Annotated in this window: 44 protein-coding genes and 1 pseudogene (1 of these 45 only partly in view); 21 read left to right on the forward strand and 24 right to left on the reverse strand. The window is 62.9% G+C overall.

Going from position 1 to position 46,218, the window contains the following annotated elements:
- Positions 1-951 carry the 5' portion of a sugar ABC transporter substrate-binding protein gene (locus EOB36_RS02815; RefSeq protein ID WP_128284241.1) on the reverse strand. It extends 369 nt beyond the left edge of the window, so the window shows 951 of its 1,320 coding nt (coding positions 1-951); its start codon is at positions 949-951; its stop codon lies beyond the left edge, outside the window.
- Between the two features lie 163 nt (positions 952-1,114).
- Between EOB36_RS02815 and EOB36_RS02820 the strand changes: the two genes are divergently transcribed.
- A complete protein-coding gene (locus EOB36_RS02820; protein WP_126103502.1) occupies positions 1,115-1,900 on the forward strand; it encodes an IclR family transcriptional regulator in 786 nt (261 codons plus the stop codon).
- A gap of 67 nt (positions 1,901-1,967) precedes the next feature.
- Complete coding sequence (locus tag EOB36_RS02825) at positions 1,968-2,804, forward strand: amidohydrolase (protein ID WP_128284242.1); 837 nt, start codon at positions 1,968-1,970, stop codon at positions 2,802-2,804.
- 6 nt (positions 2,805-2,810) lie between these two features.
- Here the strand turns inward: EOB36_RS02825 and EOB36_RS02830 are convergent, their stop codons facing one another.
- The 8 genes from EOB36_RS02830 to EOB36_RS02865 are packed head-to-tail and all read right to left on the reverse strand — an operon-like array spanning position 2,811 to position 10,335.
- Positions 2,811-3,776 (reverse strand): ABC transporter permease, encoded by a 966-nt coding sequence (locus EOB36_RS02830; RefSeq protein WP_126103500.1) that lies wholly within the window; start codon positions 3,774-3,776, stop codon positions 2,811-2,813.
- 5 nt (positions 3,777-3,781) lie between these two features.
- On the reverse strand, positions 3,782-4,732 hold the full coding sequence (locus EOB36_RS02835; protein ID WP_126103499.1) for an ABC transporter permease: 951 nt from the start codon (positions 4,730-4,732) through the stop codon (positions 3,782-3,784).
- Entirely contained in the window at positions 4,729-5,460 is a 732-nt protein-coding gene (locus EOB36_RS02840) for an ATP-binding cassette domain-containing protein (RefSeq protein ID WP_128284243.1), read from the reverse strand. Before EOB36_RS02840 ends, EOB36_RS02835 begins: the two co-directional genes overlap by 4 nt.
- Complete coding sequence (locus tag EOB36_RS02845) at positions 5,453-6,190, reverse strand: ATP-binding cassette domain-containing protein (protein WP_095484000.1); 738 nt, start codon at positions 6,188-6,190, stop codon at positions 5,453-5,455. The genes EOB36_RS02840 and EOB36_RS02845 overlap by 8 nt, the downstream gene beginning before the upstream one ends.
- A gap of 58 nt (positions 6,191-6,248) precedes the next feature.
- The gene (locus EOB36_RS02850) at positions 6,249-7,436 is read right to left on the reverse strand and encodes an ABC transporter substrate-binding protein (protein ID WP_095483745.1); all 1,188 of its coding nucleotides are present in this window, start codon (positions 7,434-7,436) and stop codon (positions 6,249-6,251) included.
- Positions 7,437-7,456: 20 nt separating this feature from the next.
- Positions 7,457-8,623: an extracellular solute-binding protein gene (locus tag EOB36_RS02855; RefSeq protein WP_128284244.1), complete on the reverse strand. Its 1,167-nt coding sequence runs from the start codon at positions 8,621-8,623 to the stop codon at positions 7,457-7,459.
- The gene (locus EOB36_RS02860; RefSeq protein WP_128284245.1) at positions 8,620-9,780 is read right to left on the reverse strand and encodes a CaiB/BaiF CoA-transferase family protein; all 1,161 of its coding nucleotides are present in this window, start codon (positions 9,778-9,780) and stop codon (positions 8,620-8,622) included. The genes EOB36_RS02855 and EOB36_RS02860 overlap by 4 nt, the downstream gene beginning before the upstream one ends.
- A gap of 3 nt (positions 9,781-9,783) precedes the next feature.
- Positions 9,784-10,335 carry a MaoC family dehydratase gene (locus EOB36_RS02865; protein ID WP_128284246.1) on the reverse strand — a complete coding sequence of 184 codons (552 nt, stop codon included), beginning with the start codon at positions 10,333-10,335 and terminating at the stop codon, positions 9,784-9,786.
- A 190-nt stretch (positions 10,336-10,525) separates the two neighbouring features.
- Here EOB36_RS02865 and EOB36_RS02870 point away from each other — a divergent pair, with 190 nt between their 5' ends.
- The 13 genes from EOB36_RS02870 to EOB36_RS02930 all read left to right on the forward strand — a co-directional run bounded on the left by EOB36_RS02870 (position 10,526) and on the right by EOB36_RS02930 (position 25,680).
- Positions 10,526-11,623 carry a lactonase family protein gene (locus EOB36_RS02870; protein WP_128284247.1) on the forward strand — a complete coding sequence of 366 codons (1,098 nt, stop codon included), beginning with the start codon at positions 10,526-10,528 and terminating at the stop codon, positions 11,621-11,623.
- 101 nt (positions 11,624-11,724) lie between these two features.
- Complete coding sequence (locus tag EOB36_RS02875) at positions 11,725-13,242, forward strand: peptidase S10 (RefSeq protein WP_128284248.1); 1,518 nt, start codon at positions 11,725-11,727, stop codon at positions 13,240-13,242.
- A 322-nt stretch (positions 13,243-13,564) separates the two neighbouring features.
- Positions 13,565-14,593, forward strand: coding sequence for a proline racemase family protein (locus EOB36_RS02880; protein ID WP_128284249.1), 1,029 nt, complete (start codon positions 13,565-13,567; stop codon positions 14,591-14,593).
- Between the two features lie 76 nt (positions 14,594-14,669).
- On the forward strand, positions 14,670-15,254 hold the full coding sequence (locus EOB36_RS02885) for a DUF1349 domain-containing protein (RefSeq protein ID WP_128284250.1): 585 nt from the start codon (positions 14,670-14,672) through the stop codon (positions 15,252-15,254).
- Positions 15,247-16,329, forward strand: a complete 1,083-nt coding sequence (locus EOB36_RS02890) for a Gfo/Idh/MocA family oxidoreductase (RefSeq protein WP_128284251.1) — start codon at positions 15,247-15,249, stop codon at positions 16,327-16,329. The genes EOB36_RS02885 and EOB36_RS02890 overlap by 8 nt, the downstream gene beginning before the upstream one ends.
- 109 nt (positions 16,330-16,438) lie before the next feature.
- Positions 16,439-17,350, forward strand: a complete 912-nt coding sequence (locus tag EOB36_RS02895; protein ID WP_128284252.1) for a dihydrodipicolinate synthase family protein — start codon at positions 16,439-16,441, stop codon at positions 17,348-17,350.
- Between the two features lie 104 nt (positions 17,351-17,454).
- A complete protein-coding gene (locus tag EOB36_RS02900; protein ID WP_128284253.1) occupies positions 17,455-18,954 on the forward strand; it encodes an aldehyde dehydrogenase family protein in 1,500 nt (499 codons plus the stop codon).
- Between the two features lie 53 nt (positions 18,955-19,007).
- Positions 19,008-20,645, forward strand: a complete 1,638-nt coding sequence (locus EOB36_RS02905) for a choline dehydrogenase (protein ID WP_128284254.1) — start codon at positions 19,008-19,010, stop codon at positions 20,643-20,645.
- 101 nt (positions 20,646-20,746) lie between these two features.
- A complete protein-coding gene (locus EOB36_RS02910; protein WP_095483756.1) occupies positions 20,747-21,427 on the forward strand; it encodes a GntR family transcriptional regulator in 681 nt (226 codons plus the stop codon).
- Positions 21,428-21,674: 247 nt separating this feature from the next.
- Complete coding sequence (locus EOB36_RS02915) at positions 21,675-22,829, forward strand: PotD/PotF family extracellular solute-binding protein (RefSeq protein ID WP_095483757.1); 1,155 nt, start codon at positions 21,675-21,677, stop codon at positions 22,827-22,829.
- A gap of 82 nt (positions 22,830-22,911) precedes the next feature.
- Positions 22,912-23,790, forward strand: a complete 879-nt coding sequence (locus tag EOB36_RS02920) for an ABC transporter permease (RefSeq protein WP_128284255.1) — start codon at positions 22,912-22,914, stop codon at positions 23,788-23,790.
- Between the two features lie 3 nt (positions 23,791-23,793).
- Positions 23,794-24,582 (forward strand): ABC transporter permease, encoded by a 789-nt coding sequence (locus EOB36_RS02925; protein ID WP_095483758.1) that lies wholly within the window; start codon positions 23,794-23,796, stop codon positions 24,580-24,582.
- 12 nt (positions 24,583-24,594) lie between these two features.
- Positions 24,595-25,680, forward strand: a complete 1,086-nt coding sequence (locus tag EOB36_RS02930; RefSeq protein ID WP_095483759.1) for an ABC transporter ATP-binding protein — start codon at positions 24,595-24,597, stop codon at positions 25,678-25,680.
- Positions 25,681-25,779: 99 nt separating this feature from the next.
- Here the strand turns inward: EOB36_RS02930 and EOB36_RS35660 are convergent.
- The 7 genes and pseudogenes from EOB36_RS35660 to EOB36_RS02965 all read right to left on the reverse strand — a co-directional run.
- A pseudogene (locus EOB36_RS35660) lies at positions 25,780-25,980 on the reverse strand (AbrB/MazE/SpoVT family DNA-binding domain-containing protein); the annotation flags it as partial.
- A gap of 99 nt (positions 25,981-26,079) precedes the next feature.
- Positions 26,080-27,012, reverse strand: a complete 933-nt coding sequence (locus EOB36_RS02940; protein WP_095484003.1) for a nucleoside hydrolase — start codon at positions 27,010-27,012, stop codon at positions 26,080-26,082.
- Positions 27,013-27,023: 11 nt separating this feature from the next.
- On the reverse strand, positions 27,024-28,037 hold the full coding sequence (locus EOB36_RS02945; RefSeq protein WP_095484004.1) for a nucleoside hydrolase: 1,014 nt from the start codon (positions 28,035-28,037) through the stop codon (positions 27,024-27,026).
- Positions 28,038-28,048: 11 nt separating this feature from the next.
- Positions 28,049-29,035, reverse strand: coding sequence for an ABC transporter permease (locus EOB36_RS02950; protein ID WP_095483760.1), 987 nt, complete (start codon positions 29,033-29,035; stop codon positions 28,049-28,051).
- Positions 29,023-30,063 (reverse strand): ABC transporter permease, encoded by a 1,041-nt coding sequence (locus EOB36_RS02955; RefSeq protein ID WP_095483761.1) that lies wholly within the window; start codon positions 30,061-30,063, stop codon positions 29,023-29,025. The genes EOB36_RS02950 and EOB36_RS02955 overlap by 13 nt, the downstream gene beginning before the upstream one ends.
- 16 nt (positions 30,064-30,079) lie before the next feature.
- On the reverse strand, positions 30,080-31,606 hold the full coding sequence (locus EOB36_RS02960) for an ABC transporter ATP-binding protein (protein WP_164897434.1): 1,527 nt from the start codon (positions 31,604-31,606) through the stop codon (positions 30,080-30,082).
- A gap of 177 nt (positions 31,607-31,783) precedes the next feature.
- The gene (locus EOB36_RS02965; RefSeq protein ID WP_095483763.1) at positions 31,784-32,788 is read right to left on the reverse strand and encodes a BMP family ABC transporter substrate-binding protein; all 1,005 of its coding nucleotides are present in this window, start codon (positions 32,786-32,788) and stop codon (positions 31,784-31,786) included.
- Between the two features lie 255 nt (positions 32,789-33,043).
- Here EOB36_RS02965 and EOB36_RS02970 point away from each other — a divergent pair, with 255 nt between their 5' ends.
- Positions 33,044-33,628, forward strand: coding sequence for an amino acid synthesis family protein (locus EOB36_RS02970; RefSeq protein ID WP_095483764.1), 585 nt, complete (start codon positions 33,044-33,046; stop codon positions 33,626-33,628).
- A complete protein-coding gene (locus EOB36_RS02975) occupies positions 33,625-34,209 on the forward strand; it encodes an amino acid synthesis family protein (RefSeq protein ID WP_095483765.1) in 585 nt (194 codons plus the stop codon). The genes EOB36_RS02970 and EOB36_RS02975 overlap by 4 nt, the downstream gene beginning before the upstream one ends.
- Positions 34,210-34,215: 6 nt before the next feature.
- Here EOB36_RS02975 and EOB36_RS02980 read toward each other — a convergent pair whose 3' ends face one another.
- Genes EOB36_RS02980 through EOB36_RS02990 form a run of 3 tightly spaced genes read right to left on the reverse strand, consistent with a single transcriptional unit; the run spans position 34,216 to position 36,689 of the window.
- On the reverse strand, positions 34,216-35,403 hold the full coding sequence (locus EOB36_RS02980) for an amidohydrolase family protein (RefSeq protein WP_095484005.1): 1,188 nt from the start codon (positions 35,401-35,403) through the stop codon (positions 34,216-34,218).
- Positions 35,404-35,444: 41 nt separating this feature from the next.
- Entirely contained in the window at positions 35,445-35,996 is a 552-nt protein-coding gene (locus EOB36_RS02985) for a MarR family winged helix-turn-helix transcriptional regulator (RefSeq protein ID WP_095483766.1), read from the reverse strand.
- Between the two features lie 48 nt (positions 35,997-36,044).
- On the reverse strand, positions 36,045-36,689 hold the full coding sequence (locus EOB36_RS02990; RefSeq protein WP_127203623.1) for an isochorismatase family cysteine hydrolase: 645 nt from the start codon (positions 36,687-36,689) through the stop codon (positions 36,045-36,047).
- A gap of 233 nt (positions 36,690-36,922) precedes the next feature.
- Here EOB36_RS02990 and EOB36_RS02995 point away from each other — a divergent pair, with 233 nt between their 5' ends.
- Positions 36,923-37,777, forward strand: coding sequence for an NAD(P)-dependent oxidoreductase (locus tag EOB36_RS02995; protein ID WP_127203624.1), 855 nt, complete (start codon positions 36,923-36,925; stop codon positions 37,775-37,777).
- Positions 37,774-38,580, forward strand: coding sequence for an SDR family NAD(P)-dependent oxidoreductase (locus EOB36_RS03000; protein WP_127203625.1), 807 nt, complete (start codon positions 37,774-37,776; stop codon positions 38,578-38,580). The genes EOB36_RS02995 and EOB36_RS03000 overlap by 4 nt, the downstream gene beginning before the upstream one ends.
- Here the strand turns inward: EOB36_RS03000 and EOB36_RS03005 are convergent.
- The 5 genes from EOB36_RS03005 to EOB36_RS03025 form a co-directional block, all read right to left on the reverse strand.
- Positions 38,573-39,661, reverse strand: a complete 1,089-nt coding sequence (locus tag EOB36_RS03005; RefSeq protein ID WP_128284257.1) for a Gfo/Idh/MocA family oxidoreductase — start codon at positions 39,659-39,661, stop codon at positions 38,573-38,575. The two genes, EOB36_RS03000 and EOB36_RS03005, sit on opposite strands and share 8 nt — an antisense overlap.
- A 1-nt stretch (position 39,662) precedes the next feature.
- A complete protein-coding gene (locus EOB36_RS03010; protein WP_126103472.1) occupies positions 39,663-40,565 on the reverse strand; it encodes a carbohydrate ABC transporter permease in 903 nt (300 codons plus the stop codon).
- Positions 40,565-41,494, reverse strand: a complete 930-nt coding sequence (locus EOB36_RS03015; protein WP_127203627.1) for a sugar ABC transporter permease — start codon at positions 41,492-41,494, stop codon at positions 40,565-40,567. Before EOB36_RS03015 ends, EOB36_RS03010 begins: the two co-directional genes overlap by 1 nt.
- Positions 41,491-42,429, reverse strand: coding sequence for a sugar phosphate isomerase/epimerase (locus EOB36_RS03020; protein ID WP_126103470.1), 939 nt, complete (start codon positions 42,427-42,429; stop codon positions 41,491-41,493). Before EOB36_RS03020 ends, EOB36_RS03015 begins: the two co-directional genes overlap by 4 nt.
- Before the next feature lie 98 nt (positions 42,430-42,527).
- Entirely contained in the window at positions 42,528-43,874 is a 1,347-nt protein-coding gene (locus EOB36_RS03025) for an extracellular solute-binding protein (RefSeq protein ID WP_128284258.1), read from the reverse strand.
- A 503-nt stretch (positions 43,875-44,377) separates the two neighbouring features.
- Here EOB36_RS03025 and EOB36_RS03035 point away from each other — a divergent pair.
- Together EOB36_RS03035 and EOB36_RS03040 are read left to right on the forward strand one after the other, a co-directional pair.
- Entirely contained in the window at positions 44,378-45,397 is a 1,020-nt protein-coding gene (locus EOB36_RS03035; protein ID WP_127203628.1) for an isopenicillin N synthase family oxygenase, read from the forward strand.
- Between the two features lie 349 nt (positions 45,398-45,746).
- On the forward strand, positions 45,747-46,218 hold a 472-nt coding region (locus tag EOB36_RS03040; protein WP_128284259.1), incomplete at its 3' end, for a LysE family transporter.

Below are 46,218 nucleotides of genomic sequence, written 5' to 3' on the forward strand. Positions count from 1 at the left end.
ATGCCCCGACCAGCCGGTGCGAATGCCAGCCGAACCTTTCGGCGCCACCTTTACCCCGACATTGCCGGCGACCTTCGATGACTTCGGATCGTTGAAGAACCCTGCCCAGCCCGGCCAGTCGAGGTTGATGGCAACCGTGCCCGAGGCAAAGCCCTGGCCGAGATCGTCCCAGAGATAGTTGGTGGTGCCGGCCGGCACCGCCTTGGCCTTGTAGAGATTGACGAACCAGTCGAGCGCCTGCACGCCGGCCTCCGAGTCGAAGGCGGGCTTGCCGTCCTTGTCGAGATACTCGCCGCCCTCGGCGATGAGCATCTCGTAGAAGCGGCCGTTGATCGCCTCTTCCTTGCCAGCGAACTGGGTGCCGTAGAAATCCGGCGGGCTGGCGAAGAATTCCGCCTGCTGGGCGACCTCGTCCCAGGTGTCGGGCGGCACCAGTTCCGCGCCATACTTGGCCTTGTAGGCGGCCTTCTTGGCCTCGTCCTGATAAAGGCTTTTCTGGTAGTAGAGCGCGGAGACGTCGAACTGCGCACGCGGCAGCATCGCCAGCTTTCCGTCGAGCGTCGAGGCCTTGATCGTCGACGGCACGAAGGCGGCGACTTCCTCCTTGGGCAGCAGCGCGTTGAGATCGGTGTAGATATCAGGATATTGCGGCGCGAAGGACGAATGGTTCGAGCCGACGCACCAGTTGATGCTGCCGGACGCGATGTCCGACTTGATTTCCTTGTCGAGTTCGAAGTGGTTCTTCTTCGAGATCACGTTGACCTTGGCGCCGGTCAGCTTTTCCCATTCGCCGATGCGCGCGTAGAGCCCTTCATATTGCTGACCGCCAATCAGCTTGGCGTCGATGGTGACGCCGTCGAACTTGCCGGGCAGTTCGGCAGCAAAAGCAGCGCCCGCGCCAAGCGCAAGCAGCGCCACGCCGGCCGACAGGCCGTAAAACAATCTGGTCATTTGGTTCCTCCCAACGGCCTGCGTCGGCGAACTCGTATCGATCCGATCTGCAGCGCTTCATTCATATACAAACAAAACATTTATGTAGTCGTCAAGTTGAAAGTTCTTTCCGGATGCGGGCCATTGTGCGTATATGAAAGCCGAAATTCACTGGGGAGCGATTATGGCGGAGGACGAGGACGATGACCGATATCGTGCCCCGGCGCTGGACAAGGGGCTCGACATTCTCGAGCTTCTGGCCGGCGTCGACGGTGGCTTGACGCAAGCGGAAATCGCCAAGAAGCTCGACCGCAGCCCCAACGAGTTCTACCGCATGCTGGACCGGCTGGTGCGACGGGGCTACGTCACGCGGCCCGACGGCGATCGTTATTCGCTGACGCTCAAGCTGTTTGGCCTGGCGCAGTTGCACGCGCCGGTGCGACGGCTGGTTTCCTACGCGACGCCGCTGATGCGCGAGCTAGCCGAAACCTCGCAGCAGGCAAACCAGCTCGTCGTCTTCGACCGCGGTTCCGCGGTAGTGATCGCGCAGCAGGAGGCGCCGGACTATTGGGGCATCTCGATCCGCGTCGGCTCGCATATCAGCCTGTTCGATACCGGATCGGGACATGTGCTGCTGGCCTTCCGCTCGCCGGAAGAGCGGCAGATGATGATCTCCGAACATCTGCGCAGCACCGACAGGCCGCCTCAGTCACCGGAGTTCTTCGCCCGCCTCGACCAGGTCCGCGAGCGCGGCTATGAGATGATGGCGTCGCTGCAGACCGCCGGCGTGTTCAATCTGACGGCACCCGTTCTTGGCTCTGACGGTAGGGCAATCGCGGCGCTGTCGATCCCCTATATAACGCTGGTCAATGCCCCAAAGGCGCCCGACATCACTAGGACAATCGAATTGCTGCGGGCGGCGAGCGAAAAACTCTCGCAACTGGCGGGGTCGGCCGTCAACTCGAAGTGAATTCTTATTTGAATGAAGAATTTCTCCGTGAGATGATCCTGGAACGCCAGAGGAGGAGCGCGCCGTCATGATCTTCGATACCCATCTGCACCTGATCGACCAGTCGGTGCTGCGCTATCCCTGGCTCTCCGGCGTGCCGGCGCTCAACCGCGATTTTTCCCACGACGAATATGCAGTCCAGGCTCGCCGTGCCGGCATAGAGGGTGCGTTGCATATGGAGGTCGATGTCGATCCCGCCGACATCGAGGCCGAGACCGGTCATGTGAAAGCGCTGTCACAACAGAGGGCTAGTCTGCTGCGCGGGGCAATCGCCTCCTGCCGACCGGAAGAGCCTGGCTTTGCCGCTTATCTCGAGCGCCAGCGCGCCAATCCCTTCGTCAAGGGTTTTCGCCGTGTCCTCCACGTCATGCCGGATGAGCTTTCGGAGGCCGCGCTGTTTCGCGAGAACATCAAGCGGCTTGCCGGCACCGGCCTGACCTTCGATCTCGTCGTTCTGCCGCATCAAATCCCAAGAGCGATCGCACTCGCCGATCTCGCGCCGGATGTGCAGTTCGTGCTCGACCATTGCGGCGTGCCCGACATCAAAGGGGATGGTGAGCACCCGTGGCGCGAGCATATGACGGAGATCGCGCGGCGTCCGAACGTCGTCGGCAAGATCTCCGGCGTGGTCGCCTATGCGGATGCCGGTTCATGGACCGTCGATACCCTGCGCCCCTATGTCGAGCACACCATCAAATGCTTCGGCTGGGACCGCGTCGTGTGGGGCAGCGACTGGCCGGTCTGCACGCTTGGCGGCGGGCTGGCGACCTGGGTTGCAGCGACGCATGCGCTGCTTGGCGGCGCAAGCGCCGAGGAACGGCAAAAGCTGCTCTCCGCCAACACGAAGCGGCTGTGGAGTTTGTAAGCCGCCTCAGATTGTCGCCGATACGTGCCGCTCGCGACCGTAAAGCGAAACCAGCAGCACGATGACCAGACCAAGTGCAGCCTGCACGGTTGAGGGCCGGAAGCCAAGGCCGATCAGCAGCGTGTTGATCTCCGTCAGCACCAGCACGCCGGCGATGGTGCCGAAATAATTGCCGCGGCCGCCGACAAGGGCGGCGCCCCCGACCACGACCGCCGCGATGGTCTGGAACAGATAGGGCTGGCCGACATCGCCATAGGCCGAACCGGTGAAGCCGAGCAGCAGCACGCCAGCCGCGGCAGCAAAGAAAGCGCTTGCCGCGTAGGTCACCGTCCACATGCGGACCGGATCGATCAGCGCCAGCGGGGCTGCACCGGGGTTGCTGCCAAGCGCGTAAAGGCGGCGGCCGTAGGCCGTGCGCGCCAGCACCAGCGCCACCAGCAAGGTCAGCACCGCGACGCAGGGCACCAGCGCCGGCACCGGCAGCGGTCCGACCGAACCGCCGATCGAGACGAAGGCGGAAACAGCTGCAGGCGCCGATCCGGACGGAAAGCCGCCGGTCCACAACAGCACGGCGCCTTGCACGATCATGCCGACGCCGAGCGTGACGATCAGCGGGTGGATGTCGAGCCCGCGCGAGATCAGGCCGTTCAGCGCCCCGATCAGTATGGCGAGCACGCCAACGATCACGCAGACAAAAGCAAAATTCCAGCCGGCGCCGTAGAGCTGTGCCGCAACGACATTGGCGAAGCCGATGATGAAGGGGATCGACAGGTCGATGCCGCCGAGAATGACCACGAGCGTTTGGCCGATCGATGCCACCGCCAGCAGCGAAGCGATGACCAGCAGCGCACGGATGGCGAACGGCGCGGAATACCCCGGGATGAGCAGCGTGCCGACAATCTGCAAGGCGGCAGCGACCGCAAAGGCGCCGGCGACGCGGGCATTGGTGGACTGAAACCAGGTCTGGCTCATGCTTCTCAGCCTTTCCGTCCGGAGAGCCGTTCCTGCAGCGCCGTCATGATGACCGCTACAACCAGAATGACGCCATAGGCGATCTGCAGCACATAGGTGGAGACGTTGAAGGCGGTCAGCACGCTCTGCAGCAGGAAGATATCGATGGCGCCAATCGCGGCGCCCAGAAGACCGCCGCGTCCGCCGGCAAGGCTGACGCCGCCGAGCGCCACCGCAGCGATGGCGATCAACGTGTAGGTCGGTCCGATGTTGGGATCGGCCGAACCGATCAGCGCCGTCAGCATCAGGCCCGCGCAGGCGGCGAGAATGCCGGTCATGACATAGGCGATGAAACGAACTTTGGTGACCGGAACGCCGGCCGTGTAAGCAGCGCGGTCGTCGCTGCCCACCGCCATCAGCTGGTCGTAGTAGGGGGTCTGCCGCACCAGCCACCAGAACAGGAAGATAAGCGCCAGCGGCAGAGCCGACCAGGGCCCGGCCATCGCCTTCAGCCAGCCCGGCGCCGGGCCGATCGGCGCCGGCAGGATGGTCAGCGTCATCCCGGTCAGGATCAGATAGGTGCCAAGCGTCGCGACGATCGGCTGGATGCGAACGACGGTCGCCAGAAAGCCGTTGGCCGCCCCGACGATCGCGCCGATCAATAGCGCCGCCGGCACGATGACCAGCGGCGAAGTCATGCCGAGCTTGAGAAACAGCAGCTGGATGACGATCGCATTGACGAAGCCCATCAGCGGCCCGACGGAAATGTCGATGCCGCCACGCCCGGCCAGGATGACTGGAGCCGAGGCAAGTGCTGCGCCGATCAATGGCGCGGCGAGCCCGATCAGCGCGCCCCAGGCGGAAGGATGGAAGCGTGTCGGATTGAGCAGCAGATTGACCGCGATCAGGATGACCAGCAGCACGGTCGCGAAGCCCGCGCCACGCCATCGCTCCGCCATGCGCCGTAACCCGCTCATGCCGCGCGTCCGAACATGGCGGCGATCACCGTATCGCTTTTCATCTCGTCTCCGGTGATTTCAGCCGCCACCTGCTGTTCGCGGAAAACCAGCACGCGATGGCAAAGCAGGAGGATCTCTTCGATCTCGCTCGACAGGATGACCAGAGCCATGCCGTCCGCCGCCAGTCCCCGGAAGACATCGTAGAGGACATGGCGCGTCGCCACGTCGACACCGCGCGTCGGGTCGTTGAGCAGCAGGATCGCCGGCTCCAGCGCCAGTGCCCTAGCCAGCAGCACTTTCTGCTGGTTGCCGCCGGACAGCGTGGTGATCGAGGCATCCGGCCGCGGCGCGACGATGGAGAGCTTGTCCCGGTAACTCTCGTAGCGCCGCCGCCGTGCGGCGAAGCTGAGCAGGCCGAAACGCATGTCACGCGACAGTGTCGAGACGGCAAAATTGTCGAGCACCGATTGGGTCGGAAAGATGCCGGTGGAGCGCCGGTCGCGCGGCAAATAGGCGATGCCGCTGGCGACCGCCTTGCGGAAGCTGGTGATCGCGCGGGCTTCGATGGTCACATCGCCGGCGGCCGGCCGTTCCAGCCCGGCCAGCACTTTCAGGAACCGCTCTTGTCCATGGCCGTCGAGGCCGGCAAGACCGACAATCTCGCCCGGCGCAATGGTCTGTGTCACGGGGCTTGCGCCCGGCGCGATCACCAGGCTGCGCACCGAAAGGGTAGCGCGATCAGCCATGCGCCAGCTCCGCCGCCGTGCGTGGCGCCATCGCCTTGAGAAGCTCGGAGGCGGTGGACGTGCCGCGTTCCTCGGTCGTCACCACGCTGCCGCCGCGCAGGACGGAAATCCGATCGGAAAGCGTCATCACCTCGTCCATGCGATGGGTGATGAACAGGATCAGGCAACCTTCGGAGGCAAGCTTGCGCATCATGGCGAAAACCGCCTCGCGGTCGGCGAAGTCGAGCGCCGCCGTCACCTCGTCGAGAATGAGAATGCGCGGGTTGCGAACCACGGCGCGGGCAAGCACCACAAGCTGCTGAACGGCCAGCGGCAATTGCCCGGCCAACTGGTCGAGCGGGATCTCGGTAACCGCGAATTGTTTCAGCACCGCTTGCGCGCGCTGGTGCCGCTCGGCGCGCGGCACGGTGCGCGTCAGCAAGCCATCGAGGCCGAGCAGGATGTTGTCCGTCACTGAACGGTCAGGTGCGATCAGCACTTCCTGGAACACGGTGGCGAAACCGGCGGCCTGGAACGCCGCCGGTCCGAAGCCGGCAAAGGGCGACCCATTGAGCAGGATCGTGCCGCTGTCCGGCTGGACAATTCCCGACAGCAGCTTGACCAGGGTGCTCTTGCCCGAACCGTTCTCGCCCAGGATGGTGTGGATCGTGCCGGCGCGGAACGCGATGGAGGCATTCGCGAGAGCGACCGTTTCGCCATAGCGTTTCGAGACACCCTGGACTTCCAGCATGAGGGATTCCTGATAGGGAAAAGCCGGCTCTGCCTGAGCGGAGCCGGCGTTCATGAGCTTACTTGGCGCAGGCGTCCGGCACCTTCGAATAATCCCAGCCCTTGGTCGGCGCGGGATTGGCGAAATAGGCATCGAGCCATTCTTCCGGCATCGGATCCTCCGGCGGAACCGGGAAGATCGAGACTGCGTCCGCCGTCATACAGTCCTTGTACCAGGTGCCCAGGTCGGCGTTGTGGACCGGCGGAATCGGGATCAGCAGCGTGTTGAGCTTCGGCTTTTGCCCGTCGAGCATACGCGCCCCAATGCGGAACAATGTCTCGGCGGTCCAGTGCGGCAGAACCGCATGGCCTTCGAAGCGATATTTGTCCGGATTGGCTTTCCAGTAGCCGAGCGCGTCGCCGGTGATCGAGCCGGTGATGAGCGGGGCAGGGCGGCCGGCCTCGGCAAAGGCCTCGGCGACGACGCGGCTTTCGCTGCCCGTCGTCCACACCGCATCGATCGGCGCCGGATTGGTGGCGATCGCCTGCAATACCGTCGTCTTGGTGACGTTGGCCGTCCAGTTGCCGTTGACGCTGCGCGAGACCTTGAGCTTGGGGTTCTCGGCCAGCGCCTTGTCGGCGCCCTGACGCTCCTGCACGACGATCGGATGACCTGCGATGCCTTCGACCAGAAGTATGCTGCCGCCACCCGGTATTGCCTTGCCGATCGCCGTCATCATGTCGTAGCCCCAGCGCGCATAGTTGGAATCGACGTTGATGGCATTCGGGCTGGTCACCGACCCAGCCGCCGTGATGAAGGGAATGCCGGCCTTTGCGGCGGCATCGATGGCATCATCCAGCGCCGTCGCCGAGCCGGGGATCGAGGTGATGATCGAACATTTCTTATCGATGAAGGCGCGGATCTGGTTGATCTGCTGGCTGGCATCGTTGTTGGAGTCCGACACTTCGAAGCTCGCCACCGTGCCGTCGGCGATCAGTCCGTCGACAAGCCGCTTCAACTCCTTGGTGACGGTGACCCGCCACGGATTGCCCTGGTAGGATTCCGAGTGGCACCATTTCCACGGCTTCGCCGGCGGCGTGAAATTGTCCCACGCCGATGGCAGGATCTTCTGCGGCGCGCCGTCATATTGCGCCTTCAGTTCAGTTGGCAGTCCAGCGATCACGCCCGAAACGTCCTGGGCGCAGGCAATTGTCGTGATCGATGCAAGGGCGGTCGCGGCCATAAGGCCGCGGATCAGGCTGTTCATAGTCTCCTCCATTCGTTGTTTCAGGCTCCTCCACCGGCAGTGCCGGACACCCGTGCCGGGAAACTCTCCAGAAACAGGCGATTAAGATCGGCGACGACGCGGCCGGCATCGTGCTTTTCGGTCACGCCGAGATTGATGCGATCGGACGCCGCCTGCTGGAAGGCCATGTAGCCATCGTGGCGTGGCCTGACCCAGGCGCCTTCGAGTGTGGCGCGCGTATCCTTGTAGAAATTGCCGGCGGCTGCATTGACGGCGGCATCGTCCCAGGCTGCGGCGTGGCCAGGCTGGCCGCCGGCCAAAGCATAGGGGCCGCGCTGCACGTCACCGCTGGCGATCCAGTAAGCGAAGTCGATGGCCGCCTGCTTGGCCTTCGAAAAGGCCGACACGGCGATGCCGGTGCCGCCGAGCGCCGAGCCGACCGGACCGGCATTGCCCGCAGCCGGGATGTCCGCGAAGGCAAGGCGGTTGGTCCGGAATCCGGCAATGGCATAGGAGACATAGCCATAGATCAGCGGCGCGCAGGCGATCCGCGAGCCGGACCTGGCCATTTCCTCCAGGACGTCGATCGGGTCCATGCCGAGGCAGGCCGGGTCTACGAGAGCCGCGATCTCGCGCATCATCTCGAAAACGCGGCTGCCCACATCAGCGTTTACGTGAGCGCCAGGCTCCTCGACGGCGGGCCGGCCGAGATTGCCGGCAAGCGTGTAGAACACCATCAGCGAATGCGGCGGCCTGAGCGGCAACAGCATGTGGCCTTGCCGCGCCAGATCGAGCATTTCGCTCCAGCTCGCCGGCTGAGCGGAAAGCATATCAGGCCGCCACGCTTGCACCTGGCTCGCCGTATCGATCGGAAACGCCCACTGCCGGCCTTGCCAGTTGTAGCTCGGATAGGACCGGCCGACGCTGCCCGCCGCCAGCGTCGCACGTTCCGCTTCGCGGCCCGCGACGTCGAGCGGCGCCAGGCAATTCTCGGCGGTGATCTGGCCGACATGCGGATGATCGATGACGATCAAATCATAGGCACGGGCCAGTTCCTCGACCGGGAAGGATTCGAAATCCTGCAGCGAGCGCTTGTCCCATTCGATAGTAACGCCAGTCCGCTGCTTCCACAGTGCCGAACAGGCGACCATCGGGTCGTAGCCGCGCGGATGGCTCCAGGTCATGCCTTTGAGCCTCACGTCGCTCACAGCCCGAACTCCTTGCGGATCTTTGCGCTGTGCTCGCCGATGCGTGGCGCGGCGCGCTCGACCTTCGCACGCACACCATCGACCCGGAGCGGCGAGCGCGTGGTGAGGATCGAGACGTCATCCTCGCGCGTCACCGTCTGCAGCATGTCGAGAACCTGAAAGCCTTCGCTGGCCATCATCTCCGGCCAGGTCAGCACCCTGGCGCACCAGATGTCGGCAGGCTCGAGGATGGCAAGCCACTCGTCGACCGTCTTCGTCGCGATTTTTTGCGCGACGATCGCCTTGATCTCGTCGCGGGCGGTGAACCATGTCGACGGCTGGTCGCGGTAGGGCGCAAGCTCTTCGAGCCCCAGAAGATCGGCCAGCTTCGGGATCGGCGTCATGGCGATCGCCAGATAACCGTCCTTGGCCGGATAGACGCCGTAAGGCGCCGATAGATAGGCATGGGCGCTGCGGAAGGCCGATCGCCGCGGCAGGCGGCGCCCGTCATTGAGATGCGTGGTCAGCACCTCGAACTGGAAGTCGACCAGCGCTTCGAGCAGACTGGTCTCGACATGGCTGCCCGTGCCGGTCACGCCGCGCCGCACCAGTGCGGCAAGAATTCCTTGCGCGGCGGCGGAGCCCGCCAGCATGTCGGCAATTGCCAGGCCGAAAGGCACCGGTCCCTGGTCCTCGTCGCCGTTGAGCCACATCACGCCCGAGCGTGCCTGCGCCAGCAGATCCTGACCGGGCCGCTTGACCCAGGGACCTTCCTCGCCATAGCCGCTGATCGACGCATAGACCAGACGCGGATTGATCTTGCGCACCGCCTCGTAGTCGAGGCCCAGGCGCTCGATGACGCCGGGCCGGAAGTTCTGGATCAGCACGTCGGCCTTGGCCAGCAGCCCGCGCAGCGCCGCAAGGTCGGCCGCGTCCTTGAGGTCGATGGCGAGACTTTCCTTGGCGCGATTGATGGCGTGGAAGATGGTGGAATCGCCGCCGATCTCGGTGTCGCTGAGATAGAGCCGGCGCGACAGGTCACCGCCATCCGGCCGCTCGATCTTGATGACGCGGGCGCCGAGGTCGAGCAGCCGCAGCGAGCAGTAGGGCCCGGACAGGAACTGGCTCATGTCGACGACGATGAGCCCGGTCAGCGGCAATTCGGCAATGGCGGCCATCGCCTATTTCTCCGTCTTGCCGGCGAAATCGGTCGGATTGCGGTATTTCACCGTCTGCAGGTGCTCGCAATAAAGCACGAGCTCTCCTTCACCCTTGAAGACTTCATAGCTGGCGCGGATCAGACCCATCTCTTTGTATTTGGGTTTCTTGTCGAGGTTGGAGCGGATCGAATAGATCGTGTCGCCGATGAACACCGGCTTGATGAAGCGCAGTTTGTCGTAGCCATAGGAGAAGGCGTTGACGCAATTGGTGGCGACGAGGCCGAGCCCGGCCGAGAACACGAAGGCGCCGGCGACCAGGCGCTTGCCGAATATGCCTTCCGTTTCGGCGAACATCTGGTCCTGCACGTAAGGGTGGATATCGAGCACCAGCGCGTTGAAAAGGTGGCTGTCGCCCTCGGCCATGGTCCTGCGCAGCGAACGGATTTTCTGGCCGACCGGCCAGTCCTCGTAGAACCAGTTCTCCGCGTTCCAGACCGGGAGATCGGCGTGGTCCTTCGGCATGTTGGCGGGATGTGTCGACGCCACGCCGACGGTCGGCGCGAAACCAGTCATGACGGTATCCGTTGGAAGCATGGATCATCCGTCCGGGCGCGCCGCGGACCAGCGAATTGCATGATCGATCCTCCCGCAATCTTCTTTTGTGAATAGTATTTTCACATATGGGATTGTGTTGCAAGCGTGAACAGGCGAAATTTTGCTCGGATCCGCGGCGGACAACGCCGGCGGAACAAGGGAGGATTTGATGCAGAATGCCTGTCTGGTCTTCGTTGGCAGCCTCAACCGTGAGGCGCCGTATTTTCAGGGCGCGCGCGGTGTCGGGCTGGGTGTCTACAGCTTCGACGAAGAGACGCTGGAGACGAGGAAACTGGCTGAGACGGGTGACGTCGACAATCCGACCTTCCTGTCGGTGATGCCGGACGGCTCCCACATCTATGCCAACTCCGAAGTGTTCGCCTGGCGCGAAGGCGTGGTCTCGGCCTATCGCTTCGACAGGCAGACCGCCGCGCTGTCCTACATCAACAAGCAACCGAGCCTTGGCAGCATCACGGCGCACAATACCATCACGCGCGACGGCACGAAGCTGCTGGTCGCCAATTACGGCATGGGCGAAGGCGGTCCCGATCGCTCGGTCGTTGTCTACGGACTACGCGAGGATGGTGGCCTGACCGCGCCGTTGTCGAGCGTCGCCCATGCCGGAACTGGCCCCGACACAGCTCGTCAGGAACGCCCCCATGCTCACAGCGTCACCGAGACGGTTGCCGGCGGCGTGGCGATCGTCGCCGATCTCGGCATCGATCGGCTTGTCTCGTACCGCATCGGGCCTGACGGCAGCCTGACCAGACTGGCGGAGTCGGTGCTTGCCTCAGGCGCCGGCCCACGCCATGTGGCGCTGCATCCGGGCGGGCGCTTCGTGTTCGTCATGAACGAACTCGATTCAACGATAGTGTCGCTTGCGCTCGACGATGTGTCAGGAAGGCTCACCGTCATCGACACGAAGCCGGCCGTGTCGGCGGAGGCGCGCGACGGCAATCATTGCGCCGACATCCAGATCTCGCCCGACGGCCGCTTCCTCTACGGTTCCAACCGCGGCCATGACAGTATCGTGGTGTTTTCCGTCGACCAGGAAACAGGCGTGCTTGCGCTGGTCGATTACACGCCCTGTGGGGGCGCCACACCGCGCAATCTGGCACTGACGCCTTCGGGCCGCCATCTCTTCTCGGCCAATCAGAACGCCGATCGCATCTCGATTTTCCTGCGCGACATGGCCACCGGCCGGCTGGCCGACACCGGGCGATACATCGATGTCGGCACGCCGATGTGCGTGAAGATCGTGCGTTGAAAGCCATCGATCTCCTTCTGGCCGCGAGGGCGCGCACGGTCCTGTGATTTCGGCTGAGCCATCGGCGTGGTAGCTTCCAGTCGTTCCGTTCCGGAGTTGTCATGCGTGCCAAGCTGCTAGAAATCACCCTTGCTATGTTGCTGTTGGTTGGCGGCCTTCCGGCCGGCCATGCGCAAGTGGCCGAGCGGCCGTCGCCTTCGGGTGGGGTTCTGTCGCTGCTTCCGCCTCCGCAGGTCTCCGATCATTCGATCGTGATCGCGGGACGTACGCTCAACTATCAGGCGAAGGCAGGCACTCTGTCATTGCTGTCCGGCAAGGGCGACGTCACCGCGGAAGTTTTTCATGTCGCCTATACGCTACGTCCCGAGCCGAGCCGGGAACCTGATCCCCAGCGCCCGATCACTTTCGTGTTCAACGGTGGTCCGGGAGCGGCTTCCGCCTATCTGCATCTAGGCGCGCTCGGTCCACGCGTGATGGCGACGGCGGCTAATGGAAGTTTTCTCCCATCGCCGCAGAGGCTTTTGGACAACCCGAACACATGGCTCGACATGACCGACCTGGTCTTTGTCGACCCCGTCGGAACGGGTTACAGCCGCGAAGCGCCTGGAACCGAGGCACGCAGCTTCTGGGGCGTCAACCAGGACGCTGCCGCGATGGGCGTTTTCATCAGGCTCTATCTGGCACAGGCGGGCCGCGCAGCGTCGCCGGTGTTTCTTGCCGGCGAAAGCTATGGCGGGTTTCGGGCGGCACTGCTTGCCAAGACGCTTCAGGATGACATCGGCATCAGTCCTCGCGGCATCGTGCTCATCTCGCCGGCGCTCGAGTTCACACTCGTGCGGCCAGACGAGTTCCAGCCGCTTCACTGGGCGCTTGAGCTCCCGTCGCTGGCGGCGGTGCGCCTGCGCAGCGAAGGCGTCACCGGTTCCGAGTTGCAGGAGCGGTTGGCCGATGTCGAACGCTATGCGCTTGGCGACTATCTCGTCGCGCTTGCCAGCGGGCTCGAAGAGGGTGGGCGCCTGGCGAGCCCGCGCGTTGCCGAAATCACCGGCCTGCCGCTTGAACTCGTCAAACGAAACTTTGCACGCATTCCCACCGCACTCTTCGCCAGGGAGTTTGCACGGGCAAGGGGCAATGTTCTCAGCGCCTATGACGGCACGATCGAAACGGCGGACATCGCGCCGGAAAGCCTGAGATACAGCGGTCCTGATCCGGTCCTCGACCGAAGCGTGCCGGTGCTCACTTCCGCCTTTGTCAGCTATATGCGTGACGAATTGAAATTCCGCACCGATCTAAGTTACCGGCTCCTCAACCGTGAAGTCAGCGGCAATTGGGATTACGGGACGAGCCCGACGCGTCAGGGCTATGTCGGCGTGATGGATGACCTTCAGCAGGCGCGCGCGTTGAACCCTGGCCTCGGCGTTTTGATCGTCAACGGCTACACCGACCTGGTGACACCCTATTTGGTGTCACGCTACCTTGTCGGCCAGATTCCTTCGCTTCCGGGCGCAAAGCCCATCCGCGTCGACCTGCTGGAAGGCGGCCACATGATGTATTTCAGGCCAGACAGCCGGCGCGCGCTGAGAGAGGCCGCGTCCGAGCTTTACCAAACGCCGAAATGAAACGGTTTTGTGAAGCAATTCTCGCTTTCCGAATGTGAAAGACGCTTTGGCTGCCTTCGAACGATGCGTGCGGCCATGAATGTGGCGATTGCGACCGGGTAGTCGATCAACACCTGATGGTCTTCGTCTAGCCGGATGGATCCAGCCGGCACTACGGCGCCGGCCTGAATGCCGGACGCCAACTCTTTTCGATGAGCGCATTGACAAAAAATCATCGCCGCAATAATCCAATATATTGGATGCAATACGCGGACCACTTGCGACAAAAGCACACCAGGTGCGTGATGATCGTCGACAAACCTGGACCTGAGGATACAAGCCAATGAACTTGGATCGCGTCATTACCGTCGTCGGAGCCCATGCCGAGGGCGAGGTGGGCCGGGTGATCACCGGCGGCGTCCTGCCGCCGCCGGGTGCTACGATGTTCGAGCGCATGGAGAATCTGGAACGCGAAAGCGCGTGGCTTCGCAACATGCTGCTGTTCGACCCGCGCGGCAGCGTCAATGCAGCCGTCAACCTGATCACGCCGCCGATACGCGCCGACGCCGATATCGGCATGATCGTCATGGAGTCCGACTACTTCGTGCCGATGTCGGGCTCGAACCTGATCTGCACGGTCACGGTCGCCCTCGAGGCGGGCATGATCCCGATGCGCGGCGCTGAGACCATTGTCAGGGTGGACACGCCGGCCGGCCTGGTCGAGGTGACGGCGGACTGCAGTGGTGGCAAATGCCGCCGCATCACGTTCCGCAACGTCCCGTCGTTCGTCATGCATCGCGACCGGATGGTCGACGTGCCAGGGATCGGATCGCTGCGGGTCGACGTCGCCTATGGCGGCATGATCTACTGCATTGTCGATGCCGAGGACGTCGGCGTCACGCTGGCGCGCGATGAGGCGCGCGACCTGATCGAACTCGGCGAACGCATCAAGGCGGCAGCGGCCGAACAGCTTCCCTCGATCCATCCGCAGAACCCGTCGATCAACACCATCAACCAGACCGAGTTCGCCGGTCCTCTGCGGGTCGTCGACGGCGTAAAGACGTCGAAGAACGCCGTGGTCGTTTCTCCCGGCAGGCTCGACCGCTGCCCGTGCGGCACGGGAACCTCGGCGCGCATGGCTTTGCTGCATGCGCGCGGCGATCTCGCTGTGGGCGAGAAGTTCCGGCATACTTCGATTCTCGACACCGTCTTCGATTGCCGCATCGTTGAAACGGCCGTGGCGGGCAATGTGCCCGCGGTGGTGACTGAGATCTCCGGGCGCGCCTGGCTGACCGGAGTGAGCCACTACGGGGTTGATCCGGAGGATCCATTTCCCGAGGGCTACCGCCTGTCGGACACCTGGTTCAGGTAGCCGCCGACAAAACTTTGCCGGCTAATCAGACTGCGCAAAACCCATCACGCAACGCGAACCGGACAGGCAAAAGCCGATGACGAAATCTAAGAATACCAACCTGACCTGGCTCAACCCGCCACTGCATCACGCGTTTTCCGGCAACACTTTGAATGTGCGCACCGGCAAGGAGACCGATTTCTGGCGCGAGACGTTCTACGATTTCTGGCGCGACAACGGTCATTTCCTCTATCGCCAGGTCGAGGGCGACTTCAGCGCCGAGGTCACGGTCAAGGGTGACTACAAGGTGCTCTACGACCAGGCCGGATTGATGGTCCGGCTGAGCGAGACGCATTGGGTCAAGGCCGGCATCGAATTCACCGACGGGCTGATGTATTTCTCCGTCGTCGTCACCAACGATGCGTCCGACTGGTCGCTGGTTAGTATTCCGGCAAGTCCGGACGGCGTCAGGATCCGACTGACCCGCCACGCCGAAGCGATCCGCATCCAGTATCTGGATGCGTCCGACGGCCACTGGAAGCCGGTGCGGCTTGCCTATTTCCCACCCTCGAAAACGATCGATGTCGGCATGATGTGCTGCTCGCCGCAACGTGAAGGTTTCGAGGTCACATTCAGTGATTTTTCGGTCGGCCCGGCGATATCGAGGGAACTCCATGACTGACACGCCCCAAGCGGTGCCGGCCGCGAGCCGCGCGCGTCGAGGTGCGGGCAAGGTCCGCTGGGCGATCGTGGGGGCTAGCCAAATTGCGCGCTCCTGGGTCGCCAAGGCGATCCAGTCCGTGCCGGATGCGGAACTGGTGGCGGTCGTCAGCCGCAGTGCCGCCCGCGGCCGCGCATTCGCCGACGATCTCGGGATACCGGTATCCACGACAAGCCTCAAATCGCTTCTTACCGAAACCGCGATCGACGCAGTCTACGTCTCGACCAACAATGCCAGGCATCGCGACGACACGCTCGAAGCTGCGGCAGCGGGCCTGCACGTGCTCTGCGAAAAGCCGCTCGGGCTGACGCTGTATGATGCCGTCGAGATGGCCAGGGCCTGCGACCGCGCCGGCGTCGTCCTGGCGACGAACCATCATATGCGTGGCGCGGCGACGCACAGGGCGATCCGCGACCTGGTGCTGACAGGCCAAATCGGCCGGCCGCTCGCCGCGCGCGCGATGTATTGCGAATACTTGCCCAAGGAGTTGCAGACCTGGCGCACGAAGGACAAGGAACAGGGCGGGGTCATCTACGACCTGACCGTGCACAATGTCGACGTTCTGCGCTTCGTCCTCGCGGACGAACCGGTCGAGGTCATGTCGATGAAGGCGAGCAGCCTGATCGGCGAGAATGGTGTCGAGGACCAGGTGCAATCCATCGTCAACTTCGCTTCCGGGTTGATTGCCTACATGCATGAGGGCCAGGTCTTCGCCCATCACGAGACCGCGCTTGAGATCCATGGCACCGAAGGGTCGATCTATGGCCGGGGCATCCTGGATGAGGCGCCGTCCGGTCGGGTCCATCTTCGCCGCGGCACCGAGATGACGGAAATCCCGGTCGAGCCCGCCAACCTCTACGCCGCCACGATCGCCCAGTTCGACGCGGCAGTGCTTCATGGCGATCGTCCGGCGGCGACGGGTTGGGACGGCGTCGCCTCGCTGGCAACGGCACTGGCGGTCAGACGCTCGGCGCAAGAGGGGGTGCGGGTGTCCGTGCCGCGCTTCGAGGGAAATCCGCCCGTTCCAGTGGCGTGACATGCCCGTATAGGTGCTGCCGCAAGGTCGATTTCATAGTGGACTTTAAAATAGAATATTGTAGATTGGATACATTATTGCGAAAGCGAGTCCAAGGAGAGACCAGACGATGACGCATTGGCAGGGGGTGTTCCCGGCGGTTACGACCAAGCTCGACCAGGACGGTTCGATCAATCTCGAAGCGACGCAGGCGAGCATCAACCGCCTCATCGACAATGGCGTTTCCGGCATCATCGTGTTGCCGATGCTGGGCGAGAACGCCTCGCTGCTGCCGCAGGAGAAGGAAGCCGTCATCCGGGCAGCCAAGGAAGCCGTTGCCAGCCGCGTTCCGCTTCTCTCCGGCCTTGCCGAGATTTCGACCGCCGGCGCGGCCGCGAGCGCTCGCAAGTTCCAGGATTACGGTGCCGAAGGCCTGATGGTGTTTCCGAGCCTCGGCTACAAGACCGACCCGCGCGAAACGGCCGAATGGTACAAGGCGATCGCCGGCGCCAGCGACCTGCCGATCATGATCTACAACAACCCGATCGCCTATGGCGTCGACGTCACGCCCGCCATCCTCAAGATGCTGGCCGAATGCCCAACGATCGTGGCGGTCAAGGAAGAGACCGGCGACGTGCGCCGCGTCACCGACATGTTCATCGAACTGGGCAGCCGCTTCGATATCTTCTGCGGCGTCGACGACCAGATCGTCGAGAGCATGTCGCTCGGCGCGACGGGCTGGGTTTCGGGCATGACCAATGCCTGGCCGAAGGAATGCGTCGAGATTTTCAACCTGTGCGCATCCGGGAATTTTGCCGGGGCACGCGATCTCTATCGCATCATGACGCCGTCCTTCCATCTCGATACGCATGTGAAGCTGGTTCAGTACATCAAGATGGCCGAGCACCTCGTCTACGGCGCGCCTGAATGGTCCCGGGCGCCGCGACTGCCGCTGACCGGCGAGGAGCGCGAGCGCGTCATCGCCACGATCACCGCGACGATCGAACAGCTCAAGCAGATGCAGTCACGTCGGGCCGCCTGATCCCGCAAGGATGTCGGGCCGGGTCGAGGGCTTACGAAAAGTTCGCGTTGCCGGTTGTGCTTTTCGAGGGGCCGCAGCCGGCAGGTGCGCCAGGGATGGATTGCATGGATAAGGTTCCAATGTTCGGCGTGTCCGACCTGAGGCAGACGCGCGATACAGCGCGGCGGCTGGATACGTCCTGGATTGGCGATGGGTTTTCCCGCGACGGCGGCTCCGAAGTCAGAAACATCATGTCTCCCTTCGATGGGGAGACGATCAGCGAAGTCGCCTTTGCCAGCGAGAGGCAAGTAGATCTCGCCGTGCACGCCGCCCGTGCGGCGCTCAAGGCAGACTGGGGCACGATGGGGCACGAAGGACGCGCGGCGTTGATCCGTGCGCTGGCGGACGCCGTCGAAAAGAATCGGCTCGAATTGGCGCTCCTCGAAAGCCTCGACGTCGGCAAGCCGATCCTGCATTCCTACAATGACGATGTGCCGACGACGGTCGGCGTGCTGCGCTGGTATGCCAGCCTGACCGAAACCGCCTACGATCTCAGCCCTGCCCGTCGCAATGGCGTGCTCAGCCAGATCGTGCGCGAGCCGCAAGGCGTGGTCGGCATCGTCCTGCCCTGGAATTATCCGCTGACCACGCTGGCGCTGAAGATCGGCCCGGCGCTGGCGGCCGGCAACACGGTCGTCTGCAAGCCGGCCGACGATACGCCGCTCACCACGCTGCGGCTGGCCGAGTTGGCGATCGAAGCGGGTTTCCCGGCTGGCGTCATCAACGTCGTACCCGGCACCGGCGCGGTTGCCGGAAAGGCGCTGGGCCTGCATGGCGACGTTTCGGCGATCAATTTCACCGGTTCGACCGCCACAGGGCGGCGCTTCCTGCACTATTCGGCCGATTCGAATTTGAAGGAAATTTCGTTGGAGTGCGGCGGCAAGAACCCCGCGATCATCCTGCCTGATGTCAAATCGCTCGATCGTTTCGCCGACGACATTTCGACCGGCTTCCTGATGAATTCCGGCCAGCTCTGTTCATCCATATCGAGGGTCCTCGCGCCGCGTGCGCTGGAAGCCGATCTTCGCGACATGCTCGCCACGAAGATGAAGGAATGGCCGATCGGCGATCCGTTCGATCCGGCTACGCGCATCGGGCCGCTGGTCAGCGACGCCCATGCGGCCAAGGTCAATCGCGCCGTCGATAACGAGAAGCGGCACAACAATGATCTCAGCGTGTCGGGAGCAGAAATTACCGGCACATCGCCACGCCTGGTCGAACCGGTGGTGTTTTTCAATGTCGCCGAAAGCGCCGAGGCCTGGAGCGAAGAGGTCTTCGGCCCGGTTCTCTCCGTCAGGTTCTACGACGATCTCGACAGCGCGATCCGCAGCGCCAATGACACGCAATACGGCCTGAGTGCTTATGTCTTCGGCGAGAATCCAAACGCAATTCGCGAGGCATCGGCCACGCTCGACGCGGGGTTCGTGGCGATCAACGCCTTCTGCGAGGGCGACTTCACGACTCCGTTCGGCGGCTTCAAGACGTCCGGCTTCGGCGGCAAGGACAAAGGCATTCATTCGCTCGACCAGTATTCCCGGACCAAAAGCATCTGGTGGGCGACATAGGAACTCAGCCTGGCCGAAACATCCAGTCAGGTGCAAGCGAAGGTAAGTTCGACATGGCTTCCAAGGCGTATGACTATATCGTCGTCGGGGCGGGTGCCGCCGGTTCGATCGTCGCCGCCAGGCTAGGCGAGGACAAGAGCGTTCGAGTGCTGGTGCTGGAGGCCGGCCCGAGCGACAATTCCATCTACGTTCGAATGCCGGCGGCGATGTCCTACCCGCTGACCGACCAGCGCCGGACCTGGAGTTTCGAGACGGGACCGGAGGCCGCGCTCGGCGAGCGCATGATCACGCATGTCAGGGGCAAGATGCTGGGCGGCTCCGGGTCGCTCAACGGCATGGTCTATGTCCGAGGCAATCCGCGCGACTTCGACGGGTGGGCGCAGGACGGTCTGCCGGATTGGTCGTTTGCGTATTGCCTGCCTTACTTCAAGAGGCTGGAAACCTACGACAAGGGCGCCAATGCCTATCGAGGCGGCGATGGCCCCATCGCGATCACGACACTCAAAGGCGATCTGCCGGTCTTCAAGGCGTTTCTCGAGGCTGGTCAACAGGCCGGTCATCCACTCAATCCCGACTACAATGCCTATCGCCAGGAAGGCGTCCATATCTATCAGGCAAATATCGACAGGGGCGTGCGGGCGAGCGGCGGCAGGGCCTATCTCAGGCCGGCAATCCGCAAGGGCAATGTCGAGCTGAAGTTGAATGCGCTGGTGCACCGGGTCAATTTCGACGGCAAGCGCGCGGTCGGCGTTACCTACGAGGCGGATGGTGCGACCCACACAGTCGAGGCTGGACGCGAGGTGGTGCTGTGCGGCGGCGCCTTCAACTCGCCGCAGCTTTTGCTGCTGTCGGGCGTCGGTGGCCCAGACGAACTGGGCAGTCTGGGTATCAAGTCGGTCGCGGACGTGCCCGGTGTCGGCAAGGGGTTGGTCGACCATGTTGCCGTTTCGGTGCGTTACAGGGCATCGCGTCGCGGCGTCTCGCCCGCCATGGACCTGAACATGTTCAAAATGGGCCTGATCGGCGCGCAATGGCTGTTCATGCGCTCCGGGCTCGGCGTGACAAATCTTTGGGAAGTCGGCACGTTCTTCAGGAGCAGTGCGGCTGCCGACTACGCCAACATCCAGCACGAGTTTCTGCCGATGCTGGGCGAACTCATGCACGGCAAGGTCAACATCGAGGAGGGGTTCCAATACCAGACTTGCCTGATGCGGCCGAAGAGCCGGGGCGCCGTTACACTGAAATCAGCCGATCCGCGGATGCATCCGTCGATCATTTCCAATTACCTCGCGCATCCGCAGGACCAGCGGGATCTGATCGACGGCGTGCGTCACACTGACGAGATCATCCAGCAGCGCGCCTGGGACGGCATGCGCGGGCAAGCCCTGACGCCAGGGCTCAGGACGATGCCCGATGGCGAAGTGCTTGCCTGGCTAAAGGAAAACCTCGGCACGCAGTACCACCCGTGCTCGACCTGCCGTATGGGCGTCGACGACATGTCGGTCGTCGACGCCGACGGCAAGGTGCACGAGACCGAGGGGTTGCGTGTCATCGATGCGTCGGTCATGCCGCGCATCACCAGCGGCAATTTGCACTGCCCGACCATGATGATTGCGGAAAAGCTTGTCGACCGCGTGCGCGGCCACTCGCCGCTGCCGCCAGAGAGCCTGGATTATGCGGATCGGCGATGATCGATGGGAAACGGAAGCTCGATTGCAAAGCCGAGATTGGACCAGGATGAAATATTGGATACGATCCTGCGACAAGTAGAACGATTCTGAAAGCGCCTGCCATGCCGACACCGCCCAAGCCTCTGTTGCAGCGCCAAACCGTAACCGCGATGGTGGCGGAATATATAGCCGCCAAAATTATCGGGGGCGACTATCCCGGCGGCCACCAGATTCGCCAGGAGGCGATAGCGGCCGAGTTGGGTGTCAGCCGGATTCCGGTGCGCGAGGCGCTTCTGCAACTGGAAGCCGAAGGTCTTGTCGTCATCAGGACGCATCGCGGCGCAGTCGTCTCCGATCTATCGGCTGACGATGCGATCGACCTGTTCGATGCGCGGCTTCTGCTGGAACCCTTCCTCGTCAAAAAGGCCATAGCGCGCCTATCCAATCAGGATATCGCCAATGTCGAGCGAGCGCTTCGTGATTACGAGGCTGCTATCGCCAGGGGCGATCCGAAGGAACTCAGCCGCCTCAACTGGGCCTTTCACACCGCGCTGCTCGAACCGTCGATGCGACCGCGTTCAATGGCGGTGCTACAAACGCTCTACAGTTCGGCGGATCGCTATCTGCGCCTGCAGATCGAGCCGTTGAAGGCGCAGACTAAAGCGCTGCAGGAGCATCGTGACATTTTTGAAGCCTATCGCCTGCGTGACGCCGTCGAGACATCGAGACTGCTCAAGAAGCATGTCGCCGACGCGGCCGAAGAAATCGTCAGCCAACTGAAGCGGGGCGAAGCCGCCGGCTGATCCTGCTTCAGCTGTATCGGCCTTTTCGTTGCGTCGAATCCGGGCGCACATGTTGCCCTGTCGTTCAAAATCGGCTTGACGCGAGCGCAGCCGATCTGGATAGCCGCGACGCCTCCGCAAAATCTTTACAAGACAATCAAAGCCGAGCGGTGGTGGGACGAATTCGTTTGACTCCCATGGTTATTGTATCCAATATCCTGTAAAACAAGGTTGTCGTAAATTGCCATCAGAAAAAGGGGAATCCGCAATGACACGCAAAGCAGGAGACGAGGTCAATTCGGGCTTGTTCACGTCAGCAGTCAGCAGGAGAGCCGTTCTCACCGGAATGGCCGGCTTGGGAGGCGGGGCATTCCTGTTGAGGTTGTCCACGCTGCCTGCGCAGGCCGCTGCGGGTGGCGAACTCCAGGTCATGGCCTGGGAAGGCTATGACCTGACCAACGAGCTTTCGGACTGGCGCAAGGCAAACGGCGTGACGGTCGAGGCCACGTCGATCGCCAACCAGGATGACGTGCAGGCAAAATTTGTGGCCGGCAATCCGCCGCCCATCGATCTGGCCGAATACAATCAGGCCTATGCCGATCTCTACATCCGGGAAATGAAGATCGTAAATCCGATCGATATGTCGAAAGTGCCGAACTACAATGCCGACAACCTCTTCGGCCAGTTCTACGACCAGCCGACATGGTTCGCCGACGGGCAATATTGGGGATCGCCCTATATCTGGGGGTTCAACACGATCCTGTTCAATGCCGACAAGCTGGCCAAGCCGACATCCTACGTCGACCTGCTCGATCCTTCGCTCAAGGGCAAAATCGCCATCATGGACGACACGGTAAGCTCCTGGCCCGTGGCTGCGCGCGTTGCCGGCTTCGGTGACAAATATCCGCTGCTGACCAAAGACGAGCTCGGCAAGACTTTCGCGGAATTCTCCAAATACCGTGCTCAGGCCCGCGTCATCGCCCTCAATCAGGGCGAACTTGTAAACCTTATGGTTTCCGGCGAGGTCGTAGCAGCCCTTTGCGCCGATCCCTCGATCATCACGCAGACCGACCAGCAGAACATGAAGATCGAGATGGCCATTCCGAAGGAAGGTCCGATCCTGTGGGTGGACGCCTGGTTCATTCCGGTTTCGGCGGACAATATCGAGGCCGCTCACGCCTTCATCAACCAGTCGCTCGATCCCGCGGTGCAGGCCAAGGTCGCCATGGCCGTGGTTCAGGCGCCGGTTTCGAAGAAGGCGGTGGCATTGCTCGATGAGAAGTCGCGCAGCCGCATCGATTATGACGCCATTGAGACGATGTTCGCAGCCGGCCTGCCCGGCATTCCACCACGGGCATCCGACACCCATGCCACCTATGACGATTGGGTCGCGGCGTGGCAGGAATTCAAGGCGGGGATGTAGACTTCCCGTGTTTGAGTCGGCTGAATTGAGAGTTGGCTATCAGCGTCATTGCCGATAGCACATTTTGTCCGTGAGAATGTTCATGAAGGCACCGCGCTCTAGCATGGGCAGCCTGCTGGCGGCACCCGCTGTTCTGTACATGGTCGTGTTTTTCGTCGTGCCGAGCCTGATCCTGTTCGTCTACAGTTTCTGGACGGCGGCCTCGTATAAGATCGTGCCGGACTTCGTGTTTTCGAACTATCTTAATTCGCTGATGTCGCCACTGTTCTGGACGGTGACGATCAACGCCATCCTGATCGGGCTTGTCACGGCATCGATCACGTTGGTGCTTGCGATCCCGGTCGGCTATTACCTCGTCTATGTCAGCCGCTCGCAGGTCATCCTCTATCTTATCCTGATCACCTGGTTCTCCAGCTATTTGGTGCGCATCTATGCCTGGCGCACCTTACTTGGCACTAGCGGCGTCCTCAATACCATCCTGCTCCAGGCCGGCATCGTCGACTCGCCGGTGGGGGTATTCCTGTTCAGCCGGTTTGCGGTCGCGATCACGCTGATCCACATCTACCTGCCATTCTGCATCCTGCTGGTGGTGTCGTCGCTCAGCGAGATCAAGAAGGACCTTGTCGACGCCGCGCGCGACCTTGGCGCTTCGCCGCTTGGCGCCTTCTTTCGCGTCATCGCACCCAACGCAGCCAACGGGCTGGTCGGCGCCTTCATGCTGACCTTCGTCATGGTCGCGGGCGATTATGTCACGCCGCAGATGCTGGGTGGCTCGTCGGGTCAGACGACGGGGCTGCTGATCGCCGATCAGTTCCGCAAGACCGGAAACTGGCCCCTCGGTGCCGCTCAGGCCTTCCTGATGTTTCTGGTGTCGATCGCCATCTATTTCGCCGTGATGGGGCTTGGGCGTGCAACAGGTCTGATCGTGAAGCGCCGGCCTGCAAAGAAAGCGGGAGCGTAGCCAGTGATCCTCAGAATTGTCGTCTGGTCGATCCTGGCGTTCTTGTTGATGCCGCTGGTGATTATTGTTCTCTTTTCTTTCCATGCGAGCCCTTCGCTGTCCTTTCCCTTTGCCGGCTTCAGTCTGCGCTGGTACGCCGATGTGCTTGGCAACGCCCAGCTAGGCTCGGCACTGGTCAAGAGCCTCACCGTCGCCGGTTTCACCGCGGTGATCACGCTTGTCCTTGGGGCGGCCGCCTCGCTCGCCTGGCTTCGCCTGGGGCGGGGAGGTCGCACCCTGCTGGAGGTGCTATGCCTGACGCCGATCGCACTTCCAGGCCTCTTCGTCGGCGTCTCGCTTCTGGTGCTGTTCGCCCAGGCCCGCGTCCAGCTCTCGACGGTCACTATCGTCATCTCGCACGTGGTGCTGGCCCTGCCGATCCTGATCGTGGCGATGCGCGCCCGGCTCGCGCTGTTCGATCCATCCCTGGAGGAAGCCTCGCGCGATCTCGGCGCCAGCCAGATCCAGACTTTCGGCAGGGTGACGCTGCCACTGATCGCACCGACCTTGATCGCCTCGGCCATCCTGGCGTTTGCAGTATCGTTCGACGAGTTCGTCGTGACCTCCTTCGTCGCCGGCACCGAGACGACCTTGCCCATGTATATCTGGTCGATGATGCGCCGCACCGTCACCCCGCTCATCAACGCCATCTCGACGCTCGCTCTCCTGTTCTCGGTCGCCATCCTCTTCATTGCCTGGCTCATCGGCCATCTGCGCAGAAGGTCTGCCGTCGCAGGCCGCACCGTTTCATAAGGATCGACAAGCATGACAATCCGCCCGCCCGTGATCGAGATAGCCGCTGCCCAAAAAATGTTCGGCTCGTTTCAGGCGCTGAGCGACATAGACCTGTCCATTGAACAGGGCGAGATCGTAACCTTGCTTGGCCCCAGCGGCTGCGGCAAGACAACCCTGATGCGGCTCATAGCCGGCTTCGAGGCAGCGACCGCCGGCACCGTCAAGATCGATGGCAAGGATTGTGCCGACCAGCCGCCCGAGCGGCGGCCTGTGAACATGGTCTTCCAGCGCTATGCACTTTTTCCGCATCTCGACGTCTTCGAGAACGTCGCCTTCGGCCTGAAGGTCAAGGGCACGCCCAAGGCCGAAATCCGCGAGCGGGTCCAGCGCATGCTGCATATCGTTCAGCTCGACAGCTTCGCCAACCGCTATATCAACGAGTTGAGCGGCGGCCAGAGCCAGCGCGTGGCGCTCGCCCGCGCGCTCGTCAATGGTCCGAAAGTCCTGCTGCTCGATGAGCCGCTTGCCGCCCTCGATCTGAAGATCCGCCAGCACATGCTGGTCGAGATGAAGCGCATTCACGCCGAGACCGGCGCCACCTTCGTCTACGTCACGCACGATCAGGATGAGGCGATGATCCTCTCCGACCGTGTCGTTCTCATGGAGAAAGGCCGCATCGTTCAGATCGACCGGCCCGAAATCATGTACGCAGCGCCAAGGTCGCTGTTCGCCGCCAAGTTCCTCGGCGAGACCAATCTGTTCGAGGCGACGATGGCAAGCGACGATGCTTCCGGCATGACTGCCGTCACCGCATCGGGGCTCCGCTTTCACAGTTCTGTCGTTCCCGCCGGCGAATTGCGCGGCAAGGTGATCGTCTCAATCCGACCGGAATCTTTCCGCTTCGCCAGAGACAATGACACCACGCAATCGGCGACCGGGCAGGTCGAGGATGTCATCTTCATCGGCAGCAGATCGTTCTACACCATCTGCCTGGCTAACGGCATTCGCGTTCGGATTCAAGTTCAGCGGAGCACCCGCACCAGCTTGCCGAAACCAGGTGAGAAGGCAGAAATTTTCTGGGACTCCGAAAACGTCGTCATGCTTCCGGAAGCCTGATTGCCGGCTGTCGGTCAGATCTTCGGGAAAAGCAAACCTGCACAGGATATGTGCCGCTAAGACCTAACTGACCGGCTGATAAACATTCCGCGGCTCGTTCTACCGGGCATTCGCCTCGTCCCGGTCGAACTTGAAGTCGGCGGGAAGGCGACCGCGGAAGGCGCGAAGCCGTTTCAGCAATTCCTCGGGCGCAGCTTTGCGCGCGACGCCAAGCCGTCCGGCATCGGTCACATGGATTTCAATCTCATCGCCTTCCCTGAGTTCGAGCGCCTCGACGACAACGGCGGGAAGACGGATGGCGAGACTGTCGCCCTACTTCGAGACCCGCATCACGCTCTCCCATAGATGTACGTCCGGCGAGATGTATATCCGCAGGAGGCTAGGACCGAAAGACCCAGTCTAATCCCGCAGCAGATCGAACATCAATTTGAAGAAGCGGTCTGCATCGACTTCATGCGCGATGCGGGCATTGTCCTGTTCGCCACGCTCGCCCCAGAAATCGGCAACGGTCGCACCGAATGCGTAGCTGCCCGACAGATTGACGCCGATATGGGCGGGACGCGTGCGCACCAGCGTCGGGTCGATGGCCAGCGCCAGCACCAGAGGATCGTGCATCGCCCCACCGACGCCCATCGAGTTGCGATGCAGCTTCTCGTAGAACAGCAGCCAGTCGTTGACGAGCCGGCCGAGCGGCGTGTCGATGGTTGCGAGCTCGGCATATTGTGGCGCCTCGATCAGCACCTGCATGGTGACATCGAGGCCGACCATCAGGATCGGCACACTACTGTCCAGGACGATCTTCAGCGCTTCCGGGTCGCAGAAGGCATTGAACTCGGTCGGCGTGATGATCTCGCTCCTGCGATAGAACACGCCGCCCATCCAGATCAATTCCCTAATTTTGGGCAGCACGTCGCGATGCTTCAGGATCAGCAGGCCGATATTGGTCAGCGGGCCGGTGGCGACCACCAGAATCGGCTCGGGCGAGGCGCGCAATGTGTCCGCGAGGAAATCGACCGCGTGCTGCTTGACCGGCTTGATCGTTGCCTGCGGCAGGTAGGGGGAGCCTTCCAGGCCGCTTGGCCCGTCGGCGGTGCCAAGCACCAAGGGCCGCGCCAGCGGACGGTGGCAGCCCTGCGCCACCGGAACGTCGCCGGCGCCGATGAATTCGAGGATGCGCAGCGTATTGGCCGTCGTCTTCTCGACCTCGGCGTTGCCGCAGGTCGTGGTGACGCCGAGCAGTTTGATGGCCGGCGAGCGATGCGCCATGACCAGCGCAATGGCGTCGTCGTGACCAGGATCGCAATCGAACAGGATGGGAGTTGCAGTGGTCATCGTATCGTTCCTCACGCCGGCCGCTCGTACTGCGCGACGGTCTGTTTGAACATGTTGAGGAAGCGCCGGCCGTCGAGGTCGGTGCAGATGCGCGTGGTCTTCGGTCCGCCGCCGGGCAGCAATTGCCTGCCGCGATAGGCGACGGTCTGTCCGCGCGCTATACGCCCGTCCAGCACGACGTCAACGAACAGCGGCTCGGTCATCGTGGCAAGGCCCGGATCGAAAGCCAGCGCCACAGTGATCACGTCGTCCATCGGGAAGCCGACCAGATCGAAGAATTCGCGCCAGATGTCGATATAGATCGGAAAGCTGTTGGCGATCATCTCGAGAACGGGATTGTCCTTGGCGCCGGCCTGCATGTCCGCGAGGTCGTCGCGCGTCAGCATCGAGGCGGCGACGCGGTTGTCCTCGCAGATGTCGAGCGGTACGAGGATCTTGTCGACATCGGCGTTCAGCACGATGCGCGAGGCCTCCGGGTCGGCCCAGATGTTGTATTCCGACAGCGGCGTGATGTTGCCGGGCGTCTGGAAGTTGCCGCCGAGCACCAGCAGGCGCTTGAGCACCTCCGTCAGCCGGGGTTCCTGCAGCAGCGCCATCGCCGCGTTGGTCAGCGGGCCGGTCGTCACCAGCGTGATCTCGCCGGGATTGGCCATCACCGTTTCGATGATGAAGTCGACAGCGTGTCCCGGATTTGCCTGGCGCGACGGCTTCGGCGCCGGTGGATTGAATTTCTTCAGGCGGTCGCCGAACCGCGCCACGAGCCGCTTTTCGAAATGGACCGGCGCTTCCATATCGGCCTTGGCGTTGCCGACGATCGGCCGCCATGCACCGGCATGAACCGGGATGTCGTCGCGCCCGGCAAGCCGGAGCGTGTTGAGGACGACATTGGTGACCTGCTCGATCGGGCCGGCCGCACCCGTCACGGTGGTCACGCCTTCGAGCCGGAGGTTTGGGTTCGCCGCGGCAAACAGCACGGCGAGAATATCGTCGCCGGCAGAATCCACGTCGAGGATTATGCGTTCCATGGAAAGTTCCTTCATGAGGGATGTTTGCCGTCAGGCCCGGGATTCTTGTCCACCGACAGCAGTTTTTGCATTGAAGCCAGCGTCTCCATGATGATCCTTGGGCGCGCCCGGTACGAGAGGGCGAACAGCGCCGTGAGCGCGACGACATAAGGAACTGTGAGGACCAGATAGGACGGATAGCCGAATGTCTGCAGGCGCAGCGAGAAGGCATCGGCGAAGCCGAACAGCAGGCAGCCGGCCAGTACCTTGAGCGGATCGCCGTTGGAGAAGATCAGGATTGCCACGGCCATGAAACCACGGCCCGATGACATGTTCTCCGTAAACATAGTTATGTAGCCGAGCGACAGATGCGCGCCGGCCAGCCCCGCCAGTAATCCGCAAAGCAGCGACGCGGTGTAACGGACGCGCGTGATCGAGATGCCGAGCGCCTCGGCGGCTTCGGGCTTCTCGCCCACGACGCGGATATAAAGCCCGAGCCGGGTGCGGTTATAGAACAGGACCAGCAGCGGCACCGCGATGAACGCGACATAGACCATCGGCGTGAAGCCGGAGATCAGCGATGCCCATGAGCCGAGAAGGTCGCGGGCGCCGGGCAGCTGGACTTTCGGCAGGCCGACGATGCCTTGGCCGACGATGGAGCCTCGCGTGCCGAAGATCGCCTTCATCAGCGAAATCGTCATGCCGCCGGCGAGAATGTTGAGCGCCAGCCCGACGACCACTTCATTGGCTCGGAAGCTCACCACCAGAACGGCAAAAACCAGGGCAAAGGCGAGCGCCGCCGCAACACCGCAGGCGACGCCCAGCAGCGCGGAACCTGTCCAGATCGAGCCGAGGACGGCGAAGAAGGCGCCTGCCAGCATCTGGCCTTCGAGGCCGATGTTGAAGATGCCGGCCTTGGTGGTGAATGAGCCGCCGAGTGCGACCAGAAGAATGGGAGCCGTGGTGCGAAGCGTTGCTGCGATCAGCGCGACATTGACGAGCTTGTCTAGAATTTCCATCGCCGCTCCCCTGCCTGGCTGTCGCCGCGCCGCCTGACCAGAACCTGCGCCGACACGCTGAGGATGATCAGCGCCTGGATCACGGTGATGATCTCGCGCGACGCGCCGGTATCGACCTCGAGCAGCAGCGACCCGTTGCGCAGCGCGCCGAAGAACAGCGCGGTGAAGATGGTGGCGACCGGCGAGCCATTGGCGAGCAGGGCAGCAATCAGCCCGTCGAAGCCGAAACCGGGAGCGAAGCCTTCCATGAACCGGTGATGGACGCCGAGCGTCTCGACGCCACCGGCCAGTCCGCCAACGGCCCCTGAAAGGAGCAGAACCAAAAAGCCCTGTCGTTTCACGTTGACGCCGCCATATTCGGCGAATTTCGGCGCCGAACCGACCATCGTCACGCCATAGCCCCAGCTGGTGTAGCGAAAGACAAGTGCCGCGCCGATCGCCAGCACCAGACCGATGACCAGGCCCCCGTTCAACCGGGAAAAGTCGAAGATCCCCGGCAGATAGGCCGTCGGCAGGATCGGCGGCGTCTCCGACCAGCCACCTGGTCGCTTGAACAGAAAGATCGTGAAATAAGAGGTCAGCAGCACCGCAACGTAGTTCGACAGGATCGTCGAGACGACTTCGTTGGTGTTGTAGCGGGCGCGGAAATAGGCCGGGATCGCAACCCACGCGGCACCCGCCACAATCGCGAGTGCCAGCGCTGCCAGCATGTGAATGCCCGCGGGCAGGGGAAAGGCGAAGCCGACCCAGGCGGCAGCAAAGCCGCCGAGGAAAAGCTGGCCCTCGATGCCGACGTTGAACATGCCGCCGCGCAGGCCGACGCAAGCAGCGACGCCGCAGATCAGGATCGGTGTCGTCTGCAGCAAGGTTCCGGCAATCTTTGCCTGATCACCGAAGGCGCCGCGCAACAGCGTCATGAAGACACGTACCGGGCTTTCACCGACCATTAGGATGATGATCGCGCCCATGAGCAGCGCCACGGCGACGGCGATGATCTGACCGGACACGGCACGCAAACGATCGTTCATCTTGGAGACTCCGGCATCATGCAGGCTCCGCGGCGAATTCCGGCACGGCCACGCCTGCCATCATCATGCCGATGCGGTCTTCATCGGCATCGTCGCCGGCGACCTCGCCCATGATCCGTCCGTTGAACATCACCAGGATGCGATCGGCAAGGGCGGCAAGTTCGTCGAGTTGCACGGAAATCAGCAGGATTGCGCGGCCGGCAGCGCGCTGGCGCATGATCTCGTCATGAATGGCTTCCTGCGCGCCGATGTCGACGCCGCGCGTCGGCTGATCGATCAGCAGGAAGTCGGCGCCGTTGGTGAACTCGCGCGCCAGCACGACCTTCTGGATATTGCCGCCCGAAAGCCGCTTGACGGCATCGCCCGATCCTTGCGCGCGAATATCGAAATCCTTGATCAACTTGGAAGCGTTTTGGCCGATGGCGTTCCAGTTGAGCACGCCGCCGCGGCTCCATGGCGCACGATGCTGGCCTCCCATCAGCATGTTTGCCGCAATCGATGCATTGCGGTCGACCCCGCGCACCATCCGATCGCCGGGAACATGCGCCAAGCCGGCCTCGCGGATTTCGGCGGGGGAGAAGGTGGCGAGGTTCCGGCCCTTCAGCCGGGCTACGCCATGGCTTGCCGGCCGCAGGCCCGAAAGCACCTCTGCCAGTTCCGTCTGGCCATTGCCGGCAACGCCGGCGATTCCCACCACCTCGCCGGAGCGGATGGTGAAGTTAACGTCGCGCAGCGCCGGCAACCGGCGGTCGTCGCGCGCCCACAGTTGCTCGACTTCGAGGATCACATCGCCGTGCTGCGGTTCGCGCGGACGGCGATCGAAGCTGACCTCGCGGCCGACCATCATGCGCACCAGTTCGTCCTTGCTGAGCTCAACGGTTGGGCGCGTCGCCACCCTCCTGCCGTTGCGCAGCACCGTCACGGTGTCCGAGACCTCCATCACCTCTTCCAAATGGTGCGAGATGAAGATCACCGTCATGCCATCCGCCACGAAGCTGCGCAGCGTCTGGAACAGTTCACGGCTCTCCTGCAGCGTCAGCACCGCGGTCGGCTCGTCGAGAATGATGGTGCGCGCGCCGCGCACCAGCACCTTCAGGATCTCGATGCGTTGCTCTATGCCGACCGAGAGCAGTCCGACGCGCTCGGTCGGATCGACCCGCAGCCCGAAACGCTCCGACAGTTCGCGCGTGCGCGCAATCTGCGCGGCGTGATCGATCAGCCCATGGCGGCGGATCTCCATGCCGAGAAAAACATTGTCGGCGACCGAGAGCGAGGGAACCAGCTTGAAATGCTGATGCACCATGCCGAGACCGGCCTTGATGGCGACGGCGGGGTCGGCGACCACCGTCTCCTCGTCGTTCAGCCGGATCGAGCCCTCGTCGGGTTGCAGGAGACCGAACAGGATGTTCATCAATGTCGTCTTGCCGGCGCCGTTCTCGCCGATGATGGCGTGGATTTCGCCCCGGCGCACGGCAAGGTCGATGCCGTCATTGGCGATGAATGCGCCGAAACGCTTGGTGATGCCCGTCAGCGCGACAGCCATCCCAGCGACATCGGGGCCAGCGACATTGGCGCCGGCCGCATTGTTGCCGGCATTGTGGGGGGTCGAAGACCCCGACGCGTTCGACACCTTGCTTCTCGCAAATTGGACGCTGATCCGTCGCCGCAAGCCGTAGCGGATCAGCGTAGCGCTTTCCTGGGAGGATGCGCGGTTGTTGTCTTACTTCGCCTTGGCGATCTCGATCTTGCCATCGAGAATGGCCTTCTTGATCTCGTCCAGCTTTGCCGTCACATCGGCCGGGATCGTCGGGGCGATATCATCGCAGACCTTGACCTCGACGCCGCCCGAAGCGAGGTCGAAGGTGCGGGTGCCGGCGGCCACCTTACGGCCCTCGACTTCGTCCTTGATCAGCGTGTAGACGGCGATGTCGCCGCGCTTCAGCATGCTTGCGAGCACATTTCCGGGGGCCGTACCGCACATGTCGATGTCGACGCCGATCGAGTATTTGTCGACCGCAGCACTTGCCTGCATCACGCCTTCGCCCGTCGGGCCGGCGACGTTGTAGACGATGTCGGCGCCCTGGCCGTAAAGCGCCTGGGCAAGCTCGCTGCCCTTGGCCGGGTCATCGAAGGTTCCGGCGAAGACGGAGTTCACCTTCACGTCGGGCGCGGCATATTTCGCGCCTTGCTCGTAGCCGCCGAGGAAGTTGCGGATCACGGGGATATCACGGCCGCCGACGAAGCCGATCGCCATGCCGTCGCCGATCTTAGGGAATTCGCTGCCCTTGGCCTCGATCATGCCGGCGAGCGCGCCGGCGACGAAGGATCCCTGCTCCTCCGCGAAATTGGCATAGATCATGTTGGGATTGTCGAGTACGCCGTCGATGAACACGAAGCGCTGGTCGGGATAGGCTTTGCTGACCTTCTGCAGCGAGTCCACCAGTTCCCAGCCCATCACAAAGATCAGGTCGTACTGCTTGGCCTTGGCAAGGTTCTCGAACTGCTCCTCGTAGTCGAGCGCGCGATTGCCGGTGTCGACCAGCTTCAGGTCGATGCCGAATTCGTCCTTGGCCTTGTTGAGGCCGTTGACGATGGAAACACCGAAGCCCTGTGCAAAGTATCCGGAGATGGCGGCCACGGACACTTTGTCCTGTGCCGCGGCAGATCCGAACGACACGGCAAGCATCGTGCCGGCCAGACATAGATTTTTGAGCGCCCTTTTCATGTCATTCCCCTTCAGCTTTTTTCAGCTTTTGAAGCCACGCCTTAACCATCCGCGCTATCGCCGAGACGGCGGCTATTTTCGTTGATGGTCATATGAGTTTATGAGCGGCCCCGCAGGCTGTCAATCGTCCTGCGAGGCAGTTTCGTTGTGCCATTTCTCGCTTCTTGCGTGTCGAAGCTTGACAAATATCGGCTGGGGATAATTGTTGATACTCTAACGAGTTTGTGTGAACGACGGGAAGAAAGAGAGCGGACAATGCCGGCTGTGGTGGTCAGGAAATTTCTGGTTCAGGTCGAGGAGATATTCCACGAGGGCGGCCCACTTGCGGCACGTCCGCCCAAACGCGGCGCGATCGTCGCCGTCATCGCCAACCCCTTTGCCGGGCGCTATGTCCAGGAAATCACCGGCTTCATGGACGATCTGAAGCCGCTCGGTCTCGATATGGCGCGACGCCTGATCGATGCCATCGGCGAGGGCGTCTCGGCGATCGAAGGCTATGGCAAGGGCGCCATCGTCGGTGCTGCCGGCGAGCTCGAACACGGCGCGCTCTGGCACAATCCAGGCGGTTACGCGATGCGCGAGCTGCTCGGAAACGCTAGGGCAATCGTGCCGTCGACCAAGAAGGTCGGCGGCCCCGGAACGCGGATCGACATTCCGATCACGCACATAAACGCTTCTTACGTGCGCAGTCATTTCGACGCGATCGAGGTCGGCGTCACTGACGCGCCGCGCGCAGACGAGATGGCGGTCATCCTGGCGATGACGACAGGCGCGCGCGTTCACGCGCGGGTGGGCGGCCTTGCCGCCGCGGATATCAAAGGCGAGGACGGATTGAGATGAGCGTAGAAATCCGCCGGATCATCACCATCATCGAGGAAACCCTGATCGAGGGCGGCCGTCCCGTCGATCCGCCGACCCGCCGCGCGGCGGCCATTGCCGTGATCCGCAACCCGTACGCAGGCACTTACGTCGAAGACCTGTCAGCGTTGAGCGACATTGGTGAGGAATTGGGCGACATTTTGCCGAAGCGCGCGGTCGCAGCACTTGGCTTTCCCGGCAATAAAGTCGAAAGCTTCGGCAAGGCAGCCGCCGTCGGCGCCGACGGCGAACTCGAGCACGCCGCCGCCATCCTTCACCCCAAGCTCGGCGCCCCGTTCCGCGATGTGCTTGGCAAGGGTGCGGCGCTCATTCCCTCGTCGAAGAAGCGTGGCGGCCTCGGCGTGCCGCTGGACATCCCGCTCGGCCACAAGGATGCGGCGCGGGTGCGCAGCCATTTCGATGGCATGGAGGTCCGAGTTCCTGACGCACCGCGCGCCGACGAGATCGTCATCGCCATCGCCGTGACCGATTCCGGCCGGCCCCATCCACGCGTTGGCGGGCTGACCAAGGACAAGATCGTCGGCAAGGATGGCGTCAGCTAAACGTCGCTATCCCTGAATGACTTCAGGCACCCGCATTGCCGGCGGGGTGTTGCGGCTTCGACGGGTCTGCACCAGGCCGTCGATGACGACCATTCCGATCCCCGGAAGGTTGCCCTGCGCCACGCTGTCGAGCAGCCCGTCGCCGGCGCCGCCGATCGCCTGGTCCATGAAGATCAGGTCGGCGGCGCGGCCGACTTCGATCATGCCACGATCATGCAGCTTGCGCACGCGCGCCGTGTTGCCGCTGGCAAAGCAGAATGCCACTTCCGGCGCGACACCGCCCAGCGAAGCCAGCATGGTGAGGATCCGCAGTATGCCGAGCGGCTGCACGCCGGACCCGGCCGGGCTGTCGGTGCCAAGCACGATGCGCGAAAGTTCGCCGCGCTGCCTAGCAAGATCGAGCACGAACAGTCCGGTGCGCAGATTGCCGTTATGGACGATCTCGAGCGCCCGCGAGCCCTTCTCGCAGATCTGCCGGATTTCCGCTTCGGGCAGTGCCGTCGGCCCGCCATTGACATGGGCGACAATGTCGGCGTCGACCTCCAGCACGACATCCGCACCGATGCGGCCGGAGCCGGGCAGGGACGGGCCACCGGTGTGGGTCATTGAGGTCATGCCGTATTCGCGCGCCCAGGCGACCATCTGCCGTCCGGTCGGCCCGTCCTTGACGCCGCCTAGGCCGACCTCGCCGACAAGCGTGACGCCGGCTTCGGCGAGGTAGCGGAAGTCCTCCTCGACCAGGCCGGGCTCCAGAATCGGCGCACCGGCCAGTATCTTCATCCCACTCGGGCGGAAGTTGGAAAAGGTCCGCTGCGCCGCGATGGCAAGCGCCTTCAATCCGACCAGGTCGCGCGGACGGCCCGGCGTGTGGACCTCCCCCGCCGAGACGATGGTGGTGACCCCGCCATGCACGGTCGAATCCATCCAGCCGATCTGGTTCTGCCGCGGCGTCCAGTCGCCGGCTACCGGATGGACGTGATTGTCGATGAGGCCCGGCGCGACCGCGCAGCCCATTGCATCGATCACGGTGCCGGCAGCACTGGTATCAAGGGCGCCGGCTTTGCCGATGGCGGTGATCTTGCCGTCGACCGCGACGATCGTGTCGGCGTCGAGGATCGGTTGGGCGAGATCGCCGGAAAGCATCAGGCCGATGTTGCGCACGACAAGCGTGTTGGGTTTCGGGTCGGGCGACATCGGCACCTCGTTTGTTATTTCCATGAATTTTGGAACGCGAGTTACTTCCCGCTATCGCCATTCGATGGGTCGTCGTCATTGATGCGATTGAGCAGGCGAAGCAGCGTCGCCTGTTCCGTGGGCGAAAGCGGCGACAGAAATCTCCGTCCGACTTCGACGCTGCGTTCGAGCCGGTCGAGCGTGTATCTGGTTCCCTTGTCGGTCAGCGCGATCATCGACAGGCGTTGGTCGGTATCGGACGCGCTGCGGGTGATCAGCCCGTTCTTGAGAAGTTTGCGGACAACGATGCTGATGGTCGACGGGTCCATCGCGGTCAGCCGTCCCAGATGGTTCTGCGAGACCTCGCCCTGCTTGAGAATGGTGGCGAGGGCGGCGAATTGCGTTGGCGAAAGATCCTCACCGGCCATGACCTGTTGGAAGCGCAGCGTCGCGCGCTGATGTGCCCGGCGGATCACGTGCGCCGGATGGCGGTCCAGTTCGTAGCCGGTCTTGGCGTATCGCTGCAGCACCTGTTCGCGGCTCAGCGGCTTAGCACTGTCGCCCGGCCCTTTGGGTGCCGCACTTTCGGGTTGCGATTCGATATCAGTCGTCACGCCGGGCTCCTCTTGCCGCTGTCTCGGATGCCGCAGGCTCGAAAAAGTTCAAGCCGCGACTTCAGCCGGTTGAAGCGACGTCCCGTCGCGAAGGGCTGCGACGACGCTTGCCGAATCGCTGACCACGCCGAAATGCGTCGCTATATCGTAGAGCGAGCTTTCCTGCTCGCGTGGTCCCGTCGCCGCGCAGCAATCGCTTGGCACCACCACTTCATAACCCTGGAAAAAGGCGTCATGGACGGTCGAGCGCACGCAGATGTTGGTGACCACGCCGAAGATGACCAGTTGATCGACCTGCATGTCTTTGAGCGTCAGGTCGAGGTCGGTTTGAAAAAACGCCGAGTAGCGCCGCTTTATCAGATGGATTTCATCGTCGCGGGCGCCAAGGTCCTCGATGATCTCAGGACCCCAGCTACCCTCGAGACAATGTGGCGTGCGCTTCACCCATTCGCGCTCGCGGCGCATGCCGGCCCTATGGGTGTCGTGCACCCAGATAACCGGCACACCGCCGGCGCGCGCGGCCTCGATGACCGCCAATTGCGGTGCGACAAGCGTCTCATATCCCGGCAGCACCATCGCCCCGCCGGGCTTGCAGAATTCATTGACCATGTCGATGACAATAACCGCCGCGCGTTGCGGATCGAGGCGCATCGCGTCATCGTGCCGATGTGAGGAAAAACTGTCCACGGGCATGGCGAGCTCCTTTGGTCGATCGTTGATGCTCATACAAAAAACCGTCGCGGATGCCAAGTCAATCCCGTTCGGGGCAAAGCCTTGTCGTCTGGTGCGCGCGGGACGCGCCGGCAAAGGTCCGCGCCGTTCTCCGATGCGGAATGGCATTGACAAGGTTCGGCAATCGGGTGTTCGATTTGTATGACCATCAATGATATTCAATTGGCTGAATTCGCGGCGTCGAGGGCTGAGACATGAAGACGATCGTCACCGGATCCAGCGGTCTGCTTGGCCGCCATGTCGCCGCGGCGCTGGTCGCGGCCGGTCATGATGTGATGGGCATTGATGCCGCCGCCCCGGGTGACGTGGCATGGCGGCATGCAACCGCGGATCTGACGGATCTTGGCTCGACGCTGCAGCTGGTGCGCGATTGCGACGCTGTGGTTCATGTCGCGGCCATTCCGCGCCCGACCGGGCGGGCCGGCGGCGAAGTGTTCAAGACCAATGTCGCGACCGCCTACAATGTCGTCGAGGCGGCGGCCATGGCTGGCGCCGCGCGCTTCGTCTATGCCTCGTCCTTCAGCGTTTTCGGCTATCCGTTCTTCGAGAAGACGGTGCGCCCGCCCTATCTGCCGGTGGATATGGATCACCCGGTCGGCGCGCAGGATCCATACGGCCTGTCGAAATGGCTCGGTGAGGAAATCGTCGCCGCGGCGGTGCGCCGCGGCGCATTCTCGGCTGTCAGCATTCGTATGCCATGGATCCAGACCCCGGCCAGCTTTTTCGCGGGCGTCGGCCCGCGCCGCGCCACTGCCGACAGCGCCCGTGACCTGTGGGCCTATCTCGATGCGCGCGACGCGGGGCAGGGCTTCCTGCAGGCGTTGGAATGGAAAGGCGACGGCCATCTCCGCGTCCTGCTCAGCGCCGCCGACACGTTCATGGAAGAGGAAACCGAGCCGCTCGTGCGCCGTGTCTACCCGGATGTCCCGCTATCGCGGCCGATCGCCGGCCATGGTGCCGTGCTCGACACAGTCCATGCGCGCGAAACCATCAGCTTTGAGCCGAGCCATTCGTGGCGCTCTTACCCGAAGCCGGAGCTTGGAAAATGAAGCGATTCGACGAAAGATGCGTCCTTGTCACCGGTGGCGCCGGCGCGATCGGCAGTGCGGCGGTCCGGCGCTTCCTCGAAGAAGGCGCACGCGTCGCCATTGTCGACCGCAACGGCGCGGCGGCGCGGACACTGGCCCAATCTCTGGGCGAGCACGCGATCGCCATCGAAGCCGACGTCACCGATGAAGCAGACGTGCGGCGCGCCGTTGAAACGACCGTGGAAACATTCGGCGAGCTGAATGCGGTGTTCAACAATGCCGGGATTTCCGGCGTCGTCGCTCCGGTTCACGAACTGCCTGTTGACGACTGGGATACCATCATTCGTATCAACCTGCGCGGCATGTTTCTCGTCCTGCAGGCGTCGCTTCGGGCGATGATCGAGGCCGGTAATGGCGGCTCGATCGTCAATATGGGTTCGTCCATGGCCGGCTGGGACGTGCTCGCGGGCGGTGCCGGCTATGTCGCCTCCAAGCATGGTGTGGTCGGGTTGACGCGGGTCGCAGCACTCGATGCCGCGCCCTACGGCATACGCGTCAACGCCATCTGCCCCGGCGTGATCGAGACGACGCTCGGCGTGCCTGCGAGCGGCGACGGCGATTTCAAGAGCAGCGTGCAGCATTTCGCCGACCGCATCCCGCTGCGCCGCATCGGCCAGCCGGACGATGTCGCGGCCGCCGTGGCGTTCCTCGCCTCCGACGAGGCCAGGCACGTCACCGGCGCGGATTGGCTGATCGACGGCGGCCAAACCTTGCAGAGCTGGGCCAACGCGCCGGCCGGCGGCGTGTTTCCGAAATTCAGATAAGGGGCCTCGTCTCAAGCCGCTTTGGCGGCATTGCCTGGATGATCTGGACGGCGAGATCAAGGTCGGCGAGACCGCCCGAAAGCGGCGTGCGCGGTTTTGCGCCGGCCAGGATGCAATCGGCGAAATGCAGCCATTCGCGACGGAATGCGGTGTCGGGGATGCCCGGCAGCACGCGTTCGGATGCCGTCTCGCCGGCCGCTTCGCGCACCCGCACGATGGCCGAGGCATTGCGGAAATAGGGGTTCTGGAAATCGATCCGCACTTCCGCGTGCTCGCCATGCACGTGGATCCATTCGTCCCACCATTCATATTGGGCGAGCGCCATGTCGAAGAGACAGGGAACGCCGTCATAGTCGAGCACGGCCAGAAGCTGGTTCGCGCCGGTCTGCTGCGCGTGCACGACACGGCTCGGCGTGCCGAAGGCGCCGCGCATGACGGCGAGATCGTGGCTGCTCAGGCCAAGCAGCAGGAGATAGAGATCGCGATAGCCGGCATGGTCCAGCCCCAGCGCCGCCTCGACGCGTCGTGCGACGGCGTCTCGCCCGGCCGCGAGCAGATCGGCCGGCACATCGGCGATATGGATTTGCGTATAGAGTTTGCCGTAGAGGTCGAAGCGGCCGGCGAAATCATGGACATGGATCGACTTCGGCCGGCCGATGGCGGCGATGCGCTCGAGGCCGATCTCGTAGCCGGGGTCATAGAACTTCATATAGCCGACAAGCGCAACGAGGCCGCTGCGTTCAGCCTGCTCGATCAGCGGGTGCGCCTCCTCAAGCGTGAAGGCAAGCGGCTTCTCGACGATCAGATGCTTGCCGGCGCGGATGGCGTCAGCAACCATCTCGCCATGGTCGTAGGTGCAGATCACCACGGCATCGACACCAGGATCGGCAAGCAGGGCGCGATGGTCGGTATAGCGGGCCGCGACACCGTAGTGCTCCCCGACCTTGTCGACCGTTCCGGGTGAGATATCGCACAGCGCGGCGATGCGAAACGCCGGCAATTCCTGGAGATAGGGCAAGTGCATCAACTGGGCGATTTCGCCGCAACCGATAACGCCAACGCCGATAACGCGATCCTGCATGTCAACCCTTAACGGCGCCGGCCGTCAGGCCGGCGATGAACTGCCGCTGCATGGCGATGAAGACGACGATCACCGGCAGTGTCGTGATCGTCAACGCGGCGAAGTAGAGCGCCCAGAGCGAGTCATATTGCTGGAAGAAGCTGACAAGTCCGAGCGGGATGGTCTGCACGGACGGGTCGCGCAGGAGCAGGAAGGCGAGGAAGAAATCGTTCCAGATCTCGATGAAGCCGAAGATCAGGATCAGCGCGACGCCCGGCCGGATCAGCGGCAGCATGATGTGGATCAGGATCGCCAGCCGGCTGGCGCCATCGATACGCGCGGCGTCTTCGAGGTCGGCGGGCAACGTGACGAAGAAGCTGCGCAGGATGAAGACCGAAAGCGGCAATGACGTCGCGGCATAAACGAAGGCGATGCCGAGCCGATTGTTGATCAGGCCGAGATCGCGCGCCACCATGAACAGCGGAATGGCCATGACTTGCGGCGGCACCAGCATGGCCGCCACGGCCACCGCCAGCACAAGGCCGCGTCCGGGAAAACGAAGGCGCGCCAGCGCATAGGCGCAGGGCGTCGCCACGGCCACCAGGATGATCAATGCCGAACCGGTGACGAAGACGCTGCTGACGATGCGCGATCCCATGCCGGCGATGCGCCAGGCATCGGCATAGTTCTGGAACACAAGGCTCGACGGCGGGCCCCAGATGTTGCTGAGCATTTCCTGCTTGGTCTTGAGTGAGCCGAAGAGCACCCAAAGCAGCGGATAAAGCGTCTCCAGCAGCACCAGGACGAGCGCAGCATAGATGCCTGCAAGTTCGAGAATACCTCGCGCGCCGAGGCGCCGCGCGTTGCGGCGATGGCCGACCGTGCCGTTGTCCCGGGAAAGCGGAGGGTTGGCCGCGGCGCTCATCAGACCTCAAGCCTTTGCCGCCGCATCAGGGCGAGCAGCCCGACGCTGGCCAGCCCGACGATCAGGAAGAGCACATAGCCGATGGCCGCGGCATAGCTCATGGCACCGTCCTGGAAGGCCTTGCTCATCATGTAGGTGAGCACGACTTCGGTGGCGTGGTTCGGCCCGCCCTTGGTCAAGACATAGACGATGTCGAAGTTGCGCACGAAGGCGCCGGACAGGCCAAGAATGGTGTTGATGAAGACGATCGGCATCATCATCGGCAAGGTGACATGCCAGAAGCGCTGGACCGGTCCCGCGCCGTCCATCTTCGCCGATTCGTAGAGTTCCGCCGGGATCGTCTGCAGCCCAGCGAGATAGATCACGGCGTGGAAGCCGAGCCATTTCCAGACGTCGACGACGATGATCGAATAGAGCGCGATATCGGCGTCACCAAGCCATGATTGTTTCAGCCCACCGAGGCCGAACAGATCGAGGCCGCCATTGAGCAGCCCGAAGACCGGATTGTAGATCCAGGACCAGAGCAGCCCGACGGCGACGAAGGACATCGTCACCGGGACGAAGGCGGCGGCGCGAAAGAAGGTGCGGCCGAGGACCACCCGATTCAGAAGCAGCGCCAGCCCAAGGCCGAGCACGTTTTTCAAGACGACAACTGCGACGACGAAGATCAAATTGTTGCGCAGCGCGGCGAGGAAGATGCGATCATGTGCAAGGCGCTGATAATTGGAGAAGCCCGCCCAGCTTGGGTCGGAAAACCCATCCCAATTGTGCAGGCTGAGCCAGAAACCGTTGCCGAACGGCCAGAGGTAGAACAGACCGAAGAGGATCGCGGCCGGCAGGATCATGACGAAGGCGGTCGCGCCGTCGCCTGAAACGAAGCGCCCGAAACGGCTCGCGGAAGGAGCCGCCTCTTGCGGTCGCGTGCTCATGCGGCCTTCGCGGTTTTCGGTGTCAGCGCCAGCCCGAGCGTATTGCGGATATAGGCGATGCTCTCCAGCGTGCTCTGCTCGGCCGTCTTCTTCGATGCGTCGAGTTCGATGATGGCGAGGCCGTCATAGTTTGCGTCGAGCAGCACGTCGACGATGCCGGCAAGATCGACGACGCCGGCGCCAAGCTCGCAAAAGGCGCCGTAGCGGTCATAGCCCTTCAGCGCAGGGTCGACCCTGGTATCCTTGAAATGCATGTAGCGCACGGCCGAGATGTAGGTTTTGACCGCATCGACGGGATCGGAATTGGTATGGGCGAGGTGCGCCGGATCGATGCACAGGCCGGCCAGACCGGTGTCCAACTCATCCATCATCCGGTCGAGCTGGTCGCGGCGCTCGATGAAAGTGTCGAGATGCGGGTGATAGACCGTCTCGATGCCAAGGTCTTTGGTCCGCTTGCCGATATCTTCGAGCGCCCGGCAAAAGGCGCGGTAGTCGTCGGCCGTATGCGGGCCGGCAATGGCTTCAGAGGGACCGCCTCCAAGAACCAGGACCGGGGAGCCGAAGCCCTTCAACATCCTGGTCAGCGCGACAAGCACATCGCGCTCATAAGGCCAGGCGACAGGGTTGGTGAAGATCGCATTCACGTAGAAAGAGGAGAGCTTGATGCCATACTCGCTCTGGCCTTCCGACAGCAGCGCGTAGCGCCGCAAAATGTCGGTATCGGTCGTCACGCCCATCGGCGCCTGGTTGCCGAGCTGCATATATTTGCGGGCGTACTGGTCCGAGAGGCTGGTGAAGGCGAGGATCTCGAACCAGCCGAAACCCTGATCGGCCAGGAATTTGATGGCCGGCCTGAGCGGTAGTCCGGTGAGGTCCCAGCTGTTCAGATGATAGCCGATCGAGAAGCGCTGCCGCTCGGCGCGATTTGTCGTCATGTCTCTGTCTCCGGTAAGAGAGGCAGCCCGAGACGGGCGGCCCCGTTTTCTTGCCCTGGCGCATCAGCTCGGCTGGATGCGCTCGCCTGCATGCGAGCTCACTTGGGCGGCCAGTTGCCCTGCGCCTTGAGGTCGTCGAAGGTGGTCTGGATCGAGGCCGCCGCCTCCTCGGGCGTCGTCGTGCCGCCAACGATGCCGGCGATCGCCGAAGCGGTGGCTGTCGCGACTTCCGACGGCCAGATCCAGTCGAGGAACTTGATGGTGCTCGGGAAGGCTTCCTTGCGCAGCTCGACCGCATAGGCGTCGTCGACCTGCGGCACGCCCTTGATCGAGGCTGCGATCGGCTGCTCCGGCGCAAGGTAGAGCGTCGCAACCTCAGGCTGGGTCAGATATTCGATGAACTTGATCGCCGCATCGAGCTTCTCGGGCGGGATCGACGAGGCGACGCAGATCCCGTTGTCGGCGCCGCCGCCATGGCCTGGCGCGCCCGGCGTTCCATCCATTTTCGGAAAGGCAAAGACGCCCCATTTGAAGTCCTTGACGCTCGACTGGAGCGACGGGATTTCCCAGGTGCCGCCATAATACATGGCGCTCTTGCCGGCGGCGAAAGCTGCGCGCATTCCGTCCTGGTCGACGGAAAGCGAGTCTTTGGAAAGGATGCCGTCGTCGACCCACTGCTTGATCAGCTTGAAGCCTTCGACGTCAGGCGCATCGGTGAACTTTGCCGTGCCCTCCAGATTCTTCTGCGTCTTGCCGACCGGGTCGCCCGAGGCCTGCGAAAAAGTTTCGAAGAACCACATTGGCCACATCACGGTGTTCGAGCCCTGATGCAGGAGAGGGATGACGTCCGCGTCCTTGAACTTCGGCACGGCCGCCTTCAGGTCGCCATAGGTCGGCGGGACCGGGATAGCGAGCTTCTGAAAGAGGTCGACATTGTAGAAGATCGTCGATGTCGACAGCGTCGAGATCGGGACACCATAGACCTGGCCGCTGACCGTGAAGGCGCCAAGCGCGGCGGCGTCGATCCTGTCTTGGAACGGCTTGATCTTGTCGGTGATCGGCATGACCAGCTTGCGCCTGACGTAGGCGCCATTGGTGTAAAAGGCCGGGCAGGCGATCAGGTCCATTTCCTGGCTCGCCAGCTTGGCGGTCATCAGGCGCTGGATGGAATCGGTCTGCGGTCCTTGGGCATCCCACTCGACCTTCGAGACGTCGGGGTTGGCCTTGAGGAAGCCGTCAATGACCTGCTGCTGGATCTTCTTCTGCTCGTCCGGCGCCTGACGCGGAGCGAGCTGGTCGAGGGCCGAACCGCCGAAGACCTTGAGCGTGATCCCCTCGGCATGGCCGATGCCGGGCGTCGTGATCAGGCTCAGGCTGAGCAGTGCGGTAGCAAGGATGGCGGGATGTTGTTTCGAACGATAGGTCACTCTCTGCTGAATGGGCATCTGGCTCTCCTTTACGCCAATGCCGAGGGGCAACCTCGGGACCAAAGATCGTTGATGGTCATATGATCTTGGTCGCCTGTTGCAAATTTTGTCAATCGGTAGGCATGCCTATTATTTCACCAATTTCATGGGCCCAGAGAGTTGGCGGGCGAGCGCGGCGTCGTCTGATGCGCCGCGCTTCCCCCGTTCCCGCACCTCCGCCCGGCGCCAACAAGACGATCACGGCGCCGGTCAGGTTCGGCGCACGGTGAACGTGCTCTCGCAGGAGGCGAATACGGGAAGCGTGTTTGAGCGTTTGGCGGCATCGGCCGGAAGCGCCGCGGCTCCAGGGTTCCGTCGCGCCCTGGAGCATCCTTTCGGACATTATTTGCCTGCCGGCCGCCAAACGCAGCGCTGACTTTCTTCCATTGGCGTCGAGATTGGATCGAGCATTGCTTTGATCGCAACGACCTGCGTGTCACCGTAGAGGCCTGATCCAAGCCTGAGGCAGAAGGAGGTTGACCATGGCCAGGATTGTACCCGTGCTCGATCTCAGCCGTCTCGGACAGGGCGCGTCGGAGCGTCGGACCTTTCTGTTCGACCTGCGCACGGCGGCCCGTGACGTCGGCTTCTTCTATCTCAGCGGCCACGGGATTTCGGCTGCGGAGATTGACGAGGTGCTCGACGCCTCGCGTCGGTTCTTTGCCTTGCCCGAAGCCGACAAGCTGGCCATCGAAATGGTCAAGTCACCGCAATTCCGCGGCTATACGCGCACCGGTGGCGAACTGACCAAGGGCAAGGCCGATTGGCGCGAACAGCTCGACATCGGCGTCGAGCGCCGACCCGTGCCACAGGAGCCGGGCATTCCTGCCTGGACGCGGCTGCAAGGGCCGAACCAATGGCCTTCGGCCCTGCCGGAACTCGAGCCGGCGCTGCTGGCATGGCAGACCAGGGCAACGGCGGTGGCGATCCGCCTGCTCAAGGCCTTCGCGCTGTCGCTCGACCAGGCCGAGGACGCTTTCGATCCGATCTATAGCGGTGAGCCCAACCATCGAATGAAGATCGTGCGCTATCCCGGACGCGACGCAACCGGTGGCGACCAGGGCGTCGGCGCGCACAAGGACGGCGGCTTCCTGACGCTCCTGCTTCAGGACGAGAATAAGGGGCTGCAGGTCGAATATGACGAAAGCTGGGTGAATGTGGATCCGATCCCCGGAACGCTGGTGGTCAACATCGGCGAGCTCCTCGAATTGGCGTCGAACGGTTACCTCAAGGCGACGGTGCACCGTGTCGTCACGCCACTGGCCGGTGTCGAGCGGATTTCCATTCCTTTCTTCTTCAGCGCCCGGCTCGATGCGACGATCCCGTTGCTCACCCTGCCTGAAGAACTGGCTGCCGAAGCGCGCGGACCCGCGAGCGATCCGGAAAATCCGCTGTTTCGCGACGTTGGAACCAACGTGCTGAAAAGTCGCCTGCGCTCGCATCCTGACGTGGCGCGCCGGCACTATGCCGATCTTCTCGAAACGAGGGCGTCACCTGTCTGAAGGCGTCGGAGCAAATAGAACAGAAATTTTCGTCATCCCCGGCGGCTTTGGAATTTTATTCGTCGCCAACGCGCCCAAACAAGCTCAAACAGGTAAGACCGTTCGACGGTTTCCTCCCATTCCGCTGAACGGTGTTCCCCTCTGAAGGTTGTAACCTTCTTTTGGCCGGGCCGCATTCGAGCCCGGCCATTTTTTCGTGCGATTTCGGCAAGTCAGCTGTGATCCCCGAACCGTGAATCTGGGAACGGGACTGCCGGCTTTGCCGTAAGCGATCCATATGCGCCTGCCTTCCACACTGCGTCGCGTAGGAGGCCGCAGATGCACAAAAGCGCGCGATCGAAAAAACCGGGTGACGTCGCATGACGCCCTGTTGTCGCCGGCAACGCTATCCGGCTTCGTGTTCGGCCTCGGGCTGATCTTTTCCCTCGGGCCCCAGAACCTAATGCTTATCCAGGCAGGATTGACGCGCAGCCATCCTTTCGCGGTCGCTTCCATAGGCTACGTCTCGGAGATCGCCCTGGTGACCATGGGAATCGGCGGATTTGGAACGCTGCTAACCGACAATCCCGCGATCTCCGGCATGCTGCAGGCCGCATGCGCCGGATTTCTCGCCTGGTTGGGCGCGCGCACCTTGCTCGCGGTCAACGGGACATCCCGCATGGAGACTGTTGCGTCAGGCCGCAAATCCCGATTGCGTGCGATAGGTTCGATGCTTGCCGTCACCTGGCTCAATCCACTGGCCTGGTTCGAGGCGATGTTTCTCGTCGGCGTGCTCTCATTCAGCTATGGCAGCGGGGAACAGGCGGGGGTCGCCGCCGGGT

The sequence above is a fragment of the Mesorhizobium sp. M6A.T.Cr.TU.017.01.1.1 genome (genome assembly GCF_004023115.1).
Taxonomy (GTDB): domain Bacteria; phylum Pseudomonadota; class Alphaproteobacteria; order Rhizobiales; family Rhizobiaceae; genus Mesorhizobium; species Mesorhizobium mediterraneum.

What these genes read in the sequence shown, in the direction of transcription:
- EOB36_RS02820 (WP_126103502.1), top strand. Translation starts at nt 1,115, where the DNA reads ATGGCGGAGGACGAGGACGATGACCGATATCGTGCCCCGGCGCTGGAC.
- EOB36_RS02825 (WP_128284242.1), top strand. Translation starts at nt 1,968, where the DNA reads ATGATCTTCGATACCCATCTGCACCTGATCGACCAGTCGGTGCTGCGC.
- EOB36_RS02830 (WP_126103500.1), bottom strand. Translation starts at nt 3,776, where the DNA reads ATGAGCCAGACCTGGTTTCAGTCCACCAATGCCCGCGTCGCCGGCGCC.
- EOB36_RS02835 (WP_126103499.1), bottom strand. Translation starts at nt 4,732, where the DNA reads ATGAGCGGGTTACGGCGCATGGCGGAGCGATGGCGTGGCGCGGGCTTC.
- EOB36_RS02840 (WP_128284243.1), bottom strand. Translation starts at nt 5,460, where the DNA reads ATGGCTGATCGCGCTACCCTTTCGGTGCGCAGCCTGGTGATCGCGCCG.
- EOB36_RS02845 (WP_095484000.1), bottom strand. Translation starts at nt 6,190, where the DNA reads ATGCTGGAAGTCCAGGGTGTCTCGAAACGCTATGGCGAAACGGTCGCT.
- EOB36_RS02850 (WP_095483745.1), bottom strand. Translation starts at nt 7,436, where the DNA reads ATGAACAGCCTGATCCGCGGCCTTATGGCCGCGACCGCCCTTGCATCG.
- EOB36_RS02860 (WP_128284245.1), bottom strand. Translation starts at nt 9,780, where the DNA reads ATGGCCGCCATTGCCGAATTGCCGCTGACCGGGCTCATCGTCGTCGAC.
- EOB36_RS02865 (WP_128284246.1), bottom strand. Translation starts at nt 10,335, where the DNA reads ATGACTGGTTTCGCGCCGACCGTCGGCGTGGCGTCGACACATCCCGCC.
- EOB36_RS02870 (WP_128284247.1), top strand. Translation starts at nt 10,526, where the DNA reads ATGCAGAATGCCTGTCTGGTCTTCGTTGGCAGCCTCAACCGTGAGGCG.
- EOB36_RS02875 (WP_128284248.1), top strand. Translation starts at nt 11,725, where the DNA reads ATGCGTGCCAAGCTGCTAGAAATCACCCTTGCTATGTTGCTGTTGGTT.
- EOB36_RS02880 (WP_128284249.1), top strand. Translation starts at nt 13,565, where the DNA reads ATGAACTTGGATCGCGTCATTACCGTCGTCGGAGCCCATGCCGAGGGC.
- EOB36_RS02885 (WP_128284250.1), top strand. Translation starts at nt 14,670, where the DNA reads ATGACGAAATCTAAGAATACCAACCTGACCTGGCTCAACCCGCCACTG.
- EOB36_RS02890 (WP_128284251.1), top strand. Translation starts at nt 15,247, where the DNA reads ATGACTGACACGCCCCAAGCGGTGCCGGCCGCGAGCCGCGCGCGTCGA.
- EOB36_RS02895 (WP_128284252.1), top strand. Translation starts at nt 16,439, where the DNA reads ATGACGCATTGGCAGGGGGTGTTCCCGGCGGTTACGACCAAGCTCGAC.
- EOB36_RS02900 (WP_128284253.1), top strand. Translation starts at nt 17,455, where the DNA reads ATGGATAAGGTTCCAATGTTCGGCGTGTCCGACCTGAGGCAGACGCGC.
- EOB36_RS02905 (WP_128284254.1), top strand. Translation starts at nt 19,008, where the DNA reads ATGGCTTCCAAGGCGTATGACTATATCGTCGTCGGGGCGGGTGCCGCC.
- EOB36_RS02910 (WP_095483756.1), top strand. Translation starts at nt 20,747, where the DNA reads ATGCCGACACCGCCCAAGCCTCTGTTGCAGCGCCAAACCGTAACCGCG.
- EOB36_RS02915 (WP_095483757.1), top strand. Translation starts at nt 21,675, where the DNA reads ATGACACGCAAAGCAGGAGACGAGGTCAATTCGGGCTTGTTCACGTCA.
- EOB36_RS02920 (WP_128284255.1), top strand. Translation starts at nt 22,912, where the DNA reads ATGAAGGCACCGCGCTCTAGCATGGGCAGCCTGCTGGCGGCACCCGCT.
- EOB36_RS02930 (WP_095483759.1), top strand. Translation starts at nt 24,595, where the DNA reads ATGACAATCCGCCCGCCCGTGATCGAGATAGCCGCTGCCCAAAAAATG.
- EOB36_RS02940 (WP_095484003.1), bottom strand. Translation starts at nt 27,012, where the DNA reads ATGACCACTGCAACTCCCATCCTGTTCGATTGCGATCCTGGTCACGAC.
- EOB36_RS02945 (WP_095484004.1), bottom strand. Translation starts at nt 28,037, where the DNA reads ATGGAACGCATAATCCTCGACGTGGATTCTGCCGGCGACGATATTCTC.
- EOB36_RS02950 (WP_095483760.1), bottom strand. Translation starts at nt 29,035, where the DNA reads ATGGAAATTCTAGACAAGCTCGTCAATGTCGCGCTGATCGCAGCAACG.
- EOB36_RS02955 (WP_095483761.1), bottom strand. Translation starts at nt 30,063, where the DNA reads ATGAACGATCGTTTGCGTGCCGTGTCCGGTCAGATCATCGCCGTCGCC.
- EOB36_RS02960 (WP_164897434.1), bottom strand. Translation starts at nt 31,606, where the DNA reads ATGGCTGTCGCGCTGACGGGCATCACCAAGCGTTTCGGCGCATTCATC.
- EOB36_RS02965 (WP_095483763.1), bottom strand. Translation starts at nt 32,788, where the DNA reads ATGAAAAGGGCGCTCAAAAATCTATGTCTGGCCGGCACGATGCTTGCC.
- EOB36_RS02970 (WP_095483764.1), top strand. Translation starts at nt 33,044, where the DNA reads ATGCCGGCTGTGGTGGTCAGGAAATTTCTGGTTCAGGTCGAGGAGATA.
- EOB36_RS02975 (WP_095483765.1), top strand. Translation starts at nt 33,625, where the DNA reads ATGAGCGTAGAAATCCGCCGGATCATCACCATCATCGAGGAAACCCTG.
- EOB36_RS02980 (WP_095484005.1), bottom strand. Translation starts at nt 35,403, where the DNA reads ATGTCGCCCGACCCGAAACCCAACACGCTTGTCGTGCGCAACATCGGC.
- EOB36_RS02990 (WP_127203623.1), bottom strand. Translation starts at nt 36,689, where the DNA reads ATGCCCGTGGACAGTTTTTCCTCACATCGGCACGATGACGCGATGCGC.
- EOB36_RS02995 (WP_127203624.1), top strand. Translation starts at nt 36,923, where the DNA reads ATGAAGACGATCGTCACCGGATCCAGCGGTCTGCTTGGCCGCCATGTC.
- EOB36_RS03000 (WP_127203625.1), top strand. Translation starts at nt 37,774, where the DNA reads ATGAAGCGATTCGACGAAAGATGCGTCCTTGTCACCGGTGGCGCCGGC.
- EOB36_RS03005 (WP_128284257.1), bottom strand. Translation starts at nt 39,661, where the DNA reads ATGCAGGATCGCGTTATCGGCGTTGGCGTTATCGGTTGCGGCGAAATC.
- EOB36_RS03010 (WP_126103472.1), bottom strand. Translation starts at nt 40,565, where the DNA reads ATGAGCGCCGCGGCCAACCCTCCGCTTTCCCGGGACAACGGCACGGTC.
- EOB36_RS03015 (WP_127203627.1), bottom strand. Translation starts at nt 41,494, where the DNA reads ATGAGCACGCGACCGCAAGAGGCGGCTCCTTCCGCGAGCCGTTTCGGG.
- EOB36_RS03020 (WP_126103470.1), bottom strand. Translation starts at nt 42,429, where the DNA reads ATGACGACAAATCGCGCCGAGCGGCAGCGCTTCTCGATCGGCTATCAT.
- EOB36_RS03025 (WP_128284258.1), bottom strand. Translation starts at nt 43,874, where the DNA reads ATGCCCATTCAGCAGAGAGTGACCTATCGTTCGAAACAACATCCCGCC.
- EOB36_RS03035 (WP_127203628.1), top strand. Translation starts at nt 44,378, where the DNA reads ATGGCCAGGATTGTACCCGTGCTCGATCTCAGCCGTCTCGGACAGGGC.